This window comes from Streptomyces sp. LS-MS-L19, from assembly GCF_058382285.1.
On record NZ_JBYCLL010000001.1, the window covers coordinates 6,816,255 to 6,873,925 of the forward strand.

36 protein-coding genes (2 of these 36 cut by a window edge) are annotated in these 57,671 nt (G+C 70.5%); 17 read left to right on the forward strand and 19 right to left on the reverse strand.

Annotated elements, in window-relative coordinates; genetic code table 11:
- Positions 1 to 1,429, forward strand: the 3' portion of a protein-coding gene (locus AC2XR2_RS30650) for an MFS transporter (RefSeq protein WP_449350950.1). 239 nt of this gene lie to the left of the window's left edge; only the last 1,429 of its 1,668 coding nucleotides appear in the window; the start codon falls outside the window, past its left edge; its stop codon occupies positions 1,427 to 1,429.
- Positions 1,430 to 1,506: 77 nt separating this feature from the next.
- Complete coding sequence (locus AC2XR2_RS30655; RefSeq protein WP_491516813.1) at positions 1,507 to 2,274, forward strand: DUF2127 domain-containing protein; 768 nt, start codon at positions 1,507 to 1,509, stop codon at positions 2,272 to 2,274.
- On the opposite strand, the gene AC2XR2_RS30660 is transcribed toward AC2XR2_RS30655, so the two are convergent.
- Complete coding sequence (locus AC2XR2_RS30660) at positions 2,271 to 2,720, reverse strand: MarR family winged helix-turn-helix transcriptional regulator (RefSeq protein ID WP_491516814.1); 450 nt, start codon at positions 2,718 to 2,720, stop codon at positions 2,271 to 2,273. The genes AC2XR2_RS30655 and AC2XR2_RS30660 overlap by 4 nt on opposite strands.
- Before the next feature lie 78 nt (positions 2,721 to 2,798).
- On the opposite strand from AC2XR2_RS30660, the gene AC2XR2_RS30665 reads away from it, so the two are divergent.
- Together AC2XR2_RS30665 and AC2XR2_RS30670 are read left to right on the forward strand one after the other, a co-directional pair.
- Positions 2,799 to 3,467, forward strand: a complete 669-nt coding sequence (locus tag AC2XR2_RS30665; protein ID WP_491516815.1) for a maleylpyruvate isomerase family mycothiol-dependent enzyme — start codon at positions 2,799 to 2,801, stop codon at positions 3,465 to 3,467.
- Between the two features lie 534 nt (positions 3,468 to 4,001).
- Positions 4,002 to 5,567 carry an AAA family ATPase gene (locus AC2XR2_RS30670; RefSeq protein ID WP_491516816.1) on the forward strand — a complete coding sequence of 522 codons (1,566 nt, stop codon included), beginning with the start codon at positions 4,002 to 4,004 and terminating at the stop codon, positions 5,565 to 5,567.
- A 38-nt stretch (positions 5,568 to 5,605) separates the two neighbouring features.
- Here AC2XR2_RS30670 and AC2XR2_RS30675 read toward each other — a convergent pair whose 3' ends face one another.
- Positions 5,606 to 6,520 (reverse strand): NAD-dependent epimerase/dehydratase family protein, encoded by a 915-nt coding sequence (locus tag AC2XR2_RS30675; protein WP_491516817.1) that lies wholly within the window; start codon positions 6,518 to 6,520, stop codon positions 5,606 to 5,608.
- A 45-nt stretch (positions 6,521 to 6,565) separates the two neighbouring features.
- On the opposite strand from AC2XR2_RS30675, the gene AC2XR2_RS30680 reads away from it, so the two are divergent.
- The 5 genes from AC2XR2_RS30680 to AC2XR2_RS30700 all read left to right on the forward strand — a co-directional run bounded on the left by AC2XR2_RS30680 (position 6,566) and on the right by AC2XR2_RS30700 (position 11,655).
- The gene (locus AC2XR2_RS30680; protein ID WP_491516818.1) at positions 6,566 to 7,075 is read left to right on the forward strand and encodes an Lrp/AsnC family transcriptional regulator; all 510 of its coding nucleotides are present in this window, start codon (positions 6,566 to 6,568) and stop codon (positions 7,073 to 7,075) included.
- A 28-nt stretch (positions 7,076 to 7,103) separates the two neighbouring features.
- Positions 7,104 to 7,490 carry a MerR family transcriptional regulator gene (locus AC2XR2_RS30685; protein ID WP_330264378.1) on the forward strand — a complete coding sequence of 129 codons (387 nt, stop codon included), beginning with the start codon at positions 7,104 to 7,106 and terminating at the stop codon, positions 7,488 to 7,490.
- Positions 7,487 to 7,801 (forward strand): thioredoxin family protein, encoded by a 315-nt coding sequence (locus AC2XR2_RS30690; protein WP_330264377.1) that lies wholly within the window; start codon positions 7,487 to 7,489, stop codon positions 7,799 to 7,801. Before AC2XR2_RS30685 ends, AC2XR2_RS30690 begins: the two co-directional genes overlap by 4 nt.
- A gap of 161 nt (positions 7,802 to 7,962) precedes the next feature.
- Complete coding sequence (locus tag AC2XR2_RS30695) at positions 7,963 to 10,179, forward strand: HelD family protein (protein ID WP_491518535.1); 2,217 nt, start codon at positions 7,963 to 7,965, stop codon at positions 10,177 to 10,179.
- A gap of 78 nt (positions 10,180 to 10,257) precedes the next feature.
- Complete coding sequence (locus tag AC2XR2_RS30700) at positions 10,258 to 11,655, forward strand: cytochrome P450 family protein (RefSeq protein ID WP_449350944.1); 1,398 nt, start codon at positions 10,258 to 10,260, stop codon at positions 11,653 to 11,655.
- Between the two features lie 57 nt (positions 11,656 to 11,712).
- Here the strand turns inward: AC2XR2_RS30700 and glgB are convergent, their stop codons facing one another.
- The 5 genes from glgB to AC2XR2_RS30725 form a co-directional block, all read right to left on the reverse strand.
- Positions 11,713 to 14,454, reverse strand: coding sequence for a 1,4-alpha-glucan branching enzyme (gene glgB / locus AC2XR2_RS30705; RefSeq protein ID WP_491516819.1), 2,742 nt, complete (start codon positions 14,452 to 14,454; stop codon positions 11,713 to 11,715).
- Positions 14,455 to 14,485: 31 nt separating this feature from the next.
- A complete protein-coding gene (locus AC2XR2_RS30710; RefSeq protein ID WP_381304910.1) occupies positions 14,486 to 15,874 on the reverse strand; it encodes a maltokinase N-terminal cap-like domain-containing protein in 1,389 nt (462 codons plus the stop codon).
- A 96-nt stretch (positions 15,875 to 15,970) separates the two neighbouring features.
- A complete protein-coding gene (gene treS, locus AC2XR2_RS30715; RefSeq protein WP_381304906.1) occupies positions 15,971 to 17,671 on the reverse strand; it encodes a maltose alpha-D-glucosyltransferase in 1,701 nt (566 codons plus the stop codon).
- The gene (locus AC2XR2_RS30720; protein WP_491516820.1) at positions 17,668 to 19,800 is read right to left on the reverse strand and encodes an alpha-1,4-glucan--maltose-1-phosphate maltosyltransferase; all 2,133 of its coding nucleotides are present in this window, start codon (positions 19,798 to 19,800) and stop codon (positions 17,668 to 17,670) included. Before AC2XR2_RS30720 ends, treS begins: the two co-directional genes overlap by 4 nt.
- A 216-nt stretch (positions 19,801 to 20,016) precedes the next feature.
- The gene (locus AC2XR2_RS30725) at positions 20,017 to 21,219 is read right to left on the reverse strand and encodes a S8 family peptidase (protein ID WP_491516821.1); all 1,203 of its coding nucleotides are present in this window, start codon (positions 21,217 to 21,219) and stop codon (positions 20,017 to 20,019) included.
- Between the two features lie 298 nt (positions 21,220 to 21,517).
- Between AC2XR2_RS30725 and AC2XR2_RS30730 the strand changes: the two genes are divergently transcribed.
- Positions 21,518 to 24,136, forward strand: coding sequence for a glycosyltransferase family 1 protein (locus tag AC2XR2_RS30730; protein WP_491516822.1), 2,619 nt, complete (start codon positions 21,518 to 21,520; stop codon positions 24,134 to 24,136).
- A gap of 15 nt (positions 24,137 to 24,151) precedes the next feature.
- Here AC2XR2_RS30730 and AC2XR2_RS30735 read toward each other — a convergent pair whose 3' ends face one another.
- The 3 genes from AC2XR2_RS30735 to AC2XR2_RS30745 all read right to left on the reverse strand — a co-directional run bounded on the left by AC2XR2_RS30735 (position 24,152) and on the right by AC2XR2_RS30745 (position 35,033).
- Entirely contained in the window at positions 24,152 to 24,577 is a 426-nt protein-coding gene (locus AC2XR2_RS30735) for a hypothetical protein (RefSeq protein ID WP_491516823.1), read from the reverse strand.
- 85 nt (positions 24,578 to 24,662) lie between these two features.
- Positions 24,663 to 31,169, reverse strand: coding sequence for an RHS repeat-associated core domain-containing protein (locus AC2XR2_RS30740; RefSeq protein WP_491516824.1), 6,507 nt, complete (start codon positions 31,167 to 31,169; stop codon positions 24,663 to 24,665).
- A 93-nt stretch (positions 31,170 to 31,262) separates the two neighbouring features.
- Positions 31,263 to 35,033 carry a LamG-like jellyroll fold domain-containing protein gene (locus AC2XR2_RS30745; RefSeq protein ID WP_491516825.1) on the reverse strand — a complete coding sequence of 1,257 codons (3,771 nt, stop codon included), beginning with the start codon at positions 35,031 to 35,033 and terminating at the stop codon, positions 31,263 to 31,265.
- Positions 35,034 to 35,361: 328 nt separating this feature from the next.
- Between AC2XR2_RS30745 and AC2XR2_RS30750 the strand changes: the two genes are divergently transcribed.
- On the forward strand, positions 35,362 to 35,922 hold the full coding sequence (locus AC2XR2_RS30750) for a hypothetical protein (RefSeq protein WP_491516826.1): 561 nt from the start codon (positions 35,362 to 35,364) through the stop codon (positions 35,920 to 35,922).
- On the opposite strand, the gene AC2XR2_RS30755 is transcribed toward AC2XR2_RS30750, so the two are convergent.
- The 7 genes from AC2XR2_RS30755 to AC2XR2_RS30785 form a co-directional block, all read right to left on the reverse strand.
- Complete coding sequence (locus tag AC2XR2_RS30755; protein WP_491516827.1) at positions 35,919 to 36,425, reverse strand: DUF1990 domain-containing protein; 507 nt, start codon at positions 36,423 to 36,425, stop codon at positions 35,919 to 35,921. The genes AC2XR2_RS30750 and AC2XR2_RS30755 overlap by 4 nt on opposite strands.
- A gap of 71 nt (positions 36,426 to 36,496) precedes the next feature.
- On the reverse strand, positions 36,497 to 38,161 hold the full coding sequence (locus tag AC2XR2_RS30760; protein WP_491516828.1) for a M4 family metallopeptidase: 1,665 nt from the start codon (positions 38,159 to 38,161) through the stop codon (positions 36,497 to 36,499).
- 284 nt (positions 38,162 to 38,445) lie between these two features.
- Complete coding sequence (locus AC2XR2_RS30765) at positions 38,446 to 40,494, reverse strand: M4 family metallopeptidase (protein WP_449350671.1); 2,049 nt, start codon at positions 40,492 to 40,494, stop codon at positions 38,446 to 38,448.
- A 253-nt stretch (positions 40,495 to 40,747) separates the two neighbouring features.
- Positions 40,748 to 42,505 (reverse strand): ABC transporter ATP-binding protein, encoded by a 1,758-nt coding sequence (locus AC2XR2_RS30770; protein WP_449350672.1) that lies wholly within the window; start codon positions 42,503 to 42,505, stop codon positions 40,748 to 40,750.
- Positions 42,502 to 44,220 carry an ABC transporter ATP-binding protein gene (locus AC2XR2_RS30775; protein ID WP_491516829.1) on the reverse strand — a complete coding sequence of 573 codons (1,719 nt, stop codon included), beginning with the start codon at positions 44,218 to 44,220 and terminating at the stop codon, positions 42,502 to 42,504. The genes AC2XR2_RS30770 and AC2XR2_RS30775 overlap by 4 nt, the downstream gene beginning before the upstream one ends.
- Before the next feature lie 28 nt (positions 44,221 to 44,248).
- Entirely contained in the window at positions 44,249 to 46,111 is a 1,863-nt protein-coding gene (locus tag AC2XR2_RS30780; RefSeq protein WP_449350674.1) for an ABC transporter ATP-binding protein, read from the reverse strand.
- Entirely contained in the window at positions 46,108 to 47,916 is a 1,809-nt protein-coding gene (locus tag AC2XR2_RS30785) for an ABC transporter ATP-binding protein (RefSeq protein ID WP_491516830.1), read from the reverse strand. The genes AC2XR2_RS30780 and AC2XR2_RS30785 overlap by 4 nt, the downstream gene beginning before the upstream one ends.
- 205 nt (positions 47,917 to 48,121) lie before the next feature.
- Between AC2XR2_RS30785 and AC2XR2_RS30790 the strand changes: the two genes are divergently transcribed.
- The 4 genes from AC2XR2_RS30790 to AC2XR2_RS30805 are packed head-to-tail and all read left to right on the forward strand — an operon-like array spanning position 48,122 to position 51,668.
- On the forward strand, positions 48,122 to 49,039 hold the full coding sequence (locus tag AC2XR2_RS30790) for an ABC transporter ATP-binding protein (RefSeq protein WP_491516831.1): 918 nt from the start codon (positions 48,122 to 48,124) through the stop codon (positions 49,037 to 49,039).
- Positions 49,036 to 49,770 (forward strand): ABC transporter permease, encoded by a 735-nt coding sequence (locus AC2XR2_RS30795; protein WP_491516832.1) that lies wholly within the window; start codon positions 49,036 to 49,038, stop codon positions 49,768 to 49,770. The genes AC2XR2_RS30790 and AC2XR2_RS30795 overlap by 4 nt, the downstream gene beginning before the upstream one ends.
- Before the next feature lie 25 nt (positions 49,771 to 49,795).
- Positions 49,796 to 51,040: a sensor histidine kinase gene (locus AC2XR2_RS30800; RefSeq protein WP_491516833.1), complete on the forward strand. Its 1,245-nt coding sequence runs from the start codon at positions 49,796 to 49,798 to the stop codon at positions 51,038 to 51,040.
- Positions 51,030 to 51,668, forward strand: a complete 639-nt coding sequence (locus AC2XR2_RS30805) for a response regulator transcription factor (protein WP_330264360.1) — start codon at positions 51,030 to 51,032, stop codon at positions 51,666 to 51,668. The genes AC2XR2_RS30800 and AC2XR2_RS30805 overlap by 11 nt, the downstream gene beginning before the upstream one ends.
- On the opposite strand, the gene AC2XR2_RS30810 is transcribed toward AC2XR2_RS30805, so the two are convergent.
- Positions 51,665 to 53,071, reverse strand: coding sequence for a sulfatase-like hydrolase/transferase (locus AC2XR2_RS30810; RefSeq protein ID WP_491516834.1), 1,407 nt, complete (start codon positions 53,069 to 53,071; stop codon positions 51,665 to 51,667). The genes AC2XR2_RS30805 and AC2XR2_RS30810 overlap by 4 nt on opposite strands.
- A 77-nt stretch (positions 53,072 to 53,148) precedes the next feature.
- Complete coding sequence (gene glgX / locus AC2XR2_RS30815; RefSeq protein ID WP_491516835.1) at positions 53,149 to 55,395, reverse strand: glycogen debranching protein GlgX; 2,247 nt, start codon at positions 55,393 to 55,395, stop codon at positions 53,149 to 53,151.
- Positions 55,396 to 55,688: 293 nt separating this feature from the next.
- On the opposite strand from glgX, the gene AC2XR2_RS30820 reads away from it, so the two are divergent.
- Positions 55,689 to 56,915, forward strand: a complete 1,227-nt coding sequence (locus AC2XR2_RS30820) for a L,D-transpeptidase (RefSeq protein WP_491516836.1) — start codon at positions 55,689 to 55,691, stop codon at positions 56,913 to 56,915.
- A 112-nt stretch (positions 56,916 to 57,027) separates the two neighbouring features.
- Positions 57,028 to 57,671 carry the 5' portion of a L,D-transpeptidase gene (locus tag AC2XR2_RS30825; protein WP_381304862.1) on the forward strand. Its footprint extends 607 nt past the window's final position, so 644 of the gene's 1,251 nt are visible here — the first part of the coding sequence; it begins with the start codon at positions 57,028 to 57,030; the stop codon falls past the right edge of the window.

Below are 57,671 nucleotides of genomic sequence, written 5' to 3' on the forward strand. Positions count from 1 at the left end.
CGACAAGTACAGCCGCCGCGGCGCACTCCTGCTAGGGCTCGGGGTCTTCGGCGGCGGCGCGGTCCTCGGCTCCCTCGCCGACAGTGCCACGACGGTCATCGCGGCCCGCGCGATCATGGGCACCGGCGCCGCCATGATCATGCCGGCCACGCTGTCCCTGCTCGCCGCGACCTTCCCGCGCGGTGAGCGGGCCAGGGCGATCACCGTGTGGACCGCGACCTCCGGTGTGGCGATCGCGGCCGGTCCGCTGGTCGCGGGTGCGCTCCTGGAGCACCACGCCTGGACCTCGACGTTCCTGATCAACGTCCCGATCGCGGCCGTCGCCGCCGTCGCCGCGCTCGTCCTCGTCCCGCCGTCCAGGGCCGCCGCACGCGGCCGGATCGATTACGTCGGCGGACTGCTGTCGGTCGTCTGGATCGGCGCGCTGGTCTACATGATCATCGAGGGCCCGCACTTCGGCTGGCACGCCAAGGCCGTCGCCGCCGCGGTGATCGCGGGCATCGGCCTGGTGCTCTTCGTCGTCCGGGAGCTGCGCCACCCGCGCCCCCTCGTCGACGTCCGCCGCTTCACCGACCGCGGCTTCGCGGGCTCCAACCTCGCCGTCGCCCTGTTCTTCCTGGCCGTCTTCGGCGCCTTCTACTACCTCACCCAGCACCTCCAGTTCGTCCTCGGCTACAGCGCCCTGGAGACCGGTCTGCGGATGCTGCCGCTGGCCGGCGCGGTCTTCGCCGGCTCGGCCCTGACCGGCTTCCTCACCCCGCGGGTCGGCATGAAGTGGACGGTCACCGCGGGCATGGTCGGCGGCACGGCGGCCCTCGCGCTGCTCACGCGCATCGACGCGGGTTCGTCGTACGGCGACTTCGTCGCGCCCCTGATCGTGCTGGGACTGGCGATCGGCCTCGCCCTCTCGCCGGCCACGGACGCGATCATGGGTGCCTTCCCGGAGTCCGAACTGGGCGTCGGCGGCGCGGTCAACGACACCTCGATCGAACTCGGCGGCTCGCTCGGTATCGCGATCCTCGGCTCGCTGCTGGCGACCTCCTACTCGGACCACCTCTCCGCCGCCACCGCCGGAAGCAGGCTCCCCGCGTCCGCCCTGGCCGGTGCCCAGGACTCCGTCGGCGCCGGATACACGGTCGCGCAGGGCATCGGCGAGCAGGCCCGGCAGGTCGCCGCGCGGGCCGCGCAGGCCACCGACCCGCACCAGGCGGCCCAGTTGAAGGCCCAGGCGGAACAACTCGCCACCGGGGCACGGCAGATGGCGGACGCGGTCGGCTCGTCCTTCTCCGACGCGGTGGCGCACACGAGCCTGATCGGGGCGATCGTGCTGGGCGTCGGGACGGTCCTGGTGGCGGTGCTGCTGCCGGGTCGCAAGGGCTCCGAGGAGACGGCGCGGGTCGAGGAGAGGGAACTCGTCGACGCCCGCTGACTCACCGGACTCTTACCCCGCGCCACTAGCGTGCCGTCCCCGGACGGCACGCTCTTGGTTTCGGAGGCACACGGGGGATGAAGATCGACTGGGACCGCCGGACCTGCGCGCGCCGCGGCCATGTGACGTACGCGCCGGACGAACCCGGCCTCCGGGAGCGGCTGTACGCGGAGACCGCCCTCGGCGCGGCCTGGCGCTGTCTGCGCTGCGGCGACTTCGCTCTTGGCGACCCGCACGGCTCGGGACCCGCGGACCACGCGCCCCTCGTGCCGCGCGGCAAGGTACTGCGGGACCTGTTCGTGCTGCGCTTCCTCGCGGTCGAGCGGGCGGTGCGCGGGGTGTTCATCGTGCTGGCCGCGGTGGCGGTGTGGAAGTTCAGCAACAGCAAGGACGCGGTGCGCCGGCTCTTCGACGAGTATCTGGACGTCTTCCGCCCGGTGTTCAAGCACTTCCACTACGACCTCGACCACTCGCCGGTCGTGGGCACCGTCCAGAAGACCTTCGGCTACCGGCACCACACCCTGGTCCTGGTGGCCGTACTGCTGCTGGCGTACGCCCTGATCGAGCTCGTCGAGGCGGTCGGCCTCTGGTACGCCAGGCGCTGGGCGGAGTATCTGACGGTGGTCGCGACGGCCGCGTTCCTCCCGCTGGAGATCTACGAACTCACCGAGCGCGTCAGCTGGTTGAAGATCACCACGCTGGTCCTGAACATCCTGGCCGTCCTCTACATCCTCCTCGCCAAGCGCCTGTTCGGCCTGCGCGGCGGCCACCGGGCCTTCGAGGAGGAACGGCGGAGCGCGTCGCTGCTGGAGGTGGAGGAGGCGGCGAAGACGGTCGGCGTCTAGGAAGGCTCGGCCCACGGGTCGGTGATCTCCCGGAGCAGGGTCAGTGCCTCGCGCAGCTGTCTCATGCGGCGGGTGCCGATGTGCTCCTCCCACTCCTTCTCGACCTCCGCGACCACCGCGGCGCCGATCCGCTGGGCCGACGACGCCTTCTCCGCCAGGCACACCAGCCGGGCCCGCTTGTCGGTCGGGTCCGGGAGCCGGGTGACATAGCCCGCCTTCTCCAGCTGGTCCACCAGGAAGCCCGCGGTCTGCTTGGTGATCTGGGCCTGCTCGGCGAGTTCCGTCAACCGTGTGCCGTTCGGCCCGATGCGCTGCATGACCCGGGCCTGGGCGGGCGTGAAGTCGTCGAAGCCGGCCTCCGCGAGCGCGGCGAAGATCCGGTTCTCCAGGGCCCGGTACGGGAGGAACAGGAGCAGCCCCGTGTTGAGCTCGCTCTCCGCCACCATCGTCGGCACTCCTCGCACTGCTTGACACTGGTCAGGCTCTCTGACTACTTTGGTCAGAGAAGCTTACCACTTGAGTGGGTGATTCCCGTGGGTGCCGTATCGGACGCAGTGCTGGACACCGACGAGCTCTGGCGGATCGTCGACCAGGAGCGGGCGAGCCTGGCCGACCTGCTGGACGGCCTGACCCCCGAGCAGTGGGAGACCCGGACGCGCTGCGGGGACTGGCGGGTGCGGGAGGTCGCCGCGCATCTGACGATCGCGGCGCGCTACTCCATGGGCCAGGTCGTGCGGGAGATGGTCCGGGCCCGGGGGGACTGGAACCGGATGATCCACGACTCGGCGGTCCGCGAGGCCGGCCTGTCGACCGGTGAGATCGTCGCCAACCTGCGCGCGACCATCGGCTCCCGCCGCCTCGCGCCGACCACGTCACCCCATGAGCCCCTCCTCGACCTCCTCGTCCACGGCCAGGACATCGCCCTCGCGCTCGGCCGGCGGCGGGCAGTGCCGCCGGTGGCCGCGCGGGACTCCGCCGAGCGGGTGTGGACCATGCGGTTCCCGCCCCGGCCGTGGCCGCTGCCGAAGGTGCGCCTGGTCGCCACCGACATCGCCTGGACGCGGGGAGCGGGGGAGGAGCTGCGCGGCCCGATCGCGGCCCTGCTCCTGCTGCTCACGGGACGCCCGGAGGCGGCCCGTGAGTACGCCGAGCACGCCGGGGAGCCGTGGACGGGGGTCGCGGCTCCCCGGTGACATACGGTGCCCGGTCCGGTTCCGGGGTGCCGCGTTCTGCCCGTCTGAGGCCGGGGGTTCGCTGTGATCGGGCGCGTCCGCGTGGCGGTGGTCGGCGGGTTCGCCGTGACCGGGCGCGTCCGCGCGGCGGTGGCCGTGGATTCGCCGTGACCTGCCGCGCCTGCGCGGCGGTGGCCGGGGGTTCGCCGTGACTGGACGTGACTGCGTGGCGGTGGCCGTGGATTCGCTGTGACCGGACGCGTCCGCGCGGCGGCGGCCGGGGGTTCGCTGTGACTGGGCGCGCCCGCCCGGCGGTGGCCGCCGGTTCGCCGTGATCGGGCGCGCCCGCGCGGCGGTGGCCGCGGATCGGCACGGCCCCGCGGTGCCGGGTCGGTGGGCGTGCCCCTCAGGCGGTGGCCGTACCCCCTTTATCACTCGCCGCCCCTTTCCGTGCCCTTCACCGTCACTTGACCCAATTCCTTTGACCCCCGCCCCGCGCGGCCCCCACGCTGGAGTTCTCGGCGTGCAGGGGCGGACGGACGTACGGAGGCGGGTATGGGGGAGTCGGTGGAGTGGGTGGAGGGGGAGCCCGCCTCGACGGAGCGGGTGAGTGAGCTGTTCCACGCATTCCTGGAGGCGGTCGCGCGTCCCCGGGACAGGACCCGGGAAGCGGCCCGCGACCTCAGCAGGCGGCTGCGGGAACACCTCGGCTTCACCCCCAGTGAACGCCCCGTCGTCAAGGCGGCCTACCCGCCCTTCGACCTCCCCAACGTCCACCTCGCCCTGGAGCGGTGGTTCGCCGCGGACGCGAAGGCCCGCTCCCACGAACTCGTCGGCCTGCACGGCGCCCGCCACCACGGCGACCTCTCCCTCGGCGACATCCTCGAATCCGCCGACCGTTACGACCGTTTCGTGATCGGCGCGGTCGACTACGCCCAGCTGCCGATCTCCCCGGACGAGGAACTCCCGTGCGTCTCCTGCGGGTTCTACCTCGGCGCCGAGGGCGACCAGCGGTTCGCGGTCCTGCTGCGCGGCCCCGCCGACGAGTACGGCCGCAACAAGGTCGAGCTCGAAGTCCTCGCGGAGACCAAGGAGTTCGGCGACCGGCTGCTCGCCGACATCGACCGGCTCGTGCGCGAGCACAACATCTTCCGCGGCCAGGTCCTCTCCTTCGAGGGCGCGGAGTTCGGCGCGGGCCTCGGCCCGTTCCGCTTCCACCGCCGCCCCGGCCTCGCCCGCGAGGACATCGTGCTGCCGGACGGGCTCCTGGAGCGCGTGGAGCGCCAGGTCGTCGGCGTGGCCCGGCGCCGCGAGCAGCTCCGCGCGGCCGGCCAGCACCTGCGCCGCGGCCTGCTCCTCTACGGCCCTCCCGGCACCGGCAAGACCCACACGATCCGCTATCTCCTCTCCCACCTCCCGCAGTTCACCGTGGTGATCCTGTCCGGCACGGGCATCGACGCCATCGGCCCCGCCTGCTCGCTCGCCCGGATGCTCCAGCCCGCCCTCGTCGTCCTGGAGGACTGCGACCTGATCGCCGAGGCCCGCGACTACGGCGGAGGCGAACAGCCCCTGCTCTTCCAGGTGCTGAACGAGATGGACGGCCTCGGCGACGACGCCGACGTGGCCTTCCTCCTCACCACCAACCGCGCCGACCTCCTCGAACCCGCCCTCGTCCAGCGCCCGGGCCGCGTCGACCTCGCCGTCGAGATCCCGCTGCCCGACGCCGAGGGCCGCGCCCGCCTCCTCGGCCTGTACGGCTCCGCGCTCGACCTCGACCAGGACGTGGCCGAGGAGGTCGTGGCCCGCACCGAGGGCACGACGGCCTCCTTCACCCGGGAACTGGTCCGCCGGGCCGTCCTGATCGCCGCCGAACGCGAGGCGCCCCGCACCGAGGCCGCGGACGTCCGCGAGGCCCTCGACGAACTCCTCTCCGACCGGGACCGGCTGACCCGGCGGCTGCTCGGCGTGCGCGGCGGCGAGGACCTGGAGGACGAGGACTGGATGACGGACGAGGAGGAGGACGAGGGCGGACCGCAGTTCTACGGCGGCGTCTACCTGGGCCCGACCCCCGGCCGCCGGCTCCCCGGCACGCCCTGGGGCCACCACGGCCCACCACGCTGACGCACGCCGCGTATCAGGCGGCGTCCTCTCCGAGCGTCTCAGGCGGCGGCCCCTCCGAGCGTCTCGGACACGGCCCGCGGCAGCCACCGCCGTACGTCACCGAAGGCGAACCCGAGCCGGGCGGCACGGGAGTTGTCCATGCCGTAGGCGCGGGTGAAGGAGAACGGCGAGACCTCGCCGACCTCGACCGGCCGGAGGACCGTCCCGCCGTCGGGGAAGTGCGCGGCCACCGCCTCGCACAGGTCCCCGGTGCTCAGCAGCCCGTGGGAGGCGGCGTTCACCGGCCCGGTGAAGTCCTCGCCCACCGCCCAGGCCAGGAAGTCGGCGATCTCCTCGACGTGGATGTAGGTGGCCGCCTGGTTGTCGACCGGGACGGCTATGGGCTCGCCCGTGCGGATGCGGTCCGCGTAGTGCGCCAGCCGCCCGGTGAAGTCGTCGGCACCGCCCAGGACGTGGGCCACGCGGACGGTCGTGAAGGGAAAGACGGGGTCCTTCGAGAACACGGATTCCGCCTGCCGCTTTCCCTCGCCGTAGTGCGATTCCAGGAAATCGGGGTCGTGCCAGGGAAGGGCCAGGTCCACCGGCACGGCCGTCGGGTCGACGGCGTCCTCGCGTACCGGGGCGATGGAGTTTTCGTACTCGTACACCTCGACCGTCGAGGTCATCACATAGCGGCGGGTGCGCCCGGCGAAGACCCGGCGGGCGACGGCCGCCTGGCGCGGGGTGTAGCAGACCTGGTCGACGACCACGTCGAAGGTGCGCGAGCCCAGCGCGCTGTTCAGTGAGCTCTCGTCGTCGCGGTCGGCGACCAGGTGGACCGTCCCCGCGGGGGGCGCGGCCGACCCCCGGTTGAGGACCGTGACCCGGTCGCCGGCGGCCAGCAGCCGTGCGATCAGCCGCTTGCCGAAATAGCGGCTGCCGCCGATGACCAGGACCTCGCGTGCGGTTTCCATGACCATAATTCTCCTGGCACACCATCGTGTACTGAAGGGGGAACCATGGGAGTTCAGGCATCAGTGCCGAAAGAACCACGGCAATCACGGCTTCCCGCCGTCGAAACCTCAGCAGGTTTCGACGCCGTGGACCGGCAGATTCTGGAGCTCCTGCAGACCGACGGCCGGATCAAGCTCAGCGAGCTGGGCCGCCGGGTGCGACTGAGCCCGGCGGCGGTCACCGAGCGGGTACGGCGGCTGGAGGCGGCGGGCGTGATCAGCGGCTACGGCGCCCAGGTCGTGCCGGGGCGGCTCGGCTACGGCATCCAGGCGTTCATCCGGGTCAGCCCGCACGGCGGCTACACCCTGAAGCACCCGAGGACCCTGGAGCTGATGGAGCGGCCCGAGATCACCGAGGTGCACCACGTGGTCGGCGAGGACTGCTGGATCCTCAAGGCCGCCGTCCGGGACACCCTCCACCTGGAGGAGGTCCTGGAGGCGGTCTCCGCGCTCGGCCGCACCACGACGTCGATCGTGCTGACCTCGCCGGTGGAACGCAAACCGCTCTTGCCTTGACGTCGGCGTCAAGGGCTACCTTCGCAGCATGCGAATCGGCGAGCTGGCCGCACGGGCCGGGACCACCACGCGGACGCTGCGGTACTACGAGGCGCGGGGTCTGCTGCCCGGGCGGCGGGGTGAGAACGGCTACCGCACCTACGACGAGACGGACCTCAAGCTGCTCCGGCAGATCCGGACCCTCCAGGACTTCGGGTTCGGTCTGGAGGAGACCCGGCCGTTCCTGGAGTGTCTGCGGGCCGGGCACGAGGAGGGCGACACCTGTCCCGCGTCGATCGACGTCTACCGCCGCAAGCTGGACGAACTCGACTCCCTGATAGGGGAGTTGCAGGCGGTGCGGGCGAAGATCGGAGTCCGGCTGGCCATGCTCGACGGTACGGATCCGCTGTGCGAACTGGGAGGACAGGAACTGTGATCGACGTGACGGACGCGGATTTCGCCGCGGAGGTGATCGGGTCGGAGTTGCCGGTGCTGGTGGAGTTCACGGCGGACTGGTGCCCGCCGTGCCGGCAGATGGGGCCGGTGCTGCACGCCCTCGCCGCCGAGGAGGCCGACCGCCTCAAGGTGGTGCAGTTGAACGTGGATCTCAATCCGGAGACCACGAACGCCTACAAGGTCCTCTCGATGCCCACCTTCATGGTCTTCCGCGGCGGCGAGCCGGTGAAGTCCATGGTGGGAGCCCGGCCGAAGCGCCGCCTCCTGGAGGAACTGGCCGACGTGATCTGATTCCCCGGCCCCGGGAACGAAAGAAATCCCCCGAGCAATTGTGCTCGGGGGATTTCTTTGCGTATATTGAATGGTTCGCGACTTCATGGGGATTGAGTCGCAAAGAGGCTTAGTGAGCACAGTATATCTGCGCGGGAGTGGAATTGTCAAACAGTGCTGAAATTCGCGGTGAGCAGGAATTCATCGACCACCTGTACGCACACGTGGACGCCCTGCGCGGCAACACCGAGGCGTCGGTCACCGACGCGCTCGCCCAGGGCAACACCCCGATGCAGGCCCGCCTGGAGCGGGACATCCTGGTCGCCGAGCGCTCCGGCCTGCTGGCCGCCCTGAACGCGGTCGACGGCTCCCTCTGCTTCGGCCGGATCGACCTCACCTCGGGCGTCACCCACCACATCGGCCGGATCGGCCTGCGCACCGACGACGCCGAGCGCACCCCGATCCTCATCGACTGGCGGGCCGAGGTCGCCCGCCCCTTCTACCTGGCCACCGGCCACACCCCGATGGGCCTGCGCCGCCGCCGGCACATCGGCACCGACGGCCGCCGCGTCACCGACCTGCACGACGAGATCCTCGACCTGGGGGACGCGACCAGGACCGGGCACGAGGACCCCACCGGTGACGCGGTGCTGCTCGCCGCGCTCGACGCCGCCCGCACCGGCCGGATGCACGACATCGTGCAGACCATCCAGGCCGAGCAGGACGAGATCATCCGCGCACCCCACCGCGGGGTGCTCGTGGTCGAGGGCGGGCCCGGTACCGGCAAGACGGCCGTCGCCCTGCACCGGGCCGCCTATCTCCTCTACGAACACCGGGAGTTGCTCGCCAAGCGGGCCGTCCTGATCGTCGGCCCCAACCCCGCCTTCCTCGGCTACATCGGCGAGGTGCTGCCCTCCCTGGGCGAGACCGGGGTGCTCCTCGCCACGGTCGGCGAGCTCTTCCCCGGCGTGAAGGCCACCGCCACCGACAGCCGCGCGGCGGCCGCGGTGAAGGGCCGCGCCGCCATGGCGGACGTCCTCGCCGACGTCGTACGCGACTGGCAGGCACTGCCCGACCCGGTGATCGCGATCGAGCACGACCGCGAGGTCCTGATGCTCGACGACGGCCTGGTCAAGGTCGCCTGTGAGAAGACCCGGGCCGCCCGGCTGCCGCACAACGTGGCGCGGGAGCACTTCGAGGGCCACATCCTCAACACGCTCACCGAGCTGTACGCCGAGCGGGTCGGCACCGACCCCTACGACGGCAGCAGCCTCCTCGACCCGGCCGACATCACCCAGATCCGCGACGAGATCGCCGAGAACCCCGAAGTCTGGGCCGCCATCGACCAGTTGTGGCCGCGGCTGACCCCGCAGCGGCTGGTCGCCGACTTCCTCGCCGACCCGGTCGGTTACCTCCCCGACGAGGACGCGGCCGCGATCCGCCGCCCGGTGACCCGGGGCTGGACCGTGGCGGACGTACCCCTGCTCGACGAGGCCGCCGAACTCCTCGGCGTGGACGAGCGGGTGGCGCGGGCGCTGGCCGAGCGCGAGCGCGAGACCCAGATCGCCTACGCGCAGGGCGTGCTCGACGTGTCGTACGCCTCGCGGACCTACGAGTTCGAGGACATCGACGACGAGGACTCCGAGGTGCTGTCGGCCCACGACATCATCGACGCGGAGCGGTTCGCCGAGCGGCAGGAGGAGGACGACCACCGCAGCGCCGCCGAACGCGCGGCGGCCGACCGCACCTGGGCGTTCGGGCACATCATCGTCGACGAGGCGCAGGAGCTGTCGCCGATGGCCTGGCGACTGCTGATGCGGCGCAGCCCGACCCGCTCGATGACGCTGGTCGGCGACCCGGCGCAGACCGCGGAGGCGGCGGGCGTGGGCTCGTGGCAGGAGATCCTTCAGCCGTACGTCGAGGACCGCTGGGAGCACACCCGCCTCGGCGTCAACTACCGCACCCCCGCCGAGATCATGGACCTCGCGGCGGCCGTCGTACGCGCGGAGAACCCGGACTTCGAACCCCCGAGTTCGGTCCGTTCCACCGGTGTACGGCCCTGGGTGCGCGCCACCGACGACCTGCCCGGCGCGGTCGCGGAGGCCGTGAAGGAGCTGACCCCGGCCGAGGGGCGGCTCGCGGTCATCGCCCCGCGCCATCTGCACCGCAGGCTCGCGGCCCGCCTCGACGGCGTGACCGCGGGCGCCGAACCGGACCTGACCCGGACCGTCGTCCTGCTCGACCCCCGCCAGTCCAAGGGACTCGAATTCGACTCGGTGCTCGTGGTCGAGCCGGCGCTGTACGGCACGAGCGACCTCTATGTGGCACTGACCCGCGCGACCCAGCGGCTGGGCGTCCTGCACACGGGCCGACTGCCGAAGGCACTGGTCACGGACTGAGGAGCAGTCATCACCAACAAGTAACAGTTCACGTCCGAGTCACTGCTCGTGCACGGTCGGTGCGGTAAGCGTGTGCACATGGAAGCCCATGCCCACGCGACCCCGCCGGCCGACGGTCCCACCCTCGGGTCGCTCCCCGTCGAACCGCTGCTCACCGCCGAGTTCGACGTCGACCCGGGCGCGGTGTACGAGCGGTTGCGCACGACCTACGGGCCGGTCGCGCCGGTCGGTCTGCTGGGAGTGCCGGTGTGGCTGGTGCTCGGCTACACCGAGGTCACCGAGGTGCTGCGGAACGAGAGCCTGTGGCGCCGGGACATCCGGTACTGGCGGGCCCGGGCGGAAGGCCGGCTGCCGCGGGACTGGCCGCTGCTGGCCGGTTACGAGGTACGGCAGATGATGTTCATGGACGACGAGGAGCATCTGGCGGCCCGGCGCACACATCACTCGGCGCTCAGCCCCTTCCAGGACGCGCGCAGCCCGGAGGGGTGGGAGGTACGGGCCGCGGTCGCCCGCTACGCCGACGAGCTGGTCGGGATGCTGGCCGCGGAGTCCGGCTCCAAGGGGTTCGCGGACCTCGGGGCGCAGTACACCCGGCCGTTGCTGCTGATGGTGACGACCAAGCTGTTCGGCTGTCCCGTGGAGTTGGGCGACGAGCTGGTCATGGACCTGTGGCGGATGCTCGACGGGGGAGCGGACTCCGGTCCCGCGACGGCCCGCGCGCTCGGGGCGTTCACCCGGCTCGCCGCGCACCGGCGGGCCCGGCCGGGGGACGACCTCACCTCGTACCTGCTGCTCGCGGATCCCGGGCTGAGCGACGAACAGCTCGGGCGGGAGCTGTTCATGAACGCCGTGTACCTGAACGACATCACCGGGAACATGGTCCTCAACACGCTGCTGGAGGTGCTGCGCGGGAACGCCACGGTCCGGCGCAGCCTGTCGGCCGGGCAGCTCGGCGAAACGGTCAACCGGGCGGCGCTGGCCAATCCTCCCGTGGCCAACATGTGCTTCCGGTTCGCGGCGCGGGACGTACGGCTGGGCAAGGTGTGGGTGCGGGCGGGCGACGCGGTGTCCCCGTCGGCGGCGGCCGCGCACCAGGAACTGCTGGCGCTCAGCTCCTCCCACCTGGTGGGGGCCACGGTGTCCACCCGGGCGCATCTGGGGTGGGGTGCCGGTCCGCACCAGTGCCCCAGCGCCGCACGGGAGTTGGGCGGCATGATCGTCTCGACCGCGGTGGGCCGGTTCCTCGACCACTTCACCCGCGCGGAACTCACCCTGCCCCCGGACCAGTTGCCCTGGCGGTCGGGGCCGGTGGTGCGGGGGCTGCGACTGCTGCCGGTCCGCTACGAGCTCGGCGCGGGCGTCACCCACCGCGCGGAGCCGGCACCGACGCCGGTGCCGGCCCACGCGGGCGGCGGCGACAGCCAGACCAGGGGGCTGCTGGCCGCGCTGCGGAAGTTCATGTTCGGCGGCCGCTGACGGCTGACGGCTGGCGGCCGACCGCCGACCTGCGCGCCGGCCGCCGAACGCTGACTCCTACGCCGGTCGCAGCCACACCGTCGCCAGGGGCGGCAAGGTGAGCTGGAGGCTGGCCGGGCGGCCGTGCCAGCCCTGGGGGTCGGGCTTCAGGACGTCCGGGTTGGTGATGTCACCGCCCCCGTACTTCCCGGTGTCGGTGTTGAGGGATTCGGTCCAGGCCGGGATGTCGTCCGGCACGCCGAGGCGGTAGCCGGGGCGGACCACCGGGGCGAGGTTGGAGACCGCGAGGAGGGGGTTGCCCTCCGCGTCGTAGCGCAGGAAGGCGAAGACGTTGTCCTCGGACGCGTCGCCCACGATCCACTGGAAGCCCGAGGGGTCGGTGTCGCGCTGCCACAGGGCCGGGGTGTGCCGGTACACGATGTTCAGGTCGCGGACCAGGTCGCGGACGCCCCGGTGGTCGGCCTCCGCCCCGTACGCCGGGTCGAGCAGCCACCAGTCCGGGCCGTGCGCCTCCGACCACTCCGCGCCCTGGGCGAACTCCTGGCCCATGAACAGGAGTTGCTTGCCGGGGTGGGCCCACATGAAGGCCAGGTAGGCACGCAGGTTGGCGCGCTGCTGCCACCAGTCGCCAGGCATCTTCGAGACCAGCGAGCGCTTGCCGTGCACCACTTCGTCGTGCGAGATCGGCAGCACGTAGTTCTCGCTGTACGCGTACACCATCGAGAACGTCATCTCGTGGTGGTGGTACTTGCGGTGCACCGGCTCATGGGCCATGTAGTCGAGCGAGTCGTGCATCCAGCCCATGTTCCACTTCAGACCGAAGCCCAGGCCCCCGAAGCCGCCCGGTCCCATGTGGTGCGTCGCGCGCGTCACGCCGTCCCAGGCCGTCGACTCCTCCGCGATCGTCACGACACCCGGCACCCGCCGGTAGACCGTCGCGTTCATCTCCTGGAGGAAGTCCACCGCGTCCAGGTTCTCCCGGCCCCCGTGCACGTTCGGCACCCACTGACCCGGCTCGCGCGAGTAGTCGAGGTAGAGCATCGAGGCGACCGCGTCGACCCTGAGGCCGTCGATGTGGAACTCCTCGCACCAGTAAATGGCGTTCGCCACCAGGAAGTTGCGGACCTCCCGGCGGCCGTAGTCGAACTCCAGCGTGCCCCAGTCGGGGTGCGCGGCCCGAAGCGGGTCCTCGTGCTCGTACAGGGTGCGGCCGTCGAACTCGGCCAACGCCCAGTCGTCGCGCGGGAAGTGCGCGGGCACCCAGTCCATCAGTACGCCGATCCCGGCCTGGTGGAGGGCGTCGACCAGGTACTTGAAGTCGTCGGGGGTGCCCAGGCGTGCGGTGGGGGCGTAGAAGCCGGTGACCTGGTAGCCCCAGGAGCCGCCGAAGGGGTGCTCGGCGACGGGCATCAGCTCGACGTGGGTGAAGCCGAGGTCCTTGACGTACGCGGGCAGCTGCTCGGCGAGTTGACGATACGTCAGGCCGGGGCGCCAGGAGGGGAGATGGACCTCGTAGACGGAGAAGGGGGCCTGGTGCGCCGGGGCGCCCTCGGCACGCTGGGCCAGCCACTCCTCGTCGCCCCACTCGTGGTGCGAGGCGTGGATGATCGAGGAGGTGTTGGGCGGGACCTCGGTGCGGCGGGCCAGCGGGTCCGCGCGCAGGGTCTTCGAGCCGTCGGGGCGGGTGATCTCGAACTTGTACAGCTCGCCCTCGCCGACGCCGGGCACGAACAGTTCCCAGACACCGGTCGAGCCGAGCGAACGCATCGCGAACGCCGACGGGTCCCAGAAGTTGAAGGTGCCGGCCACGCGCACGCCTCGCGCGTTCGGGGCCCACACCGTGAAGCGGGTGCCGTCGACGCCCTGGTGGGTCATCGGCTGCGCGCCGAGCGCCGTCCACAGCTGCTCGTGCCGGCCCTCGCCGATCAGATGCAGGTCGAGATCGCCGAGCGCGGGCAGGAAGGCGTACGCGTCCTCGGTCTCCTGGACCGCCCCCTCGTACGTCACGAGCAGCCGGTAGTCCGGAACCTCCGTCAGCGGCAGCGCCCCGGAGAAGAACCCGTCACCGTCGTCGTGCAGCTCGGCCCGCACGTCCCCGGCCACGACGCTCACGCCCAGCGCGTACGGCCGAAACACCCGAAACGCCACCCCACCGACGACTGGATGCGCCCCCAGCACGGAGTGCGGATCGTGATGAGCACCAAAAAGCAACCGCTCACGATCCCCGGCATCCAGCACGGATGCCTCCGGCGGCGGGGCGGGGGTCGGGGTGAGGGCGGTGACCGGCTCGGTGGTGGGTCCCGCGGAGGCGATCGGTTGCGCCGGGGGCTTCGTACCGGTCGCCTTCCGTGCTGCGGGCTTCTTGGCGGCCACCTTCTTCGCCGTGGCCTTCTTCGCCGTGACCTTCTTGGCGGCGGCCTTCTTCGAGGCAGGCTTCTTCGCCGGTACCTCCTTGGCCAGCGCCTTCTTGGTGACGGCCTTTTCACCACCGGCCTTCTTGGCGATGGCCTTCTTGACACCAGCCTGCTCGGCGCCGGCCTTCTTGGCGGCGGGCCGTCGACCGACGGCCTTCTCGGCACCCACTTTCTTCGCGACGGCCTTCACCGCATCGGCCGTGTCGGCGACCGCCTTCTCCGCGACGGCCTTCACGGCACCCGTCTTGTCGGCGGCGGACTTCTCCACGCCGGACTTCCCCGCGGGCGGCGCCTGCGCCGAGGCCTTCTTGGTCACTGGCTTCTCCGCGGCCTTCTTCTTCGCAGTCTTCTTCGGTTCTGAACCGCTGGGGGTGGGCGGAGTCACAGGAGGAGCCTCCTCGGCCAGGAAAGGTCGGTCAGATCAGGTCGGACGTCGCGTACCGCGCCACCGCGGCCATCGGCACCTGGAGCCAGTCCGGCCGGTGCCGCGCCTCGTAGACGACCTCGTAGATCGCCTTGTCGGTCTCGAACGCCCGCAGCAGCACCGGATCGGTCCGTGGATCCACACCACTGACCTCGGCGTATCCCGAGCAGTATGCCGCCCGGCAGGCCTCGGCCCAGCCCGCCACCGGCAGGTCGGTCGAGTGGGCCGCGTAGTCGAAGGAGCGCAGCATCCCCGCGATGTCACGGGCCGTCGGCTGCGGCATCCGGCGTTCCGACAGCGGCTTGGACGGCTCGCCCTCGAAGTCGATCAGCGACCAGTGCCCGGAGGCCGAACGCAGACACTGCCCGAGATGCAGGTCGCCGTGGACGCGCTGCGCCGTCCAGGTGGTGCCCTCGGCGGCCAGATCCCCCAGCGCGGTGAACGCCGAGTGCAGTCCGGGGGCGTGGGGACGGAGGGCCGGGACCGCCTGCACGGCCGCCTCCAGCCGCTCGATCATGCCGTCGACGAGCAGCTGGAGCTGCTGGTGGCCGAGCGTCACGGTCGGCAGGGCCCGGGCCAGCGCGGTGTGCACCTCGGCGGTGGCCCGCCCGAGGGCATGCGCCTCCGCGCTGAAGTCCTCACCCTTGGCCAGCTCCCGCAGGGCCAGCTCCCAGCCGTCCGACGCGCCCTGCACGAAGGGCTGGAGCACGCCCAGGGTGTACGGCTCGTCCGCCAGCTCCGCCCGCAGCCACCCCGTCGGCGCGGGCACCCGGGGGCAGCCCTCCCGGGCCAGCGCGAGCGGGAGCTCCAGGTCGGGGTTGACGCCGGGCACGACCCGGCGCAGCAGCTTCAGGATGAACGTATCTCCGTAGACGATCGACGAGTTGGACTGCTCGGCGGTCATCACCCGGGCCACCAGGCCGTCCCGGATCTCCTGGTGCGGGTCCCGCTCGAAACGCAGCCCGCCGATCCGGGCTCCGGTGCGGATCGCCTCCAGGAGCAGTTCGGCGGGCAGTGGGTCGTGGAGGGCGTCGTACGCGGTGCGGCCGGTGAGCGGGCCCTCCTCGACATGGCCGATCAGCGCGGGCGCCAGCCGGGGCGGCAGCGCCTCGCGCACGCCTATGAGGAGCTGGTAGCAGTCCCCGGGGTGCGGCGGGGCGCCCACGGTCAGCGGCTGGTGGGCGCGGACCAGCAGGTGGTACAGGCCGAGCTTGGCCGTGGGGGGCAACAGTTCGGTGGCCGCCACCAGCGAGAACCCGGTGACCGGGCGTCCCTTGCCCGCGAACCAGCGCTGCCGTGGCAGCCACTCGCGCAGGAGTGGGTCGAGGGAGGCGAGGATGCCTGTACTTGTCGTGGCGGTACGGGTGACGGCTTCCGACATGGTGGGGCGTCCTTTCCCCGGGCTGGCTGGTCGGGGTGTTACTGATGCGTGCCCCGGGCGGGCCGGTGGAAACCGCCCCGCCCGGGTCCCGGTCGGCTAGGCCGCGTCCTTGCGCAGCCGGAACCAGTAGAAGCCGTGCCCGCCCAGGGTCAGCAAGTACGGCAGCTCACCGATGGCCGGGAACCGCACCCCGCCGAACAGCTCCACCGGATGCCGTCCGTTGAAGGTGCTCAGGTCCAGTTCCGTCGGCTGCGCGAACCGGGAGAAGTTGTGCACGCACAGGACCAGGTCGTCCTCGTACTCCCTCAGGAACGCGATCACCGCCGGGTTCGACGACTGGAGCTCGGTGTAGGAGCCGAGGCCGAACGCCGGGTTCTGCTTGCGGATCTCGATCATCCGGCGGGTCCAGTGCAGCAGCGACGAGGGCGACGACATCGACGCCTCGACGTTGGTGACCTGGTACCCGTAGACCGGGTCCATGATGGTCGGCAGGTACAGACGCCCGGGGTCACTGGAGGAAAAACCCGCGTTACGGTCCGGTGTCCACTGCATGGGGGTGCGGACGGCGTCCCGGTCGCCGAGCCAGATGTTGTCGCCCATGCCGATCTCGTCGCCGTAGTAGAGGATCGGCGAGCCGGGCAGGGAGAGCAGGAGAGCGGTGAACAGCTCGATCTGGTTGCGGTCGTTGTCGAGCAGCGGGGCGAGGCGCCGTCGGATGCCGATGTTGGCGCGCATCCGTGGGTCCTTGGCGTACTCGGCCCACATGTAGTCGCGTTCCTCGTCGGTGACCATTTCGAGGGTCAGCTCGTCGTGGTTGCGCAGGAAGATGCCCCACTGGCAGTTCTGCGGGATGGCCGGGGTCTTGGCGAGGATCTCGGAGACCGGGTAGCGGGACTCGCGGCGCACGGCCATGAAGATGCGGGGCATGACCGGGAAGTGGAAGGCCATGTGGCACTCGTCGCCCCCGGACTCGTAGTCGCCGAAGTAGTCGACCACGTCCTCCGGCCACTGGTTCGCCTCCGCCAGGATCACCGTGTCCGGGTAGGACGCGTCGATCTCCTTGCGGACCCGCTTGAGGAACTCATGGGTTGCCGGAAGGTTTTCGCAGTTGGTGCCCTCCTGCTGGTACAGGTACGGCACGGCGTCGAGACGGAAGCCGTCGATGCCCAGGTCCAGCCAGAACCGCAGCGCGGAGATCATCTCCTCCTGCACGGCCGGGTTCTCGTAGTTGAGGTCCGGCTGGTGGGAGAAGAAGCGGTGCCAGAAGTACTGCTTGCGGACCGGGTCGAAGGTCCAGTTGGAGGCCTCGGTGTCGACGAAGATGATCCGCGCGTCCTGGTACTGCTTGTCGTCGTCCGCCCAGACGTAGTAGTCGCCGTAGGGGCCGTCGGGGTTGGCGCGGGACTCCTGGAACCACGGGTGCTGGTCGCTGGTGTGGTTCATGACGAAGTCGATGATCACGCGCATGCCGCGCTGGTGGGCGGCGTCGACGAACTCCACGAAGTCGGCGAGGTCACCGAACTCCGGCAGTACGGCGGTGTAGTCGGAGACGTCGTAACCGCCGTCCCTGAGCGGCGACTTGAAGAACGGCGGCAGCCACAGGCAGTCGACGCCCAGCCACTGGAGGTAGTCCAGTTTGGCGGTCAGGCCCTTGAGGTCGCCGACACCGTCGCCGTTGCTGTCCTGGAAGGAGCGGACCAGCACCTCGTAGAACACGGCCCGTTTGAACCAGTCGGGGTCGCGGTCCTTGGCGGGGGTGTCCTCGAAGGTGTCGTGGACGGGCTCGTTGACGATCATGTTGTGGGTGACCCTCCGATCTGCGGGGTGGACGGTCGCAGGACGGTGCTGTGCTCACCCGGGGACTGACCCCCGGACCCCCGGCCGACCACGAGGACGTGTGCCCCGCCGGGCTGGAGTCGCACGTAGTTCGCCCTGCCCCAGTGATAGGTCTCACCGGTGAGCTCGTCGCGCACCGGCACCGACTCGTGCCATTCCAGGCCGAGTTGCGGCATGTCCAACGAGACCGTGGCCTCCTGGGTGTGGTGCGGATCGAGGTTCACGACCACCAGAACCGTGTTCGAGCCACTCCGCTTGGAGTACGCGATCACCTCGTCCTTGTCCGCGTGGTGGAAGTGGAGGTCGCGCAGCTGCCGTAGGGCCGGATTGTCCCGCCTGATGGTGTTGAGCTGGGTGATCAGGGGGGCGAGGCTGTCGGGACTGTCCCAGTCGCGGGCCTTGAGCTGGTACTTCTCCGAGTCCAGGTACTCCTCGCTGCCCTCGCGCAGCGGGGTGTTCTCGGCCAGCTCGTACCCGGAGTAGATCCCCCACGTGGGCGAGAGGGTCGCGGCCAGGACCGCGCGCAGCGCGAACGCCGGACGCCCGCCGTGCTGGAGGAAGGCGTGCAGGATGTCGGGGGTGTTGGCGAAGAAGTTCGGCCGCATGTAGGAGGCCGCCTCACCCGACAGCTCGCTCAGGTACTCGGTCAGCTCCTGCTTGCTGTTGCGCCAGGTGAAGTACGTGTACGACTGCTGGAAACCGATCTGCGCCAGCGTGTGCATCATCGCCGGCCGGGTGAACGCCTCCGCCAGGAAGATCACATCCGGGTCGGTGGCGTTGATGTCACCGATCACCCGCTCCCAGAAGACGACCGGCTTGGTGTGCGGGTTGTCCACGCGGAAGATCCGCACCCCGTGCCCCATCCAGTGCCGCAGCACCCGCACGGTCTCCGCGACCAGCCCGTCCAGATCCGCGTCGAAGGCGATCGGGTAGATGTCCTGGTACTTCTTCGGCGGATTCTCCGCATACGCGATCGTGCCGTCGGGGCGGTGGTGGAACCACTCCGGATGCTTCTGCACCCACGGATGGTCCGGCGAGCACTGCAGCGCGAAGTCCAGCGCGATCTCCAGCCCGTGCGCGGCGGCCTCCCGCACGAACCAGTCGAAGTCCTCGATGGTGCCCAGGTCCGGGTGGACCGCGTCGTGGCCGCCCTCCGGCGAGCCGATCGCCCACGGCACGCCCACGTCGTCCGGGCCGGCGGAGAGGGTGTTGTTGCGGCCCTTGCGGAAGGTGGTGCCGATCGGGTGGATCGGCGGCAGGTAGACCACGTCGAAGCCCATCGCCGCGATCGCCGGCAGCCTGCGGGCCGCGGTACGGAACGTGCCGTGCGGCGTCTCGGGGGTGCCCTCCGAACGGGGGAAGAACTCGTACCACGAGCCGAACAACGCCCGCTCCCGCTCCACCAGCAGCGGCAACGACTCCGACGCCGTGATCAACTCCCGCAGCGGATACCGCGCGAGGACCGCGTCCACCTCGGGCGTCAGGGCGGCGGCGAGGCGGGCGGCGGCCGGCCGGGTGTCGTCCCGCAGGGCTTGGACGGCCGCGAGGATCACGCCGTTGCGCCCGTCGTCGGGGACCCCGGCCGCGGCCCGTTCGTGGAGCCGGGCGCCCTCCTCGAGGACCAGTTCGGTGTCCATGCCGGCCGGGATCTTGATCTGGGCGTGGTGCCGCCAGGTGCTGATCGGGTCGCCCCAGGCCTCCACGGTGAAGGTCCACAGACCGGGAGCGCCCGCGGTGACGGTGGCCCCCCAGCGGTCGGTGCCCGGGGCCAGCTCCCGCATCGGGGTCCACGGTCCGATGCGGCCTTCCGGATCCTTCAGTACGACATTGGCGGCGACCGCGTCATGGCCCTCGCGGAACACGGTGGCCGAGACCTCGAAGGTCTCTCCGGTGACCGCCTTGGCGGGCCGGCGACCGCGCTGGACGACCGGGCGGACGTCGAGGACGGGTATGCGCCCGACGGCCGTGGTCCGGTCCGCCGCCGTGGAGGATCGCTCCGGGGGCGGTGGTCCGGGGTCGACGGGGCGCGGGGTGAGTGCGTCGGTGCTGGACGTCGGGGGTGCCGACGAGTGGTGGTGCGTGGCGGGCATGACCGCTCCTGTCCGCGTCAACTTCGGGTGGGCGGATGGCTGTGGGGAGGGGGTCCTGCGGGGCGTCCCAGTGAACCTACCTGAGCCGTGTACCGGTGGAGCCTTCCCACCCTATTCGGGTGGGCAATCCGGCACTTTGTTAACTACTCACGCGTATGTCTGCACACAAGACCGGTCCCGTTCTGGCCGAACGGGACCGGTCTGCGGACGCTTCCGCTAGGAACCCGGCACCTGAAGGATTTTGTCCGGCGAACCGGCTCCCCGGCCGGACACCTTCCCGGTGACGGCCGCCTTCACCAGTGCTTTGCCGACCTGTGCCGGAGTGGCCCTCGGATGGTCGGACAGGTACAGGGCGGCGGCGCCCGCCGCGTGCGGGGTCGCCATCGACGTACCCGACCAGGTCGCCCTGGCGGTGTCGCTCGTGATGCCCGCCGAGGTGATGGACACCCCGGGCGCGAAGAGGTCCACGGCGGAACCGTAGTTCGAGAAGCCGGCCCGCCGGTCCTTGGTGTCGGTCGCGCCGACCGTGATCGCCTGCGGTACGCCGGCCGGTGAGTAGAGGCCGGCGGGCAGTCCTTCGTTGCCCGCCGCGACCGCGTAGGTCACCCCGGAGGCGATGGAGTTGCGGACGGCCGCGTCCAGCTGGGCGTTGTAGGTGCCGCCCAGGCTGAGGTTGGCGACCGCCGGTTTCCGCGCGTTCCTCGTCACCCAGTCGATCCCGGCGATGACCTGCGAGGTCGTGCCCGATCCCGCGTTGTCGAGGACGCGTACGGCGACCACCTCGGCCCGCTTCGCCACGCCGTACCCGGCGCCCGCGACGGTGGCCGCCACATGGGTGCCGTGTCCGTTTCCGTCGCCCGCGGACCGGTCGCCCCCCACGAAGTCCCAGCCGTAGCTCGCCCGGCCCCCGAAGTCCCTGTGGGAGATCCGGATGCCGGTGTCGATCACGTACACCGTCGTCCCGGCGCCCCCGGAGGCGGGCCAGGCGTAGGTCCTGTCCAGGGGCCGGGCCCGCTGGTCGAGACGGTCGAGGCCCCAGGACGGCGGGTTCTTCTGGACCCCCTCCAGGGTCACCCGGGTGTCCTGGGCGACCGAGGCGACCCGGGGGTCCGCGGCCAGTCGCCGGGCCTGTCTCTCGTCGGCCCGGATCGCGTAGCCGTTGAGCACCGTGCCGTAGGTATGGCTGATTCTCGCCCCGTACTTCTCGGCGAGGCCCTTTCCGGTCGCCGACGGAGCCTCTGTACCCCCCTTGAGTGTCACCAGGTAACTCCCGGTGACGGACCCGGGCTCTCCGGCGCCGAGTATCCGTCCCTGTGGTGCGGCCTGCGCGGGCAGGGTGATGGCCGAAAGCGCGGCGGCACAGCCCACCGCGGTCAATCCCCCCAGCCGGCGCAGACGCCGATGTCGCGTCCGTGCCATGGCCTGACTTCCCCTCCTCAGCATGGCGTACGGCAGCCGCGGTCCGCCGGGTGCACCCGGCGCCGACCGGTACGCCAGGGGAAGCCTCTCGTGCGGTGTGAAGTACCACAAGGACGCCTGAGGGGGTGGAATCGGCCATATCCGCCATGAGGGGAGGTGGGGAGGTTGCGGCGATTTTCGGACTGTTCGATCCGGAACGGCGCCGTGGTGACGAGACCCTCCGCACGGATACGGTCGGGGTTGACGACGGGACCCACACCGCCGTGTGTCCCCCTCCGCACGCCTGACGAGGTGGCAAGTGAAGGCTATCCGTCGATTCACCGTCCGACCCGTACTGCCCGAACCCCTCCGGCCGCTCAGCGATCTGGCGCGCAATCTGCGCTGGTCCTGGCACACCGAGACCCGTGATCTCTTCCAGTCCGTCGATCCGGAACGCTGGGCGGCGTCGGGCGGTGATCCCGTACGGCTGCTCGGCGGCGTGCGCCCCGCCCGGCTCGCCGAGCTCGCCGAGGACCGCCGCTTCCTGCGCCGGCTGACCGCGGCCGCCGACGACCTCCACGACTACGTCACCGGCGAGCGCTGGTACCAGGCGCATCCGGGTGAACTTCCGGCCGCCGTCGCCTACTTCTCACCCGAGTTCGGCATCACGGCCGCGCTGCCGCAGTACTCCGGCGGCCTCGGCATCCTGGCCGGCGACCACCTGAAGGCGGCCAGCGACCTGGGCGTCCCGCTGATCGGCGTCGGCCTGCTCTACCGCCACGGCTACTTCCGGCAGACCCTGTCCCGGGACGGCTGGCAGCAGGAGCACTATCCGGTCCTCGACCCCAACGAGCTGCCCGTGGCGCTGCTCAAGGAGGCCGACGGCACCCCGGCGCAGGTGTCGCTGGCCCTCCCCGGCGGCAACCGGCTGCACGCCCGGATCTGGCTCGCCCAGGTCGGCCGGGTGCCGCTGCTGATGCTGGACTCCGACGTCGAGGAGAACGGCCTCGGCGAACGCGGGGTGACCGACCGGTTGTACGGCGGCGGCAGCGAACACCGGCTGCTCCAGGAGATGCTCCTCGGCATAGGGGGTGTCCGGGCCGTACGGACGTACTGCCGGCTGACCGGCCACGCCGAGCCCGAGGTCTTCCACACCAACGAGGGGCACGCCGGCTTCCTCGGCCTGGAGCGGATCGCCGAACTCTGCGACCGGGGGCTGGACTTCGACGCCGGTCTGGAGGCCGTCCGCGCGGGGACCGTGTTCACCACGCACACCCCCGTCCCGGCCGGCATCGACCGCTTCGACCGTGAGCTGGTCGCCCGGCACTTCGGCCCCGACGCCGAGCTGCCACGCATGGACGTGGGCCGCATCCTGGCGCTCGGCATGGAGACCTACCCCGGCGGCGAACCCAACCTGTTCAACATGGCCGTGATGGGCCTCAGGCTCGCCCAGCGCGCCAACGGCGTCTCGCTGCTGCACGGGCAGGTCAGCCGGGAGATGTTCTCCGGACTCTGGCCGGGATTCGACCCCGAGGAGGTGCCGATCACCTCCGTGACCAACGGGGTGCACGCCCCGACCTGGGTCGCCCCCGAGGTGTTCCGGCTCGGCGCCCGGCAGATCGGCGCCCAGCGCACCGAGGACGCGCTGACCGTCGGCGGCTCGGAACGCTGGGACGCCGTCGGGGACATCCCCGACCAGGACGTCTGGGAGCTGCGCCGGACGCTGCGCGAGCAGCTGGTGACCGAGGTGCGGGACCGGCTGCGGGCGTCCTGGCGGCAACGCGGCGCCGGTACGGCCGAGTTGGGGTGGATCGACGGGGTGCTGGACCCCGATGTCCTCACCATCGGGTTCGCGCGCCGCGTCCCGTCGTACAAGCGCCTGACGCTGATGCTGCGGGACCGCGACCGGCTGATGGATCTGCTCCTGCACCCCGAGCGGCCCATCCAGATCGTGGTGGCCGGCAAGGCGCACCCGGCGGACGACGGCGGGAAGCGGCTGGTCCAGGAGCTGGTCCGGTTCGCCGACGACCCGCGGGTGCGGCACCGGATCGTCTTCCTGCCCGACTACGGCATGGCGATGGCGCAGAAGCTCTACCCGGGCTGTGACATCTGGCTCAACAACCCGCTGCGGCCGCTGGAGGCGTGCGGGACGAGCGGGATGAAGGCGGCTCTGAACGGCTGTCTGAACCTGTCCGTCCTGGACGGCTGGTGGGACGAGTGGTTCCAGCCCGACTTCGGCTGGGCGATCCCGACGGCGGACGGCGTGGGGACCGACCCCGACCGCCGTGACGACATAGAGGCCGACGCCCTCTACGACCTCCTCGAACAGCGGGTGACGCCGCGCTTCTACGAGCGCGGCCAGGGCGGCCTGCCCGACCGCTGGATCGAGATGGTCCGCCAGACCCTGACCCTCCTGGGCCCGAAGGTCCTGGCCGGCCGGATGGTCCGCGAGTACGTCGAGCGGCTCTACGCCCCCGCCGCCCACGCCCACCGCACGATGGCCCCGGACACGGCGCGGGAGCTGGCGGAGTGGAAGGCCCGGGTGCGGGCGCAGTGGCACGGCGTGACGGTCGACCACGTGGAGACCACGACCGCGACGACCACGGCCGAACTCGGCACCACGCTCGGCCTGCGGGTCCACGTGGGTCTCGGCGCCCTCGGCCCGGACGACGTGGAGGTCCAGGCGGTCTCCGGCCGGGTGGACGAGGAGGACCGCATCGCCGACGCGACGACGGTCCCGCTGAAGCCGGTGGGCGGCCCGGACCCGGACGGCCGCTGGGTCTACGAGGGCCCCCTCTCCCTCGACCGCACCGGCCCCTACGGCTACACGGTCCGCATCCTGCCCTCCCACCGCCTCCTGGCCTCGGGCCCGGAGCTGGGCGTGGTGGCGGTGCCCTCCGAGGAGGTGGTGGAGGGGGCCGGGGTGTTGCTGAGGTGATCTCGCACCGTCAGATCACCAGTCATCACCCAGGTCGAAGTTAGCGGCGACGGGCTCGCCGGCCTTGTCGAGGGCGACCAACAGGTACGTTCCGAGGGCGTCGAGTCCGTCGTACAGCTTCTCGGCGAGCTCCCATGTCGCGACCTGCTCGGACCGGGAGACGGGGATGGCGTAGGCGGGGACCTTGTCCAGGGGCGGGCCCTCCTCGGGATCGTCCACGATCAGACGGAAGCTGAGGTCCTCGTTCTCGAACCAGGACCGGAAGCCGCCCGAAGGCTCCCGCCCGTCGTCGGCGGGGTCGAACCTGATTCCCATGACGTGTTCCACGTCGGAACGCAGTCGGCGGGCGAAGGCCGCACAGTCCCACGCGGCGCGAGCCGGGCCGACCCGCACGTCGAAATCAGCCTTGAAGCCGGTCCCGAAAGGTTCGAACCGTCCCATGAAAGATGTCCTCGCGATCTGAAAGGAGCGGGTGCCCGGTCTATTTTGGCACCGGGCACCCGCGTGGTGATGTTCGAGCCGAGGGCTAGCCGATTTCCTCGTCCAGCATGTAGTCCCGGCCGAAGACGATCACTCGTTGCATGACCCGTCCTGGCTTGTTGAACTGCCGGATCGCCTCACGGGCGTCGTCCTCGCTCGTGCCGCTCCTACGGGTGTCGATGACCACGAGATCGGTCTTCTGCTTCTTCTCCGAATCCCGCAGCGCGTCCCGCATACGAGTCATTTTGTCGCTCTTCAGCGACTTGAAGTCGGCTCGCATGTCATCGACCCAGGCATCACCGGCGTGCGGGGGTGCCTGGTCGTCATTTCTGGACATCACCTCGTGGCCGTGGATGGCGAGAGTGAGGGCGATCTGGAATTCATCGTCGTCGTCGAAACCGAAATCGCTCGCGCCGGACTTCGAGTTCTTCCGCTTCCAGGACTCGTCGATCCGTTCCATGATCTCCTCGGCCTCGTCGCGGTCAGGGCCCATCATCTCCATGAGGTCCTTGGCGAGGTTGTACGCCCCGCATCCGTCCCGCGCTCCGCGGTGGCACGTGCTTTCCTCGATGTCCTCGATCGCCTCTTCGTAGTAGTTGGTGAGATCCCACTTTCCGTCGAGTATCTGATTCACTCGCTCCTTGCGCAGCTTCGCCGCGATCTCGGCGTTGGCGAACAGGAGCTGCTCCAGATAACGGTTGAAGCGAGGGTCCCCGGGTGCCGCCTTACCCGACCTGCCGTCCTTGTAGACGTAGGCGGTTCCGGAGGTGCTGTTGCCCTTGGGCTTCCATCCCTTGGCCTTGCGCTCCTCCGCGGTGTCCGGGATTCCTCCGGTGCAGGAGATCTCCCCGGTGTGGCACTCGGGTACGCCGAGCCCGGACGGGTCGCTGAGGGTGGTGGGGTTGTTGTTGGCGTAGCTGTAGCCGTTCAGCGACTGGTGCTGGTCCGGCATCAGCAGTGGATCGACGCTGAGGAACTGGCCCGTGGAGGCGTCGTACTGGCGGGCGCCGATCTGGGTCAGTCCCGTGCCACTGTCGACGCTCTTTCCGAGGAATCCCTTGTCATCCGGCCAGGGGCCGGCCCCGGCGCCCCGCCCGGTGCCGAACGGCGTGGTGTACCGCTTGCTCAGAGCCTGCGCGCTGTCACTACCGACCGTGACCGTGCTGGTGCCGTGGTGGTCACCCGAGAGGTACTGGAGCTTTTCGGTACCGCTCACGTTGCTTCGCACCGCGATGGTGGCACCACCCACCGTGTAATAGCGGTTGGCCCACTTCTTGCCACCCTTGAGATGTACTTCGGTGGCTCCGAGGTACAGCACGGTCTCGCCGTCCGCCGCGTTGTCACGGCGGATGAGGAGAGTGCCGTCGGCGTCGTACAGATAGTCGGTGGCGGTGGTGCCTTCGGTGACCTTGCCGAGTCGGCCCTCCTGGTTCCACAGCAAGGACTGTCGGTTCGTGGAGCCGACCGACTCGGCACGGGTCTCGGCGTTGCCCAGGGAGTCATAGGTGTACTGGGCGGCCGCCGGGTCACAGGTGGCGGTGGTCGTGGTCGACTTCAGGGCGTGCTTACGGGCCGAGTCGTAGCAGTAAGTCGTCTTGACCGGGGTGGGCACGGCCGCGTTGCGGGTCTCGGTTGCCCGCTGCCCCGATGCCGTGTAGCTGTAGCTCGTCCAGTACGGCGCCGCCCCCCCGAGGTTGGCGACCGTCCGGCCCGCGGTGGAGCAGTCGGCGGTCTTGGGCGTCCACGACTCGGTCAGCCGCTTCTGGCCGTCGTAGGCGAAACACTGCAGGTCGGCGCCGATGCCGGTGTCGGCACGGTCATAGATGCCGGTGACGTTGCCCACCTGGTCATAGCGGTACTCGAGGTCCTGGATCGGGCCTCGGGTCTGGTCATCGGTGGACGAGGTGAGCAGCCGGCCAGTGCCTGCCTCGTAGGTATGGGAGATGAAGACGCGCTTGGCGGAGGCTGAGGTGCCGAGCTGGTACTGGTGGACCTGGCCGAGCGCGGAGTAGTCGACGCCGAGGAGGTAGCCGCTGATGCCGGACTGCTGGGTCGGCAGCCCTGCGTCGTTGTACAGGGTCTCGACCGTCTCCGCGGCCAGACCGCCGGCCGCCGGCTCCTTGGTGTTGTTGACGGTGCCGTCGAGACGGTACGCCGTACCGTAGCTGGTGGTCGGCAGGACAGCGCCCGAGGTGACCAGCGCGTCGCTGTCCGGCAGGGTCAGCGTGGTTCCGGTGGGCCGGCTCAGGCTGTCGTAGGCGGTGACCGTCTTGGCGTACGCCTTGCTGTTGCTCTGGTTGACGCCGTTCTCATAACGGACGGACTGGTCGGCGTAGCCCTTCAACAGGCTGTCGAAGGTCCAGGCGGCGAGCTTGTTGGCGTCGGTGCGACTGGTGTGCCACAGACCGGTCTTGCGGCCGAGTTCGTCGTAGCCGTAGTAGAGGAGCTGGCCCTTCTGATCCTTGGTGTTGTCGATCTGGTCAAGGGCCGTGTACTTGGTTGTCGTGGTGCCCTTGTCGGGGTCGGTCGCGGTGGCCTGGCGGCCGTAGAGGTCGTAGGTGTACGACCATACGGATCCGTCCGGACCAGTGACGGTCTTCTGCTTGCCGTCCGGGGTGTAGGTGAAGCCGACCTTGGTGTAAGAGGTGCCCTGGGCGGCACCGAACTCGGTGTCGCTCGAGTCCGGGCCCGCGTAGGTGCGGGTCTCCTTTGTCCGGCCCAACACATCGGTGATTACCCGGGAGGCGGTGCCGCCCTCCAGCGCGGTGGTCGCCGTCGAGTCGCCGGTGTAGCTCGTTGTGGTGTCCCACTTCTTGACGCCCCAGGTGGACAGCGTGGTCTTCACCGCGCGTCCCGCGCCGTCGTACACGGTGTCGTTCTGCTTGGGCGACTGCGCGTACTCGACCCCCGTGTAACTGCTGTTGGGAGCGGTGGTGCTGTCGTAGGCGTCGTTCTGCGTGGTGACGGCCAGACCGCGGGAATCGTACCGGGTGTCGCTGAGGACCCGGCCACCGCCGGCCGCTGCCGGGGTCTGGGTCTGGATGGGCCGCAGCAGCGAGTCGTACAGGGAGTACGAGGCGCGATAGGTGGTCCCGTCGGCCTTCAGCCGGGCGACCGAGTTCCAGGACGGTTTGGTCTGACTGATGCCGTAGTCGTACTTCGCGCTGGGCGTGTCACCGCCGGACTTAGACCGGTTCGGCAGCCAGGTGGCCGTGAGCCTTCCGAGGGCGTCGCGGGAGTGCTCGGTGCGCTTGAGGTTGGCGTCCAGGGTGTAGCTGACCGTCCCCCGTGCCGGGTCGACATAGGTGTACGACTTGTGCGCCTGGCCGTTCGACGCCAACTTCGGGTAGGTGACGATCACGCCGGTCACCGGGCCGCCTGCTGCCGGGTAGTAAGCAGTGCTGGTCTCGTTGCCTGCGGCGTCTGCCACCTTCAGGGACCGGCCGAGCTTGGCGGTCGCGGTGTCGAACGTGGTGGCGGTGACGGTCTGCCACGATCCGGTGGCGGGGTTGCGGTCCGCCGTGCCGCTCGCGGCCGGGTAGCCCTTGGGCTGGCCCGTCCAGGTCGGCAGGCCGAGCGTCGGCGTCTGGTCCGCGCTCCAGCCGGTCGCGCCCGGAGTGTCGTACACGGTCGCGGCATCGGCGAGAACGTCACCGCGGGTGTCGGTGTTCGTCGGCAGCGACAGCTTGTCGTCCGTGTCGGCGCACCGCTTGGCCACGGTCCGGGTGCGCGAGACCAGCGAGGTCAGGCCCTTGGCGTCGTTCCGCGCATACCAGGTGCGGGTGCAGGTCTCGTCCCCGGTCACCGACCAGTCGCCGTGGTTCTCGTTGTGGGTGACCATGCCGTACGTGTCGTCGTAGGTGTACGACGCCGCGGTGGTCCGCCACTTCTGAGTGGCCGTCAGCCAGGTGTGCTCGTAGGTGCGGGCCGTGCGCACATAGTGCGCCTTGGTGTTCGCGTAAGACTTCTGCTGGCTGGCGGTCTGCTTGGACCAGAAGTTGTTGATGCTGAACGAGATCGGTGTGCCGCCGTCGTAGGTGATCTCCTGGCGCGGCTGGCCCGCGTACTGGTCGGAGTCGGTCGCCGCGGACAGGGTGACGCCCGTCATCGGGATCGGCTCGACACTCGCGGCACGGGTGGTGCCGTCCAGCTGCTTGTCACCGTGCATGCCCTGCATGAACAGTTTCACCGTCTTGGAGCGGACGGCGCCCACCTCACCGGCGTAGGCGGTCACCTTCTGGTAGCCGCGCCACTCGGACCAAGTGCGTTCCTTCTCCTTGGTGAACGGGTCGTCGTTGTAGCGCCAGGCCGGGGACGCGTAGTCGTAGCTGTACTCGACCGCCGGGTTCTTGGCCGCGGGGTCGCTGGTGTTGACCGAGGTGACCCGGTACTTGTGGAACCAGTCGAGTGCGGGATCGCCGCCGTTGATGGCCCAGTACACCGGGTAGCAGGACAGGGTGTTCTTGTCGGCCGCGGCCGGCATGTTGCTGCCGCGCACGCACTCCTCGTTGGAGAGCGCCACTGTCGTGACGGCACCGGTCTCCGAGGTGATGGTGGAGATACGCGGCCGCGTCAGCGGCAGGATGTTGCCGCCGCCGGGCTGGATTCCGCCCTCGACGCGGTTGTGCCGTTGCTGGTAGGTGAAGCCGACCGACGGCAGGCCGATCGCGGTGCCGTTCTGGCCGGTGCGCTTGAGCGAGGTGAGGGTGAGGACCTGATCGGAGCTGTTGCCGATGTCCTGCCCGTCGAAGAACTCCTGGCCCAGCGCGTAGGAGTCCACCGGTTTGAAGGCGTCCGGCTCGGCCGCCGTGGACCAGAAGTGCGTGTCGACGCCCGTCAACCGCTTACGGGTGAAGAAGGCCGGGCCCGCGGCGAGGCAGTCGGTCGCGGAGGACGCGCAGATCGAGTCGTAGGGGACGTCCGGCCAGTTGGTGGCGGTGTCCTTGGTGAGCGAGTCGCAGGAGGACGCCGTGCAGCGCTCCTTGTACGTGAACGTCACCTTCGCGGAGGTGACACCCGTGAACAAGGCGTCGGCGCGCTGGCCGTAGCGGATCTCGGTCGGGTGGCCGCCGCGGACGTACGACGCGAGCGACGTCTTATCGCCGTTCTTGGCGTAGTGGTTGGTCTCCTTGGCGTACCAGTAGGTCGCCGCGTTGCCGTGCACGTCCTGCACCAGGTCAAGATTCCAGCGCCACGCCTGGTTCTTGGCACGGCCCGAGAAGCCGGTGCCCGAGGAGTAGCCGGGCTCGCCGCTGTCGTCACCGAAGACGGGCACGGCCCAGGTGGAGTTGGTCCGCTCGGTGCCTGCGCCGGGCAGCTTGTTCAGGCCGAACGTGTACGTGGTGCCGTCGCCGGTGACGACCCGCCAGTACTCGCCCTTGCCGTCCGTACCGGTGTCGCCGTCGTCGTCGTTGTCGGCGCCGGTCTCGTGGAAGACCTGGGAGGCGTCGTCGTTCTTCAGCCGCCACTTGCCGGAGGTGTCGTCCTTGACCAACTCGTTGGCGACGCCGTTGAGGACGAGCGAGGCGTTGTCGAACTTCCAGCACAGGTCGTTCTTGTCGACCTGACCGTCGTCCTCGCAACCGCCGTACTGGCGTGAGACATAGGACTCGGTCATCGAGAAGCCCTCACCGACCAGCGAGCCCTGGTTGTTGGTGTTGGCGGTACGGCCGTCGATGGACCCGGAGTCGTATCCCAGCGCCAGCGGCGGTACCGGACCGGCTGGCGCCGGTGGCACGGTGAGCGGGTACGACCACGTGAACGAGCCGGACGACTCGCCGGCCTGCCAAGTGGACGACGGCGACAGGGGGGTGGCGGCGAAGTCACCGCTACCTGCCGAGGACGTGGTCGTCGACTCTGCGGCCAGGGCCATCACGGTCGGGGCGACGCTCGCCGTGACGGTCGTGCGGGCTGTCACCGTCTGGCCCTCGACGTCGTTGGCGGAGCCCACAGGGATCGTGGTCCGGCACCGCGGCTTCTCGGGGGTGGTGAGCGCACACGCCGGGAGCTTCACCAGGCTCAGCCGGGTGGCCCAGTTGCCGCCGACCGCGGACGCGAACGAGCTGTAGTCGACGGTCAGTCGGGCTGCGCCGGGCCGCCGGGTGCCCACGGTGAACAGCAGGCCCGTGATGCCGGCCTGCTGGGTGGCCTTCCGGCTCAGGATCCGGACGGACGCTTCGCCGGAGGCGCGCCCCTTGCCGGACTTGACCGCAGTGACGTCGACGACTGAGCCTGTGGCTGGAGTCGCGAGCGAGTCGCGTGCCGTGCCGGGCTCGGGCCAGGCGACGCGGCGCTCCGCGCGGGCCTGGGTAATCAGGCGCTGGTTGGCCTTCTTGTCCCGTGCGACCCGTTCCCGGGCCTTCTTGGCACCGAGACCGGTGACCGGGTGGACCCGGCTGACCTTGGTGTCGGCGGAGTCCGGGACACCCGGGCGGGCCGCCTCGGCGACACCCGAGGGCAGCACCGGCGTCGCGAACAGCGCGAGGAGCAGGGCACCGACGACCGGCCGACGGCCGGTCGGGTGCCCGATTCTGCGCGAACGTGGTCTGAACACGATCTGCTTTCTTCTGGAAGGTGTGGAGGAAGGACGGGGCGCGGACATGGGATCGCGGCCCGCGCCCCGGTCACCGGTCACGTTGGGCGGGGGTCAGTCCCCGACCACTGCCGTCTTGTGGTGGGCGCTCTGCACCGCGCCCGCCCACATTCGGATGTGGTTGATCCGACCCGGCACGTGGTTGCCCCACGCGCTGTTGAGCCAGCCCTTGCCGGCGGCCACGCCGCCGCTGCTCGCCGACGCCGTGTACTGAGTGGGTTCGCCCTGCCGGTCCACGAGGAAGAGGGAGACGGTCCGGTTCTGGGCGTCGTACGCGCCGGTGAGCTCAACATCGGTGCCGAGCACGGCCGCGTCGTCGCTCTGCACCGATGCTCCGGAGCCGTCGGCGGTCAGCAGGCCGAAGTGCCACCGGCCGAGCGCCCAGCTCTCGAACTTCGGCTCGCCCGTGGCGTCGTCGATGACGGGGTCGCCGTTCTCGTCCAGGACCTCATGGCCCTGAGGATCGATGCCGGTCTTCTCGAACCACAGCCCCCAGGACGATCCGGTGGCCGTGCGCTGACCGAGGACCTGCGCGCGGTAGCCGTTCGGCTTGTCCTTGAGTGCCGCCCCGTCGACCAGCGCCTCCACGGCCACCGTGAAGGAGCCGGTGGTGTCGACCAGCGGTGACGCGGACTCGGCGCCGCCGGTGCCGCTCAGGACCAGGGACTCGCCGTCCAGCTGGGCACCGCTGCCCACGGTGAGCGTGGCGCCGTAGTTGCTGGTGGTGTCCTGGAGTGTGCTCCCGGACGCTCCGGAAGCATTCAGGTCGGCCACTAGTTCCAGGTGCGGCAGGCCGGTGCCGTCGGGGCCGTCGGTGAGCCGGGCCTCGGTGGCGATCTGGACGTCGGACTGAGCCGTCTGCCAGACCGTCACCTCGTCGATCTCACCGGTGAAGGGGTCAGTGTGGGCGCCCTTGTACTTGACCCGGCCGAGCTGGAAACCGCCGTTCGCGGACCAGTTGCCGGTGATGGTGTCGGTGCCCTGTAGGCGGCCGTTCACATACAGCGACAGGACGTTCTTGTCGTGGTCGACCACAGTGGCGAGGTGGGTCCACACACCCGTCTGCGCCGAGTCCTTGGCGTTGACACGCTGGTTGCTCAGCGAGGTGGACGCGAGGTCGGCGTCGGCCAGGCGCACGCACCAGGTCTTGCTGTCCTCGCAGTAGCCGAGGAAGAAGGGGCTGTAGTACGTGCCGTCCTGACCGGCCACCGTGAGGTTGCGCCCCGTCGCGTCCAGCCGCACCCATGCGGCGACAGTGTAGGAGGCCGCAGTCTGCAGGACAGGCTCGGTGGTGGCGGCGTATGCCGAGTTCGTCAACTTCAGCGCCTGGTCCGGGCCGAGGACGGCTGCCGTGGTCTCGGTGGGGGGCTGCTTGACGATCTCGCCGCGGCGCCCGTCGGGGGTGCGGACCGCGCCGACGGACAGGGCGAGGTCGTCGCGCAGGGTGCTGTCGGTGGTGGAGGTGTCGACGACCGCGCCGCTCGTCTCGTCGAAGTTCCAGTGGGCGACCGGCTTGGGTCCCTCGCTGACGAGGAACCGGACGATCTGCTCGTCGCCGCCCAGCGGATACGCGGCCGACTTGGCTTGGACGTGCAGCAGATAGGTGCCGGAGGACGGTGGCGTGAACGTTGCCCTGTAGGTGGCGCCGGTCGTCCACGCAGACCAGGCGGAGTCGGAGGAGAGCTTGTACCGGTAGCCGGTGTTGGTGCTGGTCTCGCCCGCGGCGGGACCGAACATCGCGGTGCCGGGCTTGCCAGGGCCGCCGCCCGCGACGCAGGAACCCCCCGTGACGCATTCGCTGTAGGTGGTCCAGGATGTGATGCTCGGCTTCTGTGGGGCCTTGCTGTCCACAGTGAAGTAGCACCAGTCGCTCTGCGAACTGGACAGAAAGCTCTTGTCGCTGTTGTAGAGGGAGTGGGTGAAGGCCCGGTAGCGGTGCAATTTGCCGTCGGCCAGGGGGTTGTCCCAGTCCTTCGTCTGCGCGGGGAATCCCTTCAACGTACTGCTGTACGCCACATATCCGCTGGTCGGCTTCAGCGAGGAGGTGGTCGGCTCGGGCGCGTCGGACCAGGCGGTGCCGTTCTTCACGTCCACGTCGAAGTAGATGCGCAACCGGGCGCCGGACTCCCCGCCGGCCGCCGTCTCAGGGGTGGCGAGCAGATCGGGCTTGGGGTCCGTGATGATGCTGGGCGACGACTCCGACTTGCTGCACACCCGGCCGGCACCGGCCTTGACGCCGGTCTCGGTGGCGATGGCGGGCTTGCTGACGTAGTCGACCGTGAGGACGGCGTCGTCGTCGAAGCGCTTCCAGGAGACCGTGTCGGACTCGCTCTTGGCCATGAGCATCAGGGTCAACCGAGGGAACGATCCGGCCGCGAAGGACCGGACCGTCGGGGTGAGGTTCTCGTCCGGCTCCTCGGCGTAGTCGTGGAAGCGGATGGGCGCGGCCGGCTGGGCCGGCGAACAGGCGGAGCCGCGGCCGGCGGAGACGTTGCGGTCGCCCATCTGGTCCAGCTTGGTCGGGCCGGGCCACTTGCTGGACGAGGAGATGGGGTTGGTGCGCTCCAGGTCGACCCAGCGGGCGTCGCAGGAGAACGACCAGGTCTCCGTTACGTTGAACTCGGCGTCCAGGACGTGCTTGCCCTTCAGCTTGTCCGGGGCGAATTCGAAGTACATGCGGTTCACATAGCCGTTGCCGCAGTAGTACGTGGTGCCGCCGATCACGGCGGAGCCGCACTTGCCGACACTCATGCCATTGGTGCCGCCCGAAAAGTTGTAGAAGACGTCGCCGTCGGAGGACAGCACCGTGCGCTCGGACTCGTTCAGCTCCACCGATGGGTCGATGTAGAGGGGGAGTTCAGCCTGAGTGGTGTCGGTGAGAAGGCCGGCGTCGGGGACGACGCGGACGGATTCGTCGTCGAGGACGACGTCCATCAGCGCGGACTCGTCACCGGCGCCGGGGCCGTCGAGGGGATCCTCCTCACCGGGGCCGGTCACCGGGACCAGGGGGGAGGCGGCGGTCCGGGCCGTGCCCAGGGGGCGCAGGCCGACGCTCTGCGCCGACAGTCCCTCGCCGTCGGCAGTGTCCCCGGCGGAGTTCCACATCCGGGCGCTTGGCGAGCGGAAAACGACCTGGCCGTTGCCATCGACGACTTCCATGCTTCCGGCGGCGCCGGCACGTGCTTCGAGCCCGTCGGTATCCAGGTCGTACTGGATGGCACGCAGGCCAGGTGCGGCGGTGGCCTCCAACGTCTCGACCTCAAGCACCTGCCGGAAACCCTCCGGAGTCGCCGTCAGGATGAGGTTGACGTCCGGCCGGACGTCCTCGTACACGGCTCGGCTGCCGTCCAGACGAGGCTCCGGCAGAATGCCGGGCCAGCCAAGCGACACCGACCGTCCCGCGTCGCCGATGGTCACCAGATCAGCGCCGGAGCCACCACCGGAGAATGACATCTCCACGGCGGCGGCCCGGGGTCCGACTGATCCGTCCGGCCGCTTCACGAGCGTCGCGTCCGGCCTTACCCAGCCACCGTCTTCTGTGGCGACCCGCACAGGGACGATGGACTTCTCCAGAGTGAGCGTGCTGCCATCCGGGTTGGCGAAGACGGTGTCCCGCTCGGTGCGTTCTTCGACCACCTCCACTCGATCACCGGTGGCCGCGGCCTCGGCGAGTGCCTTCTCGGAGGGGGGCGGGCCCGTGGCTTCCGACAGCGTGGCGCTTGCCCGTCCGACGGCGAGCGGCATCCCTGATGCCATGGTCAGCGCCAGTGCCAGCGCAACTCCGGCACCCGCCAAGCGCGCTGTGCGCCCTCGGGTCGGTCTCATTTGGATCTCCATCTGAACATAAAAAGGGAACGTTTGTTCGATTCGAGGGTGACGAGGCGGCCGTGACGGCCAAGTGGAAGTGACTCACTCGCGGGTCGCGAGAGCGCGATGGGAAGAAGAAGGCCTATTCGATGGGCGTCTGTAAGCGGACACACCGCCATGGCTGGAACAACGAACCCCCTGCACGCACCCTGCTGACGCACCCCACCCCTGACGTGCTTGGATGCAGCGTACATGGCAAACCCATGGCAAACACATGGCAAATTCGCAGACGTCGAAGGTTCGTGCGAAGATCCCGAACCGACCGTTCAGATCGAGGGAAGAGCGGATGCGTACCACCATCGTTGGCAGAGCCGTACGGATAGCTGCCGTCGCCGCGGGGACGGCGCTCGTCGCCGGATGCGGCAGCGACGCCGCACCTACCGCCTCGGCGTCGGCCACGTCCCCGGCGCCCTTCGACCAGGAGACGGTGAAGGCGGACCTCGACGCGGCCATCGGCGCCGCCGGACTGCCGGAGGGAACGACGGAAGCGGGATATCCCGAGGGCGGAGGAGCGAGTAGCGGCACGAATGCGCGACGGTCGGCCGAGCTCATCACTCGGCTGTCGCCCTGCATCGTCCCCTGGTCGTCCGACGCTGCCCGGGGCACGCTGGACGATCTGCTCTCCGGCCTTGTGAAGCGAGGGTGGGAGCGCGCCGCAGCGGACAAGGAAGTGCCGGTCGGGAAGGGCGGCACCTACTTCATGGCCACCTACGAGAAGCAGGGGTGGACTATCAACGCACGGCACAACAGCCTGCGGCGCCTGAATCAGTCCACCATCATGGCAACGGAAGACGCCTGCTTCGCGCGGCTCACCGACGAGGAGGTGGCTCTTGTCAAGGGTGACTAGTCCTCGTGCGGTCCGGTGAGGCGCCGCAGGACCGTGCCGCACTTGCGGGCGTAGGCGTGCTGGAGTCCGCGGGTCGCAGGACCACCCGCCCGGGAGTACCACTTGGCGCCCTTGCTGAAGGCCGACACCGTCAGCCATACCGTGCCGTCGCCCGTGCGGTCGACGACGAAGGACTCCTCGCCGCACTCGGGGTGGCCGGACAGGGTGCCGTAGGCCCAGCCCGCGCGGCGGTGTTCCTCGACCGTCCAGACCACTCGGCAGGGGGCCTTGATGACCCCGGCGAGGGTGACGGTGACGTCCACGTCGGGGGCCGCCCGGTCCGCGCTGGCGTCGATGCCGACGCCGAGGGCCCGGTGCATCTCCCAGGTCAGGACCGCCTCTGAGGCCTTCCGGAAGACGTCGTGGCCCTCGCCTATGCGCGTGCGGACGTGCAGGGGGTGGAAGCCGGGCGGGCAGAATCCGCTCCGCCGGGTCGCGCCGACGTCGTCGTACGTGAAGGACATGGGACCCAAGAGTAGGGCGGTACCCGGAAATGCCTTCGTTCCGGGTACCGCCCGTCAGTTACTCGTGAGCACTAGCTGACGTTGACCGCCGACCAGGCCGCGGCCACCGCCTTGTACTCGGTGCTGGTGGAGCCGTACAGGGCCGACGCCGCCGACAGCGTGCCCGTGCGGGCCGCCTTGTAGTTGGTCGTCGACGTGAAGTACGTCGTCAGCGCCTTGTACCAGATCTGCAGCGCCTTGTCCCGGCCGATGCCGGTGACCGTGGAGCCGTTGGACGTGGGCGAGTTGTAGGACACGCCGTTGATCGTCTTCGCGCCGCTGCCCTCGGACAGCAGGTAGAAGAAGTGGTTCGCGACTCCGGACGAGTAGTGCACGTCCTTGTTGCCGACGGTGGAGGACCAGGAGTCCGCCGAGCCGCCGTCCTTGCTGGGCTTGTCCATGTAGCGCAGCGGGGTGCCGTCGCCGTTGATGTCGATCTCCTCGCCGATGAGGTAGTCACCGACGTCGTTGGAGTTGTTGGCGTAGAACTCCACACCCGTGCCGAAGATGTCCGAGGTCGCCTCGTTCAGGCCACCGGACTCGCCCGAGTAGTTCAGGCCCGCGGTGTTCGAGGTGACGCCGTGGCTCATCTCGTGGCCGGCCACGTCCAGCGAGGTCAGCGGGTTGACGTTGCCCTCGCCGTCGCCGTACGTCATGCAGAAGCAGCTGTCGTCCCAGAACGCGTTGACGTACGCGTTGCCGTAGTGGACGCGGCTGTAGGCGCCGACGCCGTTGTTCTTGATGCCGCTGCGGCCGAAGGTCGCCTTGTAGAAGTCCCAGGTCTCCTGCGCGCCGTAGGTGGCGTCCACGGCGGCGGTCTGGTCGGTGGTGGAGCTGGAGGCCGCGCCGGTGCCCCACACGTTGTCGGCGTCCGTGAACAGGGTGCCGGCCGAGGAGCTGGTGGCGTGCGCCTTGTTGTACGTCTTGTGGTTGCCGCGCGTGGCGTCGGTGAGGTTGTACGTCGAGCCGGACAGCGTGGTGCTGAGGCTGACCGTGCCCGAGTACAGGCTCTTGCCGGTACCGGTGGCGTTCTCGATGCCCTGGTACTCGTAGAGCTTCTTGCCGGTGGCCGCGTCGGTGATGACGTGCAGCTGGTTCGGGGTGCCGTCGTCCTGGAAGCCGCCGACGATCGTCTCGTAGGCGAGGACCGGCGTGCCGTTGCCGGCCCAGATCACCTTGCGCGCGCCGTCGGCCGCGGTCTTGTCCGAGCCCGCGGCCTTGGCGGCGGTCAGGGCCTGGGTCTCGGCCTTGGCGACGCTGACCTTCGGGGTCAGGGAGGCGACCTTGATGGTGGCCTTCGTCGCCTTGGAGACACCCTCGGTGGCCCCGGACTTCGACTCGTGGACGACCAGGTCGCCGCCGAGGACGGGCAGGCCGTCGTAGGTGCGCTCGTAGCGGGTGTGGACCGTGCCGTCGGCGTCTCTGACGAAGTCCTTGACGACCAGCTTCTCCTTGGCGCCGAGACCTATCTTCTGGGCCGTGGTCGCGGCGTCGGCCTGCTGCTCCTTGATGAGGGAGGTGCGCGCGGCCGCGGTCAGCTGGACCGGGGCGCCCGCGAGGGCCTTGCCGGTGCCGTCCGCCGGGGTCACGGCGGCGGCACTGCCGGTGGTCAGGCCGGTGGTGAGCAGGGCTCCGGCCGCGACAGCGGTGGCGATGGCAAGGGTGGTGCGCTTGTGACGCGCGTAGAGGGGGGTCACACAAGCTCCTTCGTGGGGGAGCCCGGAGGGCGTGGGGTTGCCCACCGGGGTGGTTGTGAAGTTGTGCGGCGGTTGTGAGGAAGCGTGGCATCAAGGCGCGTACATGTCATGACCCTCAAGTGATGTTGGCTGAAAAGCAACCACCTGGTGAACATTGCAGGCATGTAAAGCGAGTTGACCTGGGCAAAGCCCCAACAAGCCGTCGGTCATGGGCTGGCAAAAAGAGGGCGCCGCCCCGGGGAGTCGAACCACCGGGGCGGCGCCCTGTCCAGGGGCCCGCGGACCTACGGGAAGGTCAGCTTCCAGCTGTTGATGTAGCCGGTGTCCTGGGCCGCGTTGTCCTGGACCCGCAACTGCCAGGTCCCGTTGGCGACCTCGGACGAGGCGTTCACCGTGTACGTGGTGTTGAGGTTGTCGGTCGAGCCGCCGGTGCCGTACGCCTTCAGCGTGTACGCCGTGCCGTCGGGGGCGATCAGCTGCACCCGGAGGTCACCGATGTAGGTGTGCACGATGTCCACCGCGACCTGGAGGTTGGACGGCGCGTTGCCCGTACGACCGGACACCGTGATCGGCGAGTTGACCGCCGCCCCGTTGTCCGGAATCGATACGTCGGTGGTGGACTCGAACGAGGTGCCGCCACCGCCGCCGCCACCGGGACGCGTGCCGACCGCCACGCCCGCCCAGGCGTTCGCCACGGCCGTGTACTCGGCGCTCGTCGTGCCGTACAGCTCACCGGCCGCCGCGAGGGTGCCGGTGCGGGCCGCCGCGTAGTTGGTGGTGGTCGTGAACTTCGTGGTGAGCGCGCGGAACCAGATCTTCTCCGCCTTGTCCCGGCCGATGCCGGTGACCGGAAGACCGTCCGAGGTCGAGGAGTTGTAGGTGACCCCGTTGATGGTCTTGGTGCCGCTGCCCTCCGACAGGAGGTAGAAGAAGTGGTTCGCCGGGCCCGACGAGTAGTGGACGTCCACCGACCCGATCCCGGAGTACCAACTGTCCTTGGACGCGCCGTCCTTGCTCGGCTTGTCCATGTAGCGCAGCGGCGTGCCGTCGCCGTTGATGTCGATCTCCTCGCCGATGAGGTAGTCACCGACGTCGGAGGAGTTGTTGGCGTAGAACTCGACGGCCGTGCCGAAGATGTCGGAGGTCGCCTCGTTCAACCCGCCGGACTCGCCCGAGTAGTTGAGCCCCGCGGTGTTCGACGTGACGCCGTGGGTCATCTCGTGACCGGCCACGTCGATCGACGTCAGCGGGTGGGTGTTGCCCGACCCGTCGCCGTAGGTCATGCAGAAGCAGCTGTCCGACCAGAACGCGTTGACGTAGTTGTTGCCGTAGTGCACCCGGGAGTACGCCCCGACCCCGTCACCGCGGATGCCCGAACGCCCCTGCACGTTCTTGTAGTAGTCCCAGGTGAGCGCGGCACCGTAGTGCGCGTCCGCGCCGGCCGTCTCCGTGTTGGAGGCGCTGCCGTTGCCCCACACGTCGTCCGGGCCCGAGAAGAGGGTGCCGGTGCCGGAGGTGCCGCGGTTGAGGTTGTACGTCTTGTGCCCCCCGCGCGCCCCGTCGGTCAGGTTGTACGTCGACCCGGACTGGGTGGTGCCGAGGGTGACCGTGCCGCTGTACATGGTGTTGCCGGTGCCGGTCTCGATGCCCTGGTACTCGTAGAGCTTCGCGCCGGTCGCCGCGTCCGTGATGACGTGCAGCTCGTTCGGCGTCCCGTCCTCCTGGAGGCCGCCGACGACCGTCTCGTACGCCAGCGTCGGGGTGCCGTTGCCGGCCCAGATCACCTTGCGCGGGGCGCGGTTGGTGTCGGCCTTGTCGGCGCCCGCCGCCTTCGCGAGCGTCAGCGCCTGCTTCTCCGCCTTGGCGGCGGGCAGGGCGGCCGTCGTGGTGGCCGGCTTGATGGCCTTGGCGGTCGCCTTGACGACGCCCTCGGTCGCGCCGGACTTCGTGGTCTCCACGACGAGGTCGCCGCCGAGGACGGGCAGGCCGTCGTAGGTGCGCTCGTAGCGGGTGTGCAGGGTGCCGTTGCCGTCCTTGACGACGTCACGGACGACCAGCTGCTCCTTGGCGCCGAGACCGAGGTCCTTGGCGGTGTCCGCCTTGGTGGCGTTCGCCTGGCGGATCAGCTCGGCGCGCTGGGCCGGGCTGAGCTTGAGGGACTCGGCGCCCGGGAGCACCTTGCCCGCGGCCGACGGTGCCTTCTCCGGTGCCGCGGTGGCGGCGCCCGACTGGACGGCCGTGGCGAGCAGGGCCGAGACACCGACGAGGGCCACGGCGGCGGCCTTGCGGTGCAGGGTGTGGGGGGCGCGTCTGTGGGAGGAACTGTCTCTCAACACTGACTCCTTCTGCGCGGCCGCGGATCACGCGGCCTGGGGAGACCGGACGGTGGGTCGACCGTCCGGGCACAACATGGAGGTACGCAGAACGGTGGTGCTGTGGGGTTGCTGTGAAGTAGCCGTGGGAAGAGTGGCAGTGGATTGCGCTGTCTGTCAGGAGCGCGTCAGAAAGTTGGCCGGAAACGGTTCGTTGTCCGGTAGTTCATGTTCGATATACGGTCGCGTGGGCGGCCTGTGACCCGGTGGGCGTTCAGCTGCCGCCCGGCCCGCCGTGCCACGACCCCCACAGCGCCGCGTACGCTCCGCCCGCCGCCACCAGCTCCTCGTGCGTGCCCAGTTCGGTCAGCAGGCCGTCCTCCATCACCGCCACCCGGTCCGCGTCGTGCGCGGTGTGCAGCCGGTGCGCGATGGCGATCACCGTGCGCCCTTCGAGTACGGCGGCCAGGGCCCGCTCGGTGTGCCGCGCGGTCGTGGGATCGAGCAGCGCGGTCGCCTCGTCGAGGATCAGCGTGTGCGGATCCGCCAGCACCACCCGGGCCAGCGCCAGTTGCTGCGCCTGCGAACCGTCCGTGGAGTGGCCGCCCTCCTCGCCGAGCCGGGTGTCGAGCCCCTCGGGCAGCTCCCGCACCCACCCGTCCGCCCCTACGGCGGCCAGCGCGTCCCACAACTCCTCGTCCCCGGCGCCGGGTTCGGCGATGAGGAGGTTGTCGCGGACCGTGCCCAGGAAGACATGGTGCTCCTGGGTGACCAGGACGACCTGGCGGCGCAGCTGCTCGGGTCCGAGCCCGACGACGGGCACGCCACCGACGGTCACCGAGCCGGAGGTCGGCGCGTCGACACCGGCCAGCAGTCTGCTCAGCGTGGTCTTCCCGGCACCGGACGGGCCGACCACCGCGAGCCGTTCCCCGGGGCGCACGGTCAGGTCGACGCCGTGCAGGACCTCGCCGCCGCGGCCGTAGGAGTAGCGCACGTCGGTGACGTCGATGCGGTCGTCGGTGGGGGTGGGGGAGTCCTCGGCGGAGGTCCGCGGCGCTCCCGCGAGCCCTTCCACCCGGGCGAACGAGGCGCCGCTGGACTGGAGTTGCTCGACCCGCACCAGGATCTGGTCGAGCGGATTGACCAGTTGCTGGAGGTACAGGGCGGCCGCGACGACCGAGCCGAGGCTCATCACGCCTCGCGCGTGCAGCATTCCGCCGATCAGGAGCACCCCGGCCACCGGCAGGATGTACGCGATCTCGACCACGGGGAAGAACACACTGCGCAGGTAGAGGGTGTACAGACGGGTGCGGCGGGCCGTGTCGAGGGCCTCCCGGCTCGCCCGGACGCGCCGCTCCTCCAGCCGCAGCGCCTCGACCGTGCGGGCACCGGACGCGGTGGCCGCGAGGATCTCGGCGACGTCGGAGGTGGCCGCGCCCTCGGCCAGATAGCCGTCCCGGGCCCGCCGCAGATACCAGCGCAGCACGAACCAGATGGGCAGCAGGCCGAACAGGCCGACCGCACCCAGCAGGGGGTTCAGGACGAACACGGCGGCCAGCAGGAACAGGAACTGCACGGAGTTGATGAGCAGTTCGGGGCCCGCGTCGCGCAGCGTCGTCCCCACGGTGGCCACGTCCGCGGTGCCGCGGGCGGTGAGGTCACCGGTGCCGGCCCGCTCCACGACCGAGGCGGGCAGGGCGAGGGCGCGGTCCACGAACTCCTCGCGGACCCGGGCGAGGGTGCGTTCGCCGAAGCGGTGGCCGACATAGCGGGCCCAGCGGGCCAGGAGGAGCTGGAGGCTCGCGCACACCACGAGGACGGCCGCGAGCCGGTCCACCGCGGCGACACCGCTCCCGGCGCGCACCTCGTCGATGATCCGGCCCAGCAGCCAGGGGCCGGCGAGGCCGGTGAGGGCCGCGGCGGAGTTCAGGGCGAGGACGGCGGTGAAGGCGCGGGTGTCCTTGCGGATCAGCCGGACGGAGGCGCGCCGTACGGATGCCTGGTCGGCGACCGGGAGGTGGCCGTCGGTCACTTCATGACCTCCACGTCTCTTGCGACCAGGGCGCGGTATCCCGGTTCCTGCGTGAGGAGTTGCTGGTGGGTGCCGGAGGCTGCGAGCTTGCCGTCGACCAGGTAGAGGACGGTGTCGGCGTGGTCCAGGACGAGGGGGGAGGTGGTGGTGACGACTGTGGTGCGGCCGTCTCTTGCCTCGCGCAGGCGGTCCGCCACGAGGGCTTCTGTGTGGGCGTCCAGGGCGGAGGTGGGTTCTACGGCCAGCAGGACTTCGGGGTTGGCGAGGAGGGCTCTGACGAGTCGGATGCGTTGGCGTTGGCCGCCGGAGAGGTTGCGGGCCTGGGCGTCCATTTGTGAGTCGAGGCCGTCCGGGAGACCTTGCGCGATGTCGTCTGCCACGGCTGCGTGCAGGGCGGCTGCGAGTTCGTCGTGGCTTGTCGCGCAGTTCCCCGCGCCCCTTTGGGGCGCTATCACCTCACGTAGGTTTCCGGCGAACAAGTCGGCCTCGTGGTCCGCCAGCAGGATGTGCTCCCTGATCTGGGGCAGCCTGATCTCGTCCAGCGGTACTCCGCCCCAGGTCGCCCTTGACGGCGTGTAGCGGGCCAGGCGGTCCAGGACCATGGCCGCATCCGCCGGGTGTGCCGAAGCCATGGCCGTCAGGCGGCCCGGGAGAATGCTCACGCCCGAGTCCGGGTCGTGCAGGACCGAGGGTTCGGCGGGGGCGTCTCTCGTCCCCGTGTCCTCCAGCGGCTCCAGGCGCAGGAACCGTACGACCCGCCGCGCGGCCACCACGCCCCGGCTCAGCTGGTATCCGCACTCCACCCAGAACGCCACCGGACCCACCAGGACCGCGACATAGCCGTACACCGCCACCAACTCGCCGACGCTGATGTCCCCTTGGGCGGCGAGGCGGGCCGCGAGCCAGGTGACGGTGGCGAGGAACAGGGTGGGCAGGCCCACGCCGAGGGCCTGGACCCAGCTGGTGACCGCGCCGACGCGGTAGCCCTGGGTGCGCAGGTGCTGGGAGTCGCGGTGGAAGGCGTCGGCGACCAGGCTCTTGCCGCCGAGGCCGTTGAGGACGCGCAGACCGCCCGCGAGGTCGGCGATCCGGGCGGTGAGGACGCCCTGGCGGTTGCGGTACTCCGTCTCGGCGCCCTGGAGGCGGGACAGGAACGGGCCCACGAGCAGCACGATCGCCGGGATGCCGAGGAGGACCACGGTCGCGAGGACCGGGGAGACCGAGACCAGCAGGGCGGCGACCGTCAGATAGGCCACACAGGCTCCGACGCCGGGGCCCACGACGGTCAGGGCCTGCGCGATCGTCTGCACGTCGCCCACGCCGATCGTGACGACCTCCCCGGCCCCGGTCCGGCGCGAGAGCGCGGCACCGAGGCGGACCGCCTGGCCGACGACCACCTTGACCGTGCGGAAGTTGGCGTCCATCCGCACCCGGGTCATCGTGCGGTGCCGCATGATGCTCAGCCACGCGTTGAAGGAACCGACCGCGAACAGCGCGAGGCACCAGCCCGCCAGCGCCGGCCAGTCACCCGGCTCCAGGCCCTCGTCGATCGCCTTCGCCATCAGGTACGGCGTCGCCGCGAGCAGCACCATCCACGAACTGCCCAGCAGCGCCCCGGCCACCGACCGGCCCGGCTGGCAGCGGACCAGCCACCACAGGTACCGCCAGCCGCCCCGGACGTCCGGCGTGCCCGGGTCCTCGTACGCGTCGATCACCTGTTCCCCCGCTCGCCCATGTGGTCGCTCACGCCAGACTGTCCCGCCAGGCCCGGTGCAGATCCGCGAACCGGCCCGTGCCCGCGGTGAGTTCGGCCGGTGTGCCGTCCTCGACGATCCGGCCGTGCTCCATCACCAGCACCCGGTCGGCGATCTCCACGGTCGACAGCCGGTGCGCGATCACCACGGCGGTACGGCCCTTCAGGACCGTCGCCATCGCGCGCTGCACCGCCCGCTCGCCCGGGATGTCGAGCGAGCTGGTCGCCTCGTCCAGGATCAGCACCGCCGGGTCGGCCAGCAACGCCCGCGCGAACGCCACGAGTTGGCGCTGCCCCGCGGAGATGCGGCCACCGCGCTTGCGGACGTCCGTGTCGTAGCCGTCGGGCAGGGCGCTGATGAAGTCGTGGGCGCCGATCGCCTTCGCGGCCCGCTCGATCTCCTCGCGCGAGGCGTCCGGGCGGCCGATCGCGATGTTCTCGGCGACCGTGCCGGAGAACAGGAAGGCCTCCTGGGTCACCATGACCACCCCGCGCCGCAGTTCGGGCACGGCCAGCTCACGCAGGTCCACGCCGTCCAGCAGGACGCGGCCCTCGGAGGGGTCGTAGAAGCGGGCGAGGAGTTTGGCGAGCGTCGACTTCCCGGCGCCGGTCGAGCCGACCACCGCGACGGTCTGTCCGGCGGGGAGCGTGAGGTCGAAGCGGGGCAGCACCTCGCCGCCGGTGCGGTAGCCGAAGGACACCCCCTCGAAGACGACCTCGCGGCCGGGACGGTCCGCGGACTCCAGCGCCGGGAGCTGCCGCGGAGCCGCCGGCTCCGGCACGGTCGGGGTCTGGGCGAGCAGACCGGCGATCTTCTCCAGGGAGGCCGCCGCCGACTGGTAGGAGTTCAGGAACATCCCGAGCCGGTCGATCGGGTCGTACAGCCGCCGCAGGTACAGCACCGCGGCCGCCAGCACCCCCAGCTCCAGCGAGCCCTGCGCCACCCGGTAGGCGCCCCACAGCACGATCCCCGCGACGGCCGTGTTGGCGACCAGCCGGGACCCGACGACATAGCGGGCCATCTCCAGCAGCGCGTCGCCGTTGACCCGCTCGTGCCGCTGGTTCAGTACGGCGAAGTCGGCGTCGTTGGCGGCCTCGCGGCGGAACGCGCGCACCGGGCGGATGCCGTTCATCGTCTCCACGAACTTCACGATCACGGCGGCGATCGCGGTCGACCGCTTCCGGTACACCCGGCCCGCGCGCCGCTGGTAGATCCGCACCAGCCCGTACAGCGGCACGAAGGACGCCACCGCGACCGCGCCGAGCCCGAGGTCCAGCCAGAGCAGCAGCGCGGAGATGTAGAGGAAGGACAGGACGACGGTGACGAGCTCCTGGAGGCCCTCGTTGAGCAGTTCGCGCAGCGACTCGACGTCCGTCGTGGAGCGGGAGATGAGCCGGCCCGAGGTGTAGCGCTCGTGGAAGTCGATGCTCAGCGCCTGCGCGTGCCGGAAGATCCGGCCGCGCAGATCGAGCAGGACGTCCTGGTTGACGCGGGCGGACACCAGGATGAACGCGTACTGCAGAGCGCCGGAGGCCAGCGCGCACAGCAGGTAGCCGACGCCCACCGCGATCAGCGGGCCGTGGTCGTGGTCCCGGAAGGCGGGGACGGCCCGGTCGATCGCGTAGGCCACGATCAGCGGGCCCGCCTGCACGGCCGCCTGCTGGAGCAGCAGCAGGAGGGTCGTGACGGTGACGCGGGCCTTCATCGGGGCGAGCAGGGAGCGCAGCAGGAGGGCGGTGGCGCGCGGGGGAGCGGGCAGCCGGTCCTCGTCGAACGCGTCGTCGGCCCGCTTCTCGCCGGGCGGCCGCGGCTCTTCGTCCGTGGTGGGCGCGGACGTGGTGGGGGCCGTCATCGGGCGTCCTCCCCTTCCCCGGAGTCCCCGGACCCGGACATCAGATGGGCGTACTCGGCGTTGGTGCGCAGGAGTTCGTGGTGGGTGCCGACGGCCGTGATGCGGCCCTCGGACAGCAGCGCGACCCGGTCGGCGAGCTGCACGGTGGAGGGGCGGTGGGCGACGATCAGCGCGGTGGTGTCGGCCAGGACGTCCCGCAGCGCGGCCTCCACGGCGGCCTCGGTGTGGACGTCCAGGGCGGACAGCGGGTCGTCCAGGACGAGGAACCTCGGCCTGCCGACGACGGCCCGGGCGAGGGCGAGGCGCTGGCGCTGGCCGCCGGAGAGGCTGAGGCCCTGTTCGCCGACCTGCGTCTCGGTGCCCTGGGGGAGGGCGTGCACGAAGTCGGCCTGGGCGACGGAGAGGGCTCTGTCCAGTTCTCGTTCGTCCTGGCCCATCAGGACGTTGTCGCCGACGCTGGTGGAGAAGAGGGTGGGGTCCTCGAAGGCCACGGCTACGAGCGCGCGCAGCGTTTCTCTCGGCATGGCGGTGATGTCCTCGCCGTCGAGCGTGATGTGGCCGGACGTCACCTCATGGAGGCGGGGGACGAGGGCGGTGAGGGCGGTCTTGCCGCTGCCTGTTGCGCCTACGAGGGCCATGGATTCACCCGGCCGGATGTGGAGATCGATGCGGTCGAGGACCGGTGGGGAATCCTCGGAGGCGTCGGGGAAGCGGAACGAGACCGCCGAAAAGCGCATGCCATCGTTGTCGGCCGACGGCCGGTGGGGGCTGGTCGCGCCGTTCCCCGCGCCCCTATCGGGCGCGTCTTCCTGCTCCGGTACTTCGTCCATCGCCTCGAAATAGCGCTCCGTCGCCGTCGCCGCCTCCTGGCTCATCGCCAGCAGGAAGCCGATCGACTCGACCGGCCATCTGAGGGCGAGGGCCGTCGACAGGAAGGCGACCAGCGTGCCCGCCGACAGGTCGCCGTCCGCCACCTGGACGCAGCCCAGGACCAGCGCGGCCCCGATCGCCACCTCGGGGAGCGTGGTGATGACGCCCCAGATCGTGGCCAGGAGGCGGGCCTTGCGCAGCTCGGTGCCGCGCAGCTTCGCGGACAGGTCGTGGAACGCCCTCGCCTGCGACCGGTGCCGGCCGAAGCCCTTGATGATGCGGATGCCGAGGACGCTCTCCTCGACGACCGTCGTGAGGTCGCCGACCTGGTCCTGGGCGAGGCGCGCCACATGGTGGTAGCGCTTCTCGAAGATCACGCAGGTGACCATCACGGGGATCGCGGGGCCGAGGATCACCAGGCCCAGGGTCCAGTCCTGGAGCAGCATGATGATGACGCCCACGAGGATCGTCACCGCGTTGACCAGCAGGAAGGTCAGCGGGAAGGCGAGGAACATGCGCAGCAGCATGAGGTCGGTGGTGGCCCGGGACAGCAACTGGCCGGAGGCCCAGCGGTCGTGGAAGGCCACCGGGAGGCGCTGGAGGTGCCGGTACAGGCCCGCCCGCATCTCCGCCTCCACATGGGAGAGCGGTCTCGCCACCAGCCACCGCCGCAGCCCGAACAGCAGCGCCTCCGTGAACCCGAGCAGCAGCAGGTACAGCGCTCCGAGCCACACGCCGGCCGTGTCCCCGTCGGCGACCGGGCCGTCCACCATCCACTTCAGGACGAGCGGGATCACCAGCCCCGTACAGGAGGCGAGGATCGCCACGAGCGCGGCGGTCAGCAGCCGCGCGCGGGCCGGCCGGACATACGGCCACAGACGCAGCAGGGTCTTCACGGCCGACCCGCCCTTGGTGGTTGCATGTGTAATGGACATCAGCTGCGAGCCTACGGACCGGCACTGACAACGCCCACCGAGTTTTGGCCGGACCGGAGTCGGCCGCTGGACCTACGACCTGCGTGTTCGAGGGGTCGTACAGGAGCGGCGTGGGGGTCGTACCGCCGCATCCACCGATCGGTTGATGCCGTTTCGAGCGCGACGGGCGATGTGGCACCCGGCCCCCGGCCGGGACGCTGGTGCCATGTCCGTCATCGAAGTCAGCGAACTGCGCAAGTCCTACGGCGGCCGGACCGTCGTCGACGGTGTCTCCCTCACCGTCGAGGAGGGCGAGATTTTTGGAATTCTTGGCCCGAACGGCGCCGGCAAGACCACCACCGTCGAGTGCGTCGAAGGGCTGCGGGTCCCCGACGGTGGCCGGGTCAGGGTCACCGGGCTCGACCCCGTCGCCGACCACGCGCGCGTGGCCCGCGTCCTCGGCGCCCAGCTCCAGGAGAGCGAACTCCAGGCCAAGCTGACCGTGCGCGAGGCCCTGGAGCTCTACAGCACCTTCTACGACCGGCCCCTCGACTGGCGGCCGCTCGCCGAACGTCTCGGCCTCGCCCAGAAGCTGACGACCCGGTTCGGCAAGCTCTCCGGCGGCCAGAAGCAGCGCCTGTTCATCGCGCTCGCCCTGGTCGGCAACCCGCGGATCGTCGTCCTGGACGAGCTGACCACCGGTCTCGATCCACGCGCCCGCCGCGACACCTGGGAGCTGATCGAGGACGTGCGCGCGAACGGCGTGACCGTCCTGCTGGTCACCCACTTCATGGAGGAGGCGCAGCGGCTCTGCGACCGGATCGCCGTGATCGACAAGGGGCGGGTCGCCGCGCTGGACACCCCGGCCGGGCTCATCAGGCGTTCGGCGGGCGGCACCGTCATCAGCTTCACCCCGTCCGCGCCGCTCGACGCGCACGAGCTCAACGCCCTGCCCGCGCTCGCCTCCGTCGAGGACCGGGACGGCCGCCTCACCCTCTCCGGCACCGACGAGACGGTGAACGCCGTCATCACCCTGCTCGCCCGCCGGCACGTCACCGCCCACCAGCTCAGGGTCGTCGACGCCACCCTCGACGACGCGTTCCTCGACCTCACGAGGACCGACACCCAGGAGGCCACGGCATGAACACCGCCGTACTGCGGACCGAGGTCCGCCTCTTCCGCCGCGAACCCGGCGCCCTCTTCTGGATCCTGCTGTTCCCCACCCTGCTCCTGGTGATCCTCGGCTCGATCCCGTCGTTCCGGAACCACGACCCCGACCTCGGCGGCCTCAGGACCATCGACGTCTACGTCCCGGTGGCCGTGCTCCTCGGCCTGATCGTCGGCGGCCTCCAGTCGATGCCGCAGACCCTCACCGGCTACCGCGAACGCGGCATCCTGCGCCGCATGTCCACCACTCCGGTCCGCCCGACCGCCCTGCTCACCGCGCAGATGACCGTCTACGGCGGCGCCGCCCTGGCGTCCGCGCTGCTGGCCCTCGCCGTCGGACGGGTCGCCTTCGCCGTACGACTGCCCGAACAGCCCCTCGGATACCTGCTGGCCCTGGTCCTCGCCGTGCTCGCCGCCCTCGCGCTCGGGGCGGTGGTCTCCGCGCTGTCCCGGACCACGAAGATCGCCGGCGCGATCGGGTCCGCGGTGTTCTTCCCGGCGATGTTCTGCGCGGGCGTGTGGGCGCCGGTGCAGACCATGCCGCACGTCCTCGCCCGGATCGTCGGCTGCACGCCGTTCGGGGCGGCCGCCGAGGCACTGAACCGGGCCGCGGCCGGACACTGGCCGGGCTGGACCCACCTGGGCGTCCTCGTCGTCTGGACGCTGCTGCTCACGGGCGCCGCGTCACGCTGGTTCCGCTGGGAGTAGGGGAGGGGCCGTGCAGACTGGGGAGATGAACGCGTCGGACGCCCGGATCGACCGGTACTGGGAACGCCTGCACGTCTGGGGGCCGTACGGACTCCTCGGCACCGGCGTCGTCCTCGCGATCGTCTCCGCGGGCATCATGGACGGCCCCGTCGACTGGTACCTCGTCGGGATCCTGGTGGGCGCCGCGGTCCTGCTCCAGGTGTGGTGGCACGGCACCCGGCACCGCCGCGCCAACCGGGGCCGCAGCCCCTCCCGGGCCGGGACGGCGTACTACCTGGTCCGCTGGGCGATCGCCTTCGTCCTGACCTGGCTCAACCCGTTCTTCGCGTTCTACGCGGCGGCCGGCTACATGGACGCCGACGAGCTGATCCCGGGCATGTGGCGGCGGCTGGGGCTGTTCGCGAGCGCGGTCACCGTGGCCGGCGCGCAGGCCGGCGGGCTGATGCCGGGCAGCACGGCCCAGTGGCTGGGGTTCGCCGCGCTGCTGGCCGCCAACTACGGCCTCCAGTCGGTGGTCGCGCACATCACCGAACAGGAGGAGCAGCGCTCCCGCGAGCGCGCCTCGACCATCGAGGCCCTCCAGCAGGCGCTCGACGAGAACGCCGCCCTGCACGCCCAACTCCTCGTCCAGGCACGGGAGGCCGGGGTCGCCGACGAGCGCAGGCGGCTCGCCGCCGAGATCCACGACACCCTCGCCCAGGGCCTGACCGGGATCATCGCCCAGCTCCAGGTCGTCGCGAACACGCCCGACGAGAGCCAGGCTCGCGAGCACGTCCACCGGGCGATCGACCTCGCCCGGCACAGCCTCGGCGAGGCCCGCCGCTCGGTGCACAACCTCGCCCCGGTCGCCCTGGCCGACGCCGGGCTCCCCGAGGCACTGAAGCAGACGGTCGCCGACTGGGGCGAACGCACCGGTGTACGCGCCGAGTTCACGGTCACCGGCACCGCCGAGCAACTCCACGACGAGGTCTCCGCAACCCTGCTCAGGATCGCCCAGGAGGCCCTCTCCAACGCCGCCCGGCACGCGCACGCCACCCGCCTCGGCGTCACCCTGAGCTTCCTGACCGACGAGGTGATCCTCGACATCCGCGACGACGGACGCGGCTTCGACCCGCTCGCCCTGCCCGCCCGCACCCGCGCGGGCGGCTTCGGCCTCGACGGCATGCGGGCCCGCGCGGAACGCATCGCCGGTTCCCTCACCGTCGAGTCGGAGCCGGGCCAGGGCACCGCGCTGTCGGCTCGCGTACCGTTGGTCCGCCATGACCAGTGACATCTCGGTGCTGATCGTCGACGACCATCCCGTCGTACGGGACGGTCTGCGCGGCATGTTCGCCTCCGCGCCCGGCTTCACCGTGCTCGGTGAGGCCTCCGACGGCGTCGAGGCGGTCGAGCGGGCCGCGGCCCTCGACCCCGACGTGATTTTGATGGACCTGCGGATGCCGGGCGGCGGCGGGGTGGACGCCATCCGTGAGCTGACCCGCGCCGGTGCCCGGGCGAAGATCCTCGTCCTGACGACGTACGACACCGACTCCGACACGCTGCCCGCGATCGAGGCGGGCGCGACCGGCTACCTCCTCAAGGACGCCCCGCGCGACGAGCTGTTCACCGCGGTACGGGCGGCCGCGGAGGGCCGTACGGTGCTGTCCCCGGCGGTGGCGTCCCGGCTGGTCTCCGCCGTCCGATCACCCGGGGCACCGGCGAACGAGCCCCTGTCCGCCCGCGAGCGCGAGGTCCTCGCCCTGGTCGCCAGGGGCACCTCCAACCGCGAGATCGCCCGCGAACTGTTCATCAGCGAGGCGACCGTGAAGACCCACCTCACCCACCTGTACGCCAAGCTGGGCGTCAACGACCGCGCGGCGGCGGTCGCGACGGCGTACCAGCGGGGGATCCTCGGCTAGTCGGGGTACGGCAGCAGACCGGAGGCGGTCCGCTCCCACGCGGTCTTCAGCTCGGCCAGCAACTCCGGCCTGTCCGGGGCGAGATCGGCCTGCTCGCGCAGGTCGGTGCCGAGGTCGTACAGGTGGTCCTTGCCGGCGGAGTCCCGGTAGTACTTCCAACTCCCGCGCCGCAGCGCCCGGTTGGCGCGCACCCGCCAGAACAGGTCGCGCTCCGGGAGGTCCTGGCCCCGCAGCAGGTATCCGGCGAGGCTCGTCCCGTCCAGCGGGTACGCCGGGTCGGGGCGGGCGCCCGCGACCTCCAGGAAGGTCGCCGTCCAGTCGGGGGAGAAGTTCGGCTCGTGGCTGACCTGGCCGCCGTCGATCCGGTGCGGCCAGCGCACGATCGTCGGCACCCGGATGCCGCCCTCCTGGAGCACGAACTTCTCACCGCTGAGCGGCCACAGGTACGACCAGCGTTCACCGCCGTTGTCGCTGGCGAAGTACACCAGCGTGTGTTCCTCCTGCCCCGAGCGGCGCAGCGCGGCGAGCACCTCGCCGACGGCCGCGTCGAGGCTCTCCACCATCTCGGTGTACTTGGCGACCGAGCCGCCGTCGTAGTGGTTGAAGGCGATGCTGCGTTCCGCCTGGGTCTTCGCGGCGCGGATCTTCGCCGCGATCTCGGCGCCCGTCTCCTCGTCGCCCTCCGCGAGCCAGGGCCAGTGCGGGGTGGTGAAGTTGAGGTTCAGCAGCCAGGGCCTGTCGTGCTTGCGGCCGACGTACTCGACGGCCCGCTCGGTGAGGACCTCCGTGTAGTACCGCAGGTCCTCGTAGGTGGCGTCGCCCTCGTAGAGGTCGTAGTCGCCCAGCTGGCCCAGCTTGGAGAAGTACTCCAGCACACCGCCGCGGTTGCCGAAGAACTCGTCCCAGCCCGACTTGGTGGGGCTGTAGTCCGGGAGCCAGCCGCAGTGCCACTTGCCGATCAGGGCGGTCGCGTAACCGGCCTTCTCCAGCAGGGACGCGAGCGTGGGGTGGTTCGGGTCCAGCCCCTGCGTCCGGTCGGCCACGGGCTCGGCGAGCCCGCCCGGGGTACGCCCCGGATACCGTCCGGTGTACAGGCTGAACCGGGTCGGCGAGCAGGTCGAGGAGCCCGAGTACGCGTCCGTGAAACGCACCCCCTGCCGGGCCAGCCGGTCCAGGTTCGGCGTCCTGATGTGCGGGGCGCCGTAGGAGGAGAGGTCGGCCCAGCCGAGGTCGTCGCCGAGGATGACGAGGAGGTTGGGGCGTCTGCCGGAGGAACCACCGGCCCGGGCCTGGAAGGGGCGTTCGGCGGGGGCGGCTTCGGCGGTGGTCGTCGTACCGGCGACGGCGGTCACGGCACCGCCACCGACGAGACCACCGAAGGCACGGCGGGAGATCTCGGACATGGGAGCGAGTCTGATCAGCGGACAGTTGTCATGGCCAGCGATCACATGAGCTGTTCACGGACCTGCAACAGCCGTCCTCAGCCGGCCACCCTGAGCAGCAGCACCGCCCGCGCCGGCACCGTGACCGACGACCCCGCCCGGTGCACCACCCCCGGAGCCTCCCCCTGCTCCTCCCTCGACGTGTCGACGACCACCTCGTACCGCTCCGCCCACGGCGGTCCCGGCAGCTGGAAGGCCGTCGGGCGGTCGCCCGCGTGCAGGACGGCCAGGAAGCTGTCGTCGAGGATCGGTGCCCCGCGCTCGTCACGGCCGGGGATGTCCCGCCCCGACAGGTACATCCCGAGCGTGGCCGCGGGCGCGTACCAGTCGCGTTCCGTCATCTCGGTGCCGCGCGCCGTGAACCAGGCCAGGTCGCGCAGGCCGTCCGCCGAATGCGCCCGCCCCGAGAAGAAGGCCCGGCGTCGCAGCACCGGATGCCGGTGGCGCAGGTCGATGAGCCGGGCGGTGAGGTCGAACAGGGCCTTCCAGCCCGGGTCCTCCAGGAGCCCCCAGTCCACCCAGCTGATCTCGTTGTCCTGGCAGTAGGCGTTGTTGTTGCCGCGCTGCGTGCGGCCCAGCTCGTCGCCCGCGACCAGCATCGGCACTCCCGTCGACAGCAGCAGGGTGGTCAGCAGGTTCCGCAGCTGGCGCCGCCGCAGCGCCCGTACCCGCTCGTCGTCCGTCTCGCCCTCGGTGCCGCAGTTCCACGCCCGGTTGTCGTCGGTGCCGTCCCGGTTGCCCTCGCCGTTGGCCTCGTTGTGCTTCCTCTCGTACGACACCAGGTCGCGCAGGGTGAAACCGTCGTGCGCGGTGATGAAGTTGACCGAGGCGTACGGCCGCCGGCCGCCCCACGCGTACAGGTCGCTGGAGCCCGAGAGGCGGTAGCCGAGATCGCGTACGTCGGGCAGCGCGCCCCGCCAGAAGTCCCGTACGGCGTTGCGATAGCGGTCGTTCCACTCCGTCCACAGGGGTGGGAAGGCGCCCACCTGGTAGCCGCCCGAACCCACGTCCCAGGGCTCGGCGATGAGCTTCACGCGCCGGAGCACCGGGTCCTGGGCGATGACCGCGAGGAACGGGGACAGCATGTCGACGTCGTGCATCGAGCGGGCCAGCGCGGCCGCCAGGTCGAAGCGGAAGCCGTCCACGCCCATCTCCGTCACCCAGTAGCGCAGGGAGTCGGTGATGAGCCGTAGGACATGCGGCTGGACCACGTGCAGGGTGTTGCCGCAGCCGGTGTAGTCCGCGTAGCGCCGGGCGTCCGACTGGAGGCGGTAGTAGCCCCGGTTGTCGATGCCCTTCAACGACAGCGTGGGGCCCAGCTCGCCCGCCTCCGCCGTGTGGTTGTAGACCACGTCGAGGATGACCTCGATCCCGGCGGCGTGCAGCGCGCGGACCATCCGCTTGAACTCGCCGACCTGCTGACCCGTCGTACCGGAGGCGGCGTAGCCGGCGTGGGGCGCGAAGTAGCCGATGGAGTTGTAGCCCCAGTAGTTCTTCAGGCCCCGCCGCAGCAGATGGTCCTCGTGCGCGAACTGGTGGACGGGGAGCAGCTCGACGGCCGTGACGCCCAGCTTCACCAGGTGCTCGATCGCGGCCGGGTGCGCCAACCCGGCGTAGGTGCCGCGCAGTTCCTCCGGGATGCCGGGGTGCAGCGCCGTGAAGCCCCGCACGTGCAGCTCGTAGATGACGGAGTCCGCCCACGGGGTCTTCGGGCGGCGGTCCTCCATCCACTCGTCGTCGGTGGCGTCGTCGTGGACGACCACGCCCTTCGGGACGAACGGCGCCGAGTCGCGGTCGTCGCGCACGGTGTCCGCGACCTGCTGCTGCGGCCAGTCGCGGACATGGCCGTACACCTCGGGCGGCAGGCTGAAGTCGCCGTCCACCGCGCGGGCGTACGGGTCCAGGAGCAGCTTCGCCGGGTTCCAGCGGCCGCCGGTCCAGGGGTCCCAGCGGCCGTGCACCCGGAAGCCGTAGCGCTGGCCGGGCATCACGCCGGGCACGAAGCCGTGCCAGATCTCGTGCGTGAGCTCGCTGAGCCGGGCCCGGGTCTCCTTGCCGTCCGCGTCGAACAGGCACAGCTCGACGGCCTCGGCGCCGCCCGCCCAGAGGGCGAAGTTGGTCCCCGCGACCCCGTCCGGGCCGACCCGGAACCTGGCCCCCAGCGGGGTCGGCGCACCGGGCCACACCGGTACGGGTGGTGCTCCCCGCCGTGTGCCGTTCACCAGCGCGGCGGGGCGCTCCTCGGCGGCTTCGGTCACCGCCTCCTGCTCGGCTGCGCTGGACACCGGTCCTCCCACGGCTCATGGAACGAGATGGAAAAGGGCGCACGGCATCCCGTCCGCGGCACCCTCTCACGTCGTCCTCCCCTCTGTTCTGCCCAGCGGTCGGGTCGCACTCACGGGTTCGCACCGCTGGGTTGGGCGGGGCGCCTTCGGATGTGCCGGGTCAGGTTGTCGGGCGGCGTGCGGGTTCGTTGTGGCTTGTCGCGCAGTTCCCCGCGCCCCTGTCGGGGCGCGTCCCCGTGGTCGTAGGCCCAAAGGTCACGTTTCTCGCGGGTGGGCACCGTCGTTGGGTGGGCGTGAGGCATCGACTTGGGCGCGCTCGGCGCGCGGGGGCCGTACTGGCCGCCGTACTGACATGGGCAGGACTGCTGGCCGGGGTCGCCGGCTGTACCGCGGGCGGGGGTGGGGGGATCGGCGGTGTCGGCGGGTTCGGGAAGCCGCCCGCGCCCGAGGACGTGATCAGGGTCGCCCCCGACGACGGCACCAAGGGCGTGCCGCCCGAGGAGAAACTGCGGGTGCGGGTGCCGAGCGGGCGCCTGGAGTCGGTCACCGTCGTCAAGTCCCAGGACGCGCAGGACATCCCGGTGCCCGGGCACATCTCCGACGACGGACTGCGCTGGGAACCCGACGAGGCACAGCTCGCGCTCGCCGCCAAGTACACCGTCCACGCGGTCGCCCTCGACGCCCACGGCCGCCGCTCGGCCCGGCACACGACCTTCACCACGTACGTCCCCGAGCAGCGCTTCATCGGGTACGTCAGCCCCGAGAACCGCTCCACCGTCGGCACCGGGATGATCGTCTCCCTGGAGTTCAACCGGGCGATCGAGGACCGCGCCGCCGTCGAACGCGCCGTGCACGTCACCTCGCAGCCCCCCGTCGAGATCCGCCCGCACTGGTTCGGCGGCGGCCGACTCGACTTCCGCCCCGAGCACTACTGGGAGCCCGGCACCCGCGTGACCGTCGCCCTGCGGCTCCGTGACGTGGAGGGCGCGCCCGGTGTCTACGGCCTCCAGTACAAGACCTTCTCCTTCACCGTCGGCCGCAGCCAGGTCTCCCTCGTGGACGCGGCCGCCCACACCATGCAGGTCCGGCGGGACGGCGAACTCCTCGCGACCGTGCCGATCACCGCCGGCGCCCCGAGGACGACCACCTACAACGGCAAGATGGTCGTCACCGAGATGCTCGAGGTGACCCGCATGAACAGCCGGACCGTCGGCTTCGGCGGTGAGTACGACATCCCGGACGTCCCGCACGCCCTGCGCCTGACCGACTCCGGCACCTTCCTGCACGGCAACTACTGGGCGCCGGACGCCCCCGGCAGGGTCAATGTCAGCCACGGCTGCGTGGGACTCCGGGACGTGAAGGGCGGCAGCTCGGACACCCCGGCGGGCTGGTTCTTCGACCGCAGTCTCGTCGGTGACGTGGTCGAGGTCGTCCACAGCGATGACAAAAAGGTCGCTCCCGACAATGGACTCGGGGGATGGAATATGAGTTGGAAGCAGTGGAAGGCGGGCAGTGACTGAATGGTGACCTTCCACTCACAAGATTCTGAAATTTATGCGGTTAATATGCGCCGACACGCGGTGATCGCGGGGGTGACGCGGGCCTGACCAGGCCCGGCGAGGGGAGAACGACTTGAACGTGCGACCGATATCGGGGGCGTCGGTTGACGCGCGGGGGCGCGGGGCCAAGGGGTTGCTGGCGCTGATACTCGGCGTCCTGCTGCTGGCCGTGACCGCCTGCGGTGGCGGAGGATCCGGCTCCGGCTCCGGGTCCGGGGACGCCAAGAGCGAGAAGGGTGACTCGGCCGCCGCCGAGACCAAGCAGTCGGAGGCGGTCGTCTCCATCACCCCGAAGGACGGCGCGAAGTCCGTCGACACCAGTGGCGTCCTCAAGGTCGGCGCCACCAAGGGCAAGTTGACCGAGGTGCAGGTCAAGGACGCCAAGGGCACCGCGGTGGAGGGGAAGATAGCCGCGGACGGCTCCTCCTGGACGCCGTCCACGCATCTCGCCTCCGGCACCGCCTACACGGTGCACGCGGTCGCGAAGGACTCCAAGGGCCGTACGGCCGCCGAGGACTCCGGCTTCACCACCCTGACTCCCAAGAACACCTTCATCGGCACCTTCACGCCCGAGGACGGCTCGACCGTCGGCGTCGGAATGCCGTTCTCCCTCCGCTTCACCCGGGGCATCACCAGCCCCGAGGACGTCGAGAAGGCCATCACGGTCAAGACCTCGCCGGCCGTCGATGTCGAGGGCCACTGGTTCGGCAACGACCG

Excerpts from the sequence above, each read along its gene's own strand:
- AC2XR2_RS30655 (WP_491516813.1), top strand. The coding sequence starts at position 1,507 with ATGAAGATCGACTGGGACCGCCGGACCTGCGCGCGCCGCGGCCATGTG.
- AC2XR2_RS30660 (WP_491516814.1), bottom strand. The coding sequence starts at position 2,720 with ATGGTGGCGGAGAGCGAGCTCAACACGGGGCTGCTCCTGTTCCTCCCG.
- AC2XR2_RS30670 (WP_491516816.1), top strand. The coding sequence starts at position 4,002 with ATGGGGGAGTCGGTGGAGTGGGTGGAGGGGGAGCCCGCCTCGACGGAG.
- AC2XR2_RS30675 (WP_491516817.1), bottom strand. The coding sequence starts at position 6,520 with ATGGAAACCGCACGCGAGGTCCTGGTCATCGGCGGCAGCCGCTATTTC.
- AC2XR2_RS30680 (WP_491516818.1), top strand. The coding sequence starts at position 6,566 with ATGGGAGTTCAGGCATCAGTGCCGAAAGAACCACGGCAATCACGGCTT.
- AC2XR2_RS30685 (WP_330264378.1), top strand. The coding sequence starts at position 7,104 with ATGCGAATCGGCGAGCTGGCCGCACGGGCCGGGACCACCACGCGGACG.
- AC2XR2_RS30700 (WP_449350944.1), top strand. The coding sequence starts at position 10,258 with ATGGAAGCCCATGCCCACGCGACCCCGCCGGCCGACGGTCCCACCCTC.
- AC2XR2_RS30710 (WP_381304910.1), bottom strand. The coding sequence starts at position 15,874 with ATGTCGGAAGCCGTCACCCGTACCGCCACGACAAGTACAGGCATCCTC.
- treS (WP_381304906.1), bottom strand. The coding sequence starts at position 17,671 with ATGATCGTCAACGAGCCCGTCCACGACACCTTCGAGGACACCCCCGCC.
- AC2XR2_RS30720 (WP_491516820.1), bottom strand. The coding sequence starts at position 19,800 with ATGCCCGCCACGCACCACCACTCGTCGGCACCCCCGACGTCCAGCACC.
- AC2XR2_RS30725 (WP_491516821.1), bottom strand. The coding sequence starts at position 21,219 with ATGGCACGGACGCGACATCGGCGTCTGCGCCGGCTGGGGGGATTGACC.
- AC2XR2_RS30735 (WP_491516823.1), bottom strand. The coding sequence starts at position 24,577 with ATGGGACGGTTCGAACCTTTCGGGACCGGCTTCAAGGCTGATTTCGAC.
- AC2XR2_RS30745 (WP_491516825.1), bottom strand. The coding sequence starts at position 35,033 with ATGAGACCGACCCGAGGGCGCACAGCGCGCTTGGCGGGTGCCGGAGTT.
- AC2XR2_RS30750 (WP_491516826.1), top strand. The coding sequence starts at position 35,362 with ATGCGTACCACCATCGTTGGCAGAGCCGTACGGATAGCTGCCGTCGCC.
- AC2XR2_RS30755 (WP_491516827.1), bottom strand. The coding sequence starts at position 36,425 with ATGTCCTTCACGTACGACGACGTCGGCGCGACCCGGCGGAGCGGATTC.
- AC2XR2_RS30780 (WP_449350674.1), bottom strand. The coding sequence starts at position 46,111 with ATGACGGCCCCCACCACGTCCGCGCCCACCACGGACGAAGAGCCGCGG.
- AC2XR2_RS30785 (WP_491516830.1), bottom strand. The coding sequence starts at position 47,916 with ATGTCCATTACACATGCAACCACCAAGGGCGGGTCGGCCGTGAAGACC.
- AC2XR2_RS30790 (WP_491516831.1), top strand. The coding sequence starts at position 48,122 with ATGTCCGTCATCGAAGTCAGCGAACTGCGCAAGTCCTACGGCGGCCGG.
- AC2XR2_RS30795 (WP_491516832.1), top strand. The coding sequence starts at position 49,036 with ATGAACACCGCCGTACTGCGGACCGAGGTCCGCCTCTTCCGCCGCGAA.
- AC2XR2_RS30800 (WP_491516833.1), top strand. The coding sequence starts at position 49,796 with ATGAACGCGTCGGACGCCCGGATCGACCGGTACTGGGAACGCCTGCAC.
- AC2XR2_RS30805 (WP_330264360.1), top strand. The coding sequence starts at position 51,030 with ATGACCAGTGACATCTCGGTGCTGATCGTCGACGACCATCCCGTCGTA.
- AC2XR2_RS30810 (WP_491516834.1), bottom strand. The coding sequence starts at position 53,071 with ATGTCCGAGATCTCCCGCCGTGCCTTCGGTGGTCTCGTCGGTGGCGGT.